The organism is Salinivibrio sp. ES.052 (genome assembly GCF_900141775.1).
Taxonomy (GTDB): domain Bacteria; phylum Pseudomonadota; class Gammaproteobacteria; order Enterobacterales; family Vibrionaceae; genus Salinivibrio.
The window spans coordinates 1,210,144-1,267,814 of record NZ_FSRI01000001.1; the positions used below are offsets into that span (position 1 = coordinate 1,210,144).

The 57,671-nt window shown below is 48.8% G+C and carries 43 protein-coding genes, 1 tRNA gene and 1 pseudogene (2 of these 45 only partly in view); 11 read left to right on the forward strand and 34 right to left on the reverse strand.

Translation table 11 applies throughout. From position 1 onward, the window contains the following. Both alsS and BUQ98_RS05585 read left to right on the forward strand, forming a co-directional pair. Nucleotides 1-1,215, forward strand: the 3' portion of a protein-coding gene (gene alsS, locus BUQ98_RS05580) for an acetolactate synthase AlsS (RefSeq protein ID WP_074212877.1). 468 nt of this gene lie to the left of the window's left edge; 1,215 of the gene's 1,683 nt are visible here — the last part of the coding sequence; the start codon falls outside the window, past its left edge; its stop codon occupies nucleotides 1,213-1,215. Between the two features lie 27 nt (nucleotides 1,216-1,242). Next, entirely contained in the window at nucleotides 1,243-2,001 is a 759-nt protein-coding gene (locus tag BUQ98_RS05585) for a meso-2,3-butanediol dehydrogenase (protein WP_074212878.1), read from the forward strand. 91 nt (nucleotides 2,002-2,092) lie between these two features. Here the strand turns inward: BUQ98_RS05585 and yqfB are convergent, their stop codons facing one another. The 8 genes from yqfB to BUQ98_RS05625 form a co-directional block, all read right to left on the reverse strand. Next, the gene (yqfB, locus tag BUQ98_RS05590) at nucleotides 2,093-2,407 is read right to left on the reverse strand and encodes a N(4)-acetylcytidine aminohydrolase (RefSeq protein WP_069590200.1); all 315 of its coding nucleotides are present in this window, start codon (nucleotides 2,405-2,407) and stop codon (nucleotides 2,093-2,095) included. Between the two features lie 93 nt (nucleotides 2,408-2,500). After that, the gene (gene dcuC / locus BUQ98_RS05595; protein WP_074212879.1) at nucleotides 2,501-3,868 is read right to left on the reverse strand and encodes an anaerobic C4-dicarboxylate transporter DcuC; all 1,368 of its coding nucleotides are present in this window, start codon (nucleotides 3,866-3,868) and stop codon (nucleotides 2,501-2,503) included. A gap of 181 nt (nucleotides 3,869-4,049) precedes the next feature. Continuing rightward, on the reverse strand, nucleotides 4,050-6,227 hold the full coding sequence (gene katG, locus BUQ98_RS05600) for a catalase/peroxidase HPI (protein WP_074212880.1): 2,178 nt from the start codon (nucleotides 6,225-6,227) through the stop codon (nucleotides 4,050-4,052). Between the two features lie 220 nt (nucleotides 6,228-6,447). Beyond that, on the reverse strand, nucleotides 6,448-6,846 hold the full coding sequence (locus BUQ98_RS05605) for a VOC family protein (protein ID WP_074212881.1): 399 nt from the start codon (nucleotides 6,844-6,846) through the stop codon (nucleotides 6,448-6,450). Further along, nucleotides 6,843-7,334 (reverse strand): GNAT family N-acetyltransferase, encoded by a 492-nt coding sequence (locus BUQ98_RS05610; protein WP_074212882.1) that lies wholly within the window; start codon nucleotides 7,332-7,334, stop codon nucleotides 6,843-6,845. The genes BUQ98_RS05605 and BUQ98_RS05610 overlap by 4 nt, the downstream gene beginning before the upstream one ends. Before the next feature lie 28 nt (nucleotides 7,335-7,362). Further along, nucleotides 7,363-8,691 carry an anaerobic C4-dicarboxylate transporter gene (locus BUQ98_RS05615; RefSeq protein WP_069362579.1) on the reverse strand — a complete coding sequence of 443 codons (1,329 nt, stop codon included), beginning with the start codon at nucleotides 8,689-8,691 and terminating at the stop codon, nucleotides 7,363-7,365. 46 nt (nucleotides 8,692-8,737) lie between these two features. Beyond that, a complete protein-coding gene (locus BUQ98_RS05620; RefSeq protein WP_074212883.1) occupies nucleotides 8,738-9,613 on the reverse strand; it encodes a U32 family peptidase in 876 nt (291 codons plus the stop codon). Between the two features lie 9 nt (nucleotides 9,614-9,622). Next, a complete protein-coding gene (locus tag BUQ98_RS05625; protein ID WP_074212884.1) occupies nucleotides 9,623-10,618 on the reverse strand; it encodes a ubiquinone anaerobic biosynthesis protein UbiU in 996 nt (331 codons plus the stop codon). Nucleotides 10,619-10,837: 219 nt separating this feature from the next. Between BUQ98_RS05625 and BUQ98_RS05630 the strand changes: the two genes are divergently transcribed. After that, the gene (locus BUQ98_RS05630; protein ID WP_175566289.1) at nucleotides 10,838-11,344 is read left to right on the forward strand and encodes a ubiquinone anaerobic biosynthesis accessory factor UbiT; all 507 of its coding nucleotides are present in this window, start codon (nucleotides 10,838-10,840) and stop codon (nucleotides 11,342-11,344) included. A gap of 65 nt (nucleotides 11,345-11,409) precedes the next feature. On the opposite strand, the gene BUQ98_RS05635 is transcribed toward BUQ98_RS05630, so the two are convergent. Next, nucleotides 11,410-12,429 carry a S66 family peptidase gene (locus tag BUQ98_RS05635; RefSeq protein WP_074212885.1) on the reverse strand — a complete coding sequence of 340 codons (1,020 nt, stop codon included), beginning with the start codon at nucleotides 12,427-12,429 and terminating at the stop codon, nucleotides 11,410-11,412. A gap of 344 nt (nucleotides 12,430-12,773) precedes the next feature. Continuing rightward, nucleotides 12,774-13,406, reverse strand: a pseudogene (locus tag BUQ98_RS05640) (cation transporter); the annotation flags it as partial. A gap of 269 nt (nucleotides 13,407-13,675) precedes the next feature. On the opposite strand from BUQ98_RS05640, the gene BUQ98_RS17025 reads away from it, so the two are divergent. Then, entirely contained in the window at nucleotides 13,676-13,822 is a 147-nt protein-coding gene (locus tag BUQ98_RS17025) for a hypothetical protein (RefSeq protein ID WP_175566290.1), read from the forward strand. 20 nt (nucleotides 13,823-13,842) lie between these two features. Here the strand turns inward: BUQ98_RS17025 and BUQ98_RS05645 are convergent, their stop codons facing one another. From BUQ98_RS05645 to BUQ98_RS05705, 12 genes are all read right to left on the reverse strand, one after another. Next, nucleotides 13,843-14,769: a YeiH family protein gene (locus BUQ98_RS05645; RefSeq protein ID WP_074212887.1), complete on the reverse strand. Its 927-nt coding sequence runs from the start codon at nucleotides 14,767-14,769 to the stop codon at nucleotides 13,843-13,845. 144 nt (nucleotides 14,770-14,913) lie between these two features. Next, a complete protein-coding gene (locus BUQ98_RS05650) occupies nucleotides 14,914-15,792 on the reverse strand; it encodes a LysR family transcriptional regulator (RefSeq protein ID WP_074212888.1) in 879 nt (292 codons plus the stop codon). Between the two features lie 86 nt (nucleotides 15,793-15,878). Continuing rightward, nucleotides 15,879-17,828 carry a methyl-accepting chemotaxis protein gene (locus BUQ98_RS05655; protein ID WP_074212889.1) on the reverse strand — a complete coding sequence of 650 codons (1,950 nt, stop codon included), beginning with the start codon at nucleotides 17,826-17,828 and terminating at the stop codon, nucleotides 15,879-15,881. Between the two features lie 302 nt (nucleotides 17,829-18,130). Further along, nucleotides 18,131-18,217, reverse strand: a tRNA-Leu gene (locus tag BUQ98_RS05665). Between the two features lie 156 nt (nucleotides 18,218-18,373). Continuing rightward, on the reverse strand, nucleotides 18,374-19,300 hold the full coding sequence (locus BUQ98_RS05670; protein ID WP_074212891.1) for a sensor domain-containing diguanylate cyclase: 927 nt from the start codon (nucleotides 19,298-19,300) through the stop codon (nucleotides 18,374-18,376). Between the two features lie 16 nt (nucleotides 19,301-19,316). Further along, complete coding sequence (locus BUQ98_RS05675) at nucleotides 19,317-24,101, reverse strand: PAS domain S-box protein (protein ID WP_074212892.1); 4,785 nt, start codon at nucleotides 24,099-24,101, stop codon at nucleotides 19,317-19,319. Continuing rightward, the gene (locus BUQ98_RS05680) at nucleotides 24,098-25,303 is read right to left on the reverse strand and encodes an EAL domain-containing response regulator (RefSeq protein ID WP_254813881.1); all 1,206 of its coding nucleotides are present in this window, start codon (nucleotides 25,301-25,303) and stop codon (nucleotides 24,098-24,100) included. Before BUQ98_RS05680 ends, BUQ98_RS05675 begins: the two co-directional genes overlap by 4 nt. A gap of 168 nt (nucleotides 25,304-25,471) precedes the next feature. Beyond that, nucleotides 25,472-25,993, reverse strand: a complete 522-nt coding sequence (locus BUQ98_RS05685) for a GrpB family protein (protein ID WP_175566291.1) — start codon at nucleotides 25,991-25,993, stop codon at nucleotides 25,472-25,474. Between the two features lie 88 nt (nucleotides 25,994-26,081). Then, nucleotides 26,082-26,426 carry a DUF805 domain-containing protein gene (locus BUQ98_RS05690; protein WP_074212894.1) on the reverse strand — a complete coding sequence of 115 codons (345 nt, stop codon included), beginning with the start codon at nucleotides 26,424-26,426 and terminating at the stop codon, nucleotides 26,082-26,084. Between the two features lie 155 nt (nucleotides 26,427-26,581). After that, complete coding sequence (locus tag BUQ98_RS05695) at nucleotides 26,582-26,716, reverse strand: DUF2474 domain-containing protein (RefSeq protein WP_074212895.1); 135 nt, start codon at nucleotides 26,714-26,716, stop codon at nucleotides 26,582-26,584. Continuing rightward, nucleotides 26,716-27,717, reverse strand: coding sequence for a cytochrome d ubiquinol oxidase subunit II (gene cydB / locus BUQ98_RS05700; RefSeq protein ID WP_074212896.1), 1,002 nt, complete (start codon nucleotides 27,715-27,717; stop codon nucleotides 26,716-26,718). The genes BUQ98_RS05695 and cydB overlap by 1 nt, the downstream gene beginning before the upstream one ends. 9 nt (nucleotides 27,718-27,726) lie before the next feature. Continuing rightward, nucleotides 27,727-29,091 (reverse strand): cytochrome ubiquinol oxidase subunit I, encoded by a 1,365-nt coding sequence (locus BUQ98_RS05705; RefSeq protein ID WP_074212897.1) that lies wholly within the window; start codon nucleotides 29,089-29,091, stop codon nucleotides 27,727-27,729. Nucleotides 29,092-29,241: 150 nt separating this feature from the next. On the opposite strand from BUQ98_RS05705, the gene BUQ98_RS05710 reads away from it, so the two are divergent. Beyond that, nucleotides 29,242-30,654: an aminotransferase-like domain-containing protein gene (locus BUQ98_RS05710; RefSeq protein ID WP_074212898.1), complete on the forward strand. Its 1,413-nt coding sequence runs from the start codon at nucleotides 29,242-29,244 to the stop codon at nucleotides 30,652-30,654. A gap of 7 nt (nucleotides 30,655-30,661) precedes the next feature. Here BUQ98_RS05710 and BUQ98_RS05715 read toward each other — a convergent pair whose 3' ends face one another. Then, nucleotides 30,662-31,480 carry a DUF2057 domain-containing protein gene (locus BUQ98_RS05715; protein ID WP_074212899.1) on the reverse strand — a complete coding sequence of 273 codons (819 nt, stop codon included), beginning with the start codon at nucleotides 31,478-31,480 and terminating at the stop codon, nucleotides 30,662-30,664. Between the two features lie 71 nt (nucleotides 31,481-31,551). Next, entirely contained in the window at nucleotides 31,552-32,565 is a 1,014-nt protein-coding gene (locus BUQ98_RS05720; RefSeq protein ID WP_074212900.1) for a porin, read from the reverse strand. An 807-nt stretch (nucleotides 32,566-33,372) separates the two neighbouring features. Here BUQ98_RS05720 and BUQ98_RS05725 point away from each other — a divergent pair. Together BUQ98_RS05725 and BUQ98_RS05730 are read left to right on the forward strand one after the other, a co-directional pair. Further along, entirely contained in the window at nucleotides 33,373-34,518 is a 1,146-nt protein-coding gene (locus tag BUQ98_RS05725) for an efflux RND transporter periplasmic adaptor subunit (RefSeq protein WP_074212901.1), read from the forward strand. Further along, nucleotides 34,511-37,639 (forward strand): efflux RND transporter permease subunit, encoded by a 3,129-nt coding sequence (locus tag BUQ98_RS05730; protein ID WP_074212902.1) that lies wholly within the window; start codon nucleotides 34,511-34,513, stop codon nucleotides 37,637-37,639. Before BUQ98_RS05725 ends, BUQ98_RS05730 begins: the two co-directional genes overlap by 8 nt. Here the strand turns inward: BUQ98_RS05730 and BUQ98_RS05735 are convergent. The 3 genes from BUQ98_RS05735 to sohB form a co-directional block, all read right to left on the reverse strand. Beyond that, the gene (locus BUQ98_RS05735) at nucleotides 37,626-38,549 is read right to left on the reverse strand and encodes a tRNA modification radical SAM protein MnmL/YtqA (protein ID WP_074212903.1); all 924 of its coding nucleotides are present in this window, start codon (nucleotides 38,547-38,549) and stop codon (nucleotides 37,626-37,628) included. The genes BUQ98_RS05730 and BUQ98_RS05735 overlap by 14 nt on opposite strands. A 142-nt stretch (nucleotides 38,550-38,691) precedes the next feature. Beyond that, nucleotides 38,692-41,322: a type I DNA topoisomerase gene (gene topA, locus BUQ98_RS05740; RefSeq protein WP_074212904.1), complete on the reverse strand. Its 2,631-nt coding sequence runs from the start codon at nucleotides 41,320-41,322 to the stop codon at nucleotides 38,692-38,694. Nucleotides 41,323-41,721: 399 nt separating this feature from the next. After that, the gene (sohB, locus tag BUQ98_RS05745; protein WP_074212905.1) at nucleotides 41,722-42,774 is read right to left on the reverse strand and encodes a protease SohB; all 1,053 of its coding nucleotides are present in this window, start codon (nucleotides 42,772-42,774) and stop codon (nucleotides 41,722-41,724) included. A gap of 125 nt (nucleotides 42,775-42,899) precedes the next feature. Here sohB and BUQ98_RS05750 point away from each other — a divergent pair, with 125 nt between their 5' ends. After that, entirely contained in the window at nucleotides 42,900-43,643 is a 744-nt protein-coding gene (locus BUQ98_RS05750; protein WP_074212906.1) for a YciK family oxidoreductase, read from the forward strand. A gap of 45 nt (nucleotides 43,644-43,688) precedes the next feature. Here the strand turns inward: BUQ98_RS05750 and BUQ98_RS05755 are convergent, their stop codons facing one another. After that, nucleotides 43,689-45,827 carry a TonB-dependent siderophore receptor gene (locus BUQ98_RS05755; RefSeq protein WP_074212907.1) on the reverse strand — a complete coding sequence of 713 codons (2,139 nt, stop codon included), beginning with the start codon at nucleotides 45,825-45,827 and terminating at the stop codon, nucleotides 43,689-43,691. Nucleotides 45,828-45,903: 76 nt separating this feature from the next. After that, complete coding sequence (locus BUQ98_RS05760) at nucleotides 45,904-46,803, reverse strand: helix-turn-helix domain-containing protein (protein ID WP_074212908.1); 900 nt, start codon at nucleotides 46,801-46,803, stop codon at nucleotides 45,904-45,906. Between the two features lie 223 nt (nucleotides 46,804-47,026). On the opposite strand from BUQ98_RS05760, the gene BUQ98_RS16775 reads away from it, so the two are divergent. Then, a protein-coding gene (locus tag BUQ98_RS16775) for an IS3 family transposase (RefSeq protein WP_139294610.1) occupies nucleotides 47,027-48,255 on the forward strand; the annotation gives its coding sequence in 2 pieces (ribosomal slippage) (nucleotides 47,027-47,378 and nucleotides 47,378-48,255; 1,230 coding nt in all). A gap of 46 nt (nucleotides 48,256-48,301) precedes the next feature. Here the strand turns inward: BUQ98_RS16775 and rluB are convergent. Then, a complete protein-coding gene (rluB, locus tag BUQ98_RS05775; RefSeq protein WP_074212909.1) occupies nucleotides 48,302-49,282 on the reverse strand; it encodes a 23S rRNA pseudouridine(2605) synthase RluB in 981 nt (326 codons plus the stop codon). Nucleotides 49,283-49,614: 332 nt separating this feature from the next. On the opposite strand from rluB, the gene dhaR reads away from it, so the two are divergent. Continuing rightward, nucleotides 49,615-51,540: a dihydroxyacetone kinase operon transcriptional regulator DhaR gene (gene dhaR, locus BUQ98_RS05780; protein ID WP_074212910.1), complete on the forward strand. Its 1,926-nt coding sequence runs from the start codon at nucleotides 49,615-49,617 to the stop codon at nucleotides 51,538-51,540. 68 nt (nucleotides 51,541-51,608) lie between these two features. Here dhaR and ptsP read toward each other — a convergent pair whose 3' ends face one another. The 3 genes from ptsP to dhaK are packed head-to-tail and all read right to left on the reverse strand — an operon-like array spanning nucleotide 51,609 to nucleotide 55,720. After that, the gene (ptsP, locus tag BUQ98_RS05785; protein ID WP_074212911.1) at nucleotides 51,609-54,011 is read right to left on the reverse strand and encodes a phosphoenolpyruvate--protein phosphotransferase; all 2,403 of its coding nucleotides are present in this window, start codon (nucleotides 54,009-54,011) and stop codon (nucleotides 51,609-51,611) included. A gap of 1 nt (nucleotide 54,012) precedes the next feature. Next, nucleotides 54,013-54,648, reverse strand: a complete 636-nt coding sequence (gene dhaL, locus BUQ98_RS05790; RefSeq protein ID WP_074212912.1) for a dihydroxyacetone kinase subunit DhaL — start codon at nucleotides 54,646-54,648, stop codon at nucleotides 54,013-54,015. Between the two features lie 13 nt (nucleotides 54,649-54,661). Beyond that, entirely contained in the window at nucleotides 54,662-55,720 is a 1,059-nt protein-coding gene (dhaK, locus tag BUQ98_RS05795) for a dihydroxyacetone kinase subunit DhaK (protein WP_074212913.1), read from the reverse strand. 346 nt (nucleotides 55,721-56,066) lie between these two features. Here dhaK and BUQ98_RS05800 point away from each other — a divergent pair, with 346 nt between their 5' ends. Then, complete coding sequence (locus tag BUQ98_RS05800) at nucleotides 56,067-57,149, forward strand: glycerol dehydrogenase (protein ID WP_074212914.1); 1,083 nt, start codon at nucleotides 56,067-56,069, stop codon at nucleotides 57,147-57,149. Between the two features lie 166 nt (nucleotides 57,150-57,315). Here the strand turns inward: BUQ98_RS05800 and BUQ98_RS05805 are convergent, their stop codons facing one another. Further along, nucleotides 57,316-57,671, reverse strand: the 3' portion of a protein-coding gene (locus tag BUQ98_RS05805) for an L-threonylcarbamoyladenylate synthase (protein ID WP_074212915.1). Its footprint extends 265 nt past the window's final position; the window shows 356 of its 621 coding nt (coding positions 266-621); its start codon lies off the right edge, out of view; it ends in the stop codon at nucleotides 57,316-57,318.

Sequence of the window (57,671 nt, forward strand, 5' to 3'; positions counted from 1 at the left end):
CCAGGCGCTGCCTTTGTCAGTCTACCCATGGACATTCTCAATCAACCCGTGGAGAGTGGCGTACTCGCCCCCTCATTCCCTGCCCCGCTAGGTGTGGCCGATACACGCTCTATCCGCGAAGCGGCAAATAAAATCAAAGCGGCGCGTAATCCAGTATTTTTACTCGGTTTGCAAGCCAGCCGCCCCGAGAATGCGGCTGCCATTCGCGCGTTGTTAAACCGTACCCAACTTCCCGTTATCGGGACATATCAAGCCGCTGGCACCGTAGACATCACCTACTATCAGCGCTTTGCGGGTCGCGTAGGTTTGTTCAACAACCAGCCCGGTGATCTCCTACTTGCGAATTCGGACTTAATTGTGACCATTGGCTTTGGGCCCATCGAATACGATCCTGAGCTTTGGAATACCCAACATACCGATATTGTTCATATTGATGTGGCACCCGCAGAAATTGAGCACTATTACCGCCCAAGTGTCGAGCTTGTTGGCCAGATTGAGCCAACCCTTAATGCGCTTACCGAGCAACTCGATCATCACTGGCTGATGCCCGCCTCGACGGTAGATCTGCTTGAAGAAGTCGCCCACCAGCGCCAAGCCATTCGTGCATACAGTCGTTCACACCAAGATTTTGCCATGCATCCACTGCATGTGATTAAGGCGATGCAGGATGTGATCACTCCAGACACCACCTTGTGCCTAGACATGGGCAGCTTCCATATCTGGATTGCCCGTTACCTCAACTGCTTCCGTTCCCGTCAATTGTTGGTTTCGAACGGGCAACAAACCATGGGCGTTGCGCTTCCTTGGGGGATTGGCGCTAGCTTGCTCAATCCCGATCGCAAAGTGGTGTCCGTTTCCGGAGACGGTGGGTTTATGCAATCGAGCATGGAGCTTGAAACCGCCGTCCGCCTCAAATGCAACTTGCTACACATCATCTGGGTGGACAACGCCTACAACATGGTAGAGATGCAAGAGGTCAAAAAATATCAGCGCTTTTCCGGTGTGAAATTCGGCCCGATTGACTTTAAAGCCTACGCCGAAGCCTTTGGCGCTAAAGGTTTTGCGGTCACTCGCCAAGAAGAGCTCGCCAGCCAATTGAAACAAGCCATGGACACCGAAGGGCCCGCCGTGATCGCGATTCCCGTTGATTACAGTGACAACTACAAGCTAATGGCCCCTCGTGAGGCCGGCAGTATGGATCCTGTCTTTGCGTAATGCAATAAACAAGAAATGGAGAAAACGATGAAAGGTATAAATCAAAAAGTGGCATTAATTACAGGTGCCGCCAACGGTATTGGCGCGGCGATTACCGACCGCTTATATCAAGAAGGTGCAAAAGTAGCGATTGCAGACTGGAACCAAGCCGCATTGAATGACACAGCAGCAAAATACGATGCTGATCGCGTTTTGAAGCTCTCCGTCGATGTGTCAGATCCAAAAGCGGTAGAAGCCATGATTCAAGAAGTGGTCTCCCACTTTGGGCAGCTAGATATGCTGATCAATAACGCAGGGGTGCATACGCCTGGTTCGGTCATTGACGGCACGCTGGCTGACTGGGAGAAAGTATCAGGAGTAGATATTGATGGTGTGGTTTTTTGTGCCAAATACGCCATGCCTGAGTTAATTAAAACCAGGGGCTCAATGGTAAACACGGCATCAGTATCAGGCCTAGGCGGTGATTGGGGCGCGGCTTTTTACTGTGCCGCCAAAGGCGCGGTTGTGAACTTGACACGCGCAATGGCACTCGATCACGGTCTTCAAGGAGTACGTATTAATGCCGTTTGCCCGAGCTTAGTCAAGACCAACATGACCAATGGTTGGCCTGAATCGGTGCGGGAAAAATTTAATGAGCGTATCGCACTTGGTCGTCCGGCAGAGCCTGAAGAAGTCGCGTCTGCGGTAGCATTTCTTGTCAGTGACGATGCGTCATTTATTTCCGGTGTTAACCTCCCCGTTGATGGCGGCGCCACCGCCTCGGATGGCCAGCCCAAAATCGTCTGATGACCCACCAAACGTTACCAAGCGTCCGTTTTACCGGGCGCTTTTTTCATGGCGCACTGTCAATCCACGCGCTGCGAAAAAGCACAGGACGTTACGCAAGGTGAAAGTCAATCACAAACAACGGGGGACGTTCTGGGTAGATTTGCAAAATCAGCGCCTTCAGCTCAGTCAGCGACATTCCTTCTTGTTCAGCATGGCGGGCATTAATGTCCTCGAAAGCAAGCGGAGCAACGCTGTCGATCACAATGTCACACACATAATCATCGGTTTCTAGCTGATGCACCGCGACGCGCGAACCAGGTTGATAGTGACTTTCGGATTCATCGCGAATGGTGATGGTTTTAACACCGGCGGCCACCATGGGCGTTAAGGTGGAGAAAAAGGTGATTTTGGTCGGGGCAGTCATGTTGTTTTCTTCCAAAACTGTGTTGGCCTATAGTGCGATACGATTAAAAAAGCCCGCGAGCACTTGCACGCGGGCTTTCCATGCCTTGTGACGTTACGCCATCATCGGCACCAATACAAGCGTGCCAAATATCACAGTAATTAACCCGCAGATAACTGGCACCGAAGTGCGTTTAACCACCTCAAACGGGCTGAGTTTTGCCATCCCAGATGTCGCTACGATCACTCCCGACACGGGCGAAACCGTGCGGCCTAAGTTAGATGCTTGCAACATGGGGATAATCAAAAAGGCCGGGTTAAGCCCCATCTTCGCAGCTAACGAGGGGGCAAGCTCGACAAACGCATAGAAAGGTGCATTGCCCGACCCGGTCGCAATCGCTGCCGCCACAGTGAGCAGGGTTAGCAACAACATCAGCGCGATACCGCCTGCGCCCGCACTTTCCGCTAGGCCCAATAAGTTGTCAATCGCACCAATCGACATCAAGCCTTGGGCAAATACGCCAGCAGCCACCAACAGCATCACGACGCCTTTAAAGGCGTCTGCCATGCCTTCATAGCAAGCATCGAGGTCTTCTAGCGTTCTTCTGCCATCAAATTTCTTGGTCGCAAAGTCTACCAATGCCCCCAAAAAGATCGACAAGACCACGATGGTATAAATATCAAGATACAGCCCCTCGATGGTTTTCCCATTGAATAGGAACACCCCGATAATGGGTAAAAACGGCAACACTGCGTAATAAGCAGGCGCGTGGGTTTCTATCTCAGAGACATCCACACGCTCCATCGGCGTGTTTTCTTTGTTATCCAGATATTTATTCCAAAAGTAAGCCGCGGCGGCCATCACGACAATCGCACAAATAGAGACCGGCAATACGGTTTCAACCGCGAACACATGGAGAGGCAACCCGGATTTTTCCGCCGCAATCACCACATCCCCCGACGTGGGTGACAAGATAATAGCAGCAGGTGACGCACACACTGCGGTGGCAGCAGGACGAGAAATGCCCATCGCGGTCATCATAGGGAACAAGGTCGCCATCAGAAGGACACCTAACCCAGTTGCAGAGCTGACAGCCAGCGACATCAAACACGCCACGATGTAAGCCGCTACGAGCAGCACATAAGGTGACTTAATCACCGAGAGTGGCTTAGAGAACTGTTTCACCACGACGTTGTTGGCACCAATGTGCGACATATAGGCCGCAAAGCCACACAACAACATAATTTGCATCCCAAGGCCGCCACCCCGGTATTGCAGCATGTATTTCACGTATTCAAGCGAGTCGGTAAACAGGTTGCCCGTCGACGTTAATTTAGCCGGCAGCACACTGTGTCCGATTAACCCAGTGATAATCAGTAATAAAATCCCTGCGGTTAGCAAGGTACTTGCAGCACGATAGCCTTTGACAATGAAGTAGCCCACAGCCACTGTTACAACGAGCCCAATGAGCAGTTCTAGCATAATTCACTCCGCCAGATAATAAAGATAAAAGAATGGGATGGAATTTACTCAGCTCACTGTACTAAACCCCTGCCTGTAGCACGACAACAACCAAACCCGAGCTTGATTTAAGACAAATAAAAAGCCGCCTCTCAATAAAAGGCGGCTTGGCGATCACAGTTTGTCTTGGTTAAGTCATCGGCTAGTGTTGAAGATCAAAGCGGTCAGCGTTCATCACTTTCACCCACGCCGCCACGAAATCGTGCACAAACTTGGCTTGGTTGTCATCTTGCGCGTAAAACTCAGCGTAAGCACGCAAAATAGAGTTTGAACCGAACACTAAATCAACGCGACTTGCCGTCCACTTCACCGCACCAGAGTCGCGTGCAATGATTTCGTAACGGTTGCGGCCGATGGGTTTCCATTGATACGCCATGTCTGTCAGGTTGACAAAAAAGTCATGACTTAGCTGCCCCACTCGGTCAGTCAGCACACCTTCCGACGCACCGCCATAATTGGTCCCCAGTACGCGCATTCCGCCCAGCAATACTGTCATTTCAGGGGCCGTGAGTCCCATCAATTGGGCACGGTCGAGCAGTAACTCTTCAGGCTGAACGGTGTAGTCTTTTTTCAGCCAGTTGCGGAACCCATCTGCAACCGGTTCTAGCACCTCAAACGAAGCCACATCAGTCTGCTCAATCGTGGCATCACCACGACCGGGCGCAAAAGGGACGTCGACGGGGACGCCAGCCGATTTTGCGGCTTCTTCGATCCCTTGGTTGCCTGCCAGCACGATGGTATCGGCCAAACTAATCTGATGCTTCTGGGCGATATTGCTCAGCACGTTGACTACCTTCGCCAAACGCTCCGGCTCGTTCCCTTGCCAATCTTTTTGTGGCGCTAGGCGGATCCGCGCGCCGTTCGCCCCACCCCGTTTATCGGATTGCCGATAAGTTCGCGCACTATCCCATGCGGTCGTCACTTTCTCTGCCAGTGTCAGGTCACTGTTGGCAATATCCGCTTTTACCGCCGCGACGTCATAATCAGTGCGTCCTGCCGGTACAGGGTCTTGCCAAATCAAGTCTTCACTTGGCACATCTGGGCCGATATAGCGCGATTTAGGCCCCATGTCGCGGTGCGTGAGTTTATACCAGGCTTTAGCAAAGGCATCCGCTAACTGCTCGGGATGTTGATAAAAACGCTCCGCAATGTTGCGATAGGTTGGGTCCATTTTGAGTGCCATGTCGGCATCCGTCATGATGGGATTACGACGAATAGAGGGGTCTTCCACATCGACAGGTTTATCTTCTTCTTTGATGTCGATGGGCTCCCACTGCCACGCGCCTGCTGGGCTTTTCTTCAATTCCCACTCGTAGTTAAACAACAGATAAAAGTAGCCGTTATCCCATTGCGTGGGATGGGTGGTCCACGCCCCTTCAATGCCACTGGTGACCGTATCGCGACCAATGCCACGCGCTTGGTGGTTGTTCCACCCTAAGCCTTGCTCTTCAATCGCTGCCCCTTCCGGCTCGGGGCCGAGATGTTCCGCATCGCCATTGCCGTGACACTTACCAACAGTATGGCCACCTGCGGTGAGTGCAACCGTTTCTTCATCGTTCATCGCCATACGCTCGAAGGTGACACGCATGTCTTGCGCGGTTTTAAGCGGATCCGGATGGCCATCCACCCCTTCTGGGTTGACATAAATCAGCCCCATCATCACCGCCGCCAATGGATTTTCCAGATCGCGTTCACCAGAGTAGCGGCTGTTTTCAGCATCACTTGGCGCCAGCCATTCTTTCTCTGCGCCCCAATAGGTATCTTTCTCAGGGTGCCAAATATCCTCGCGGCCAAATGCAAACCCATAGGGTTTTAAGCCCATCGATTCATACGCCATCGTCCCCGCCAGCAAGATCAAATCTGCCCAGCTAATTTTATTGCCATATTTTTTCTTAATCGGCCACAACAGGCGGCGGGCTTTATCGAGATTGGCGTTATCCGGCCATGAGTTTAAAGGCGCAAAACGCTGATTACCGGTGGCACCGCCACCGCGACCGTCGGCAATGCGATAGCTCCCCGCGGAGTGCCATGCCATGCGGATCATCAAGCCACCATAATGTCCCCAATCGGCGGGCCACCATGACTGACTCTCGGTCAGTAACGCTTTCACGTCCTTTTTTAATGCATTGATATCGAGGGTTTTAAGCGCGGCGTGATAATCGAAATCATCATCAAAGGGGGAGGTTTTACTGTCATGTTGATGAAGAATGTCGAGGTTTAGCGCGTTTGGCCACCAAGTTTTGTGTGCCATCGCTTCCGAGGTTTTGCTGCCGTGCATGACAGGGCACTGGCCACCTGACGTTGAGCGTTGTTGAGACATTGCTTTCTCCTTGCTCTTATTGTTCGACAAGCTTTCTTCACAGCGAATCAGCTTGCGCATTGCGTTAATAGGCAATCAGGCGAAGTGCATGATTGTCCCGACTAATACAACGTTAATAGGCATGAGACATCCGCGCTAATCTGTTTTGCCAATTACTGTGATTGCTGACACTCACCTTCACGCCTGAGTCAATTCGTCGCTTTGCTCTAACATTCCTGCTCTACCATGCCCACTCACGGTTTTGTAGTACCACCCGATAACCGTCCAGATCTTCAAAAGTACGCCCGTCTTTATCCCAGTAGCTATTGTAGCTCGGCACAGGTTTAAACCCAGCGGCTTCAATTTGTTGACACGCAGTCTGCCATGCAGCGTGATCCGGCAAGTAAAAGACCAACAGGTTTTCCTGTGACGGTGCTGGACCGACATGGGTGCCGCGATGATGGGTAAATTCAAGGTGATAGTTATGATGTGGATGACCAATAATGGCGCCATCAAAATCATTATGGCCAGAAAACGTCGCCAATAGCTCAAACCCCAGCCCATCGCAATACATGTTGGTAATGTCGGCCAAATTGTCGGTGGGTCGTGCCACCCGCATCACGGTGTCTTTATCAATCATTGTGCTGGCGCCTCCGGCTCGCAATTCAATGTTTGCATCATGGTGATAGAGTCTGGGGTAAACCCCAGCGCATGGTAAAACGCCTGCGCATCCTGATTAAACGTCATCACTTCTAGTTTAATCACAGTGGCATGATTGTCTTTCGCCCATTGGGTACAGGCCGCCATTAACGCTTTACCTGCACCGGTTCCTCGCGCATCACGGTCAACCACAATGGTATTCACATGACACATGGGATCGTCAACCAGATGAGGGATGTGTTCAAACGACTCCAGCCTTGCCGACAAAAAGCCAATCACTTTGTTTTGATGCTCTGCCACCCAAAAGTACTTATCCGCTTCTTGCAGCGCTTGCTGCAAAAACGCCCGACCGCTTGGGCCAGGCGTTGCAAACAGATGCGGCGCATGTTGATGGTGCATGTCACCAATTTGTACATTCAGGGCGAAGATGGCATCCAAGTCCTCAACCGAGGCACGTCTCACTTGCATCCTTGTGTCCTTTAAATCCTTTTGTGTATTAGGCGATAAAAATCTGCCCTAATACATAACCGAGCGCACAAGCGCTCACCACGCCAATTAAGCCAACCGCCATAAATGAATGGTTGAAATACCATTTACCAATTTTGGTGGTGCCGGATGCATCGAAGTTCACGGTCGCAATATCAGAAGGATAGTTGGGAATAAAGAAGTACCCATACACGGCCGGCATAATACCGATAAGCAGCGCAGGATCGAGCCCTAACCCAAGACCCACCGGCAACATCATCCGTGCGGTCGCGGCTTGCGAATTAACAACCACTGACACGATAAACAAGGCAAGTGCAAAAGACCACGGATATTGAGTGACCATCTCCACAATTCCCGACTTAAATTGCGGCATCGCGTATTGGAAGTAAGTGTCTGACATCCAAGCAATCCCAAAGATAGCAATGGCCGCCACCATCCCAGATTTAAACACCACGCCATTCGGCACATTACGCGGATCCGTTTTGGTCGCCAGTAGTATGATCCCGCCAAAGCAGAGCATCATCATTTGAATGACCACCGACATGCTGATGGCCTTACTCGCCCCTGCCACTGTGCGGATCTCTGGCCACATCGCGATAATCACAATGGTAACGATGGCACTGATGAACAATAACACCGCATTGCGCGCGGAACGGGGTAATACCTCATCTAACGAGGTCGCTGTAGTATTTTCGATACGCTCACGCCATTCGGGGTCTTGTAAGCGCGCTTGGTAATCCGGATCGTCATCCAGCTCTTTGCCGCGGCGCAAGCTGTACAGAGACATTAGCAAGGTACCAAACAAGGTGGCGGGGACAGTCACCAACAAAATCGAGACTAACGTAATGTCATGTTGAATATCAGCAAGCTGTGCAAGGTAATACACCACCGCAGCAGAAATCGGCGAGGCTGTAATCGCGATTTGAGAGGCAACCGACGCCGCGGCCATTGGGCGCTCTGGACGAATGCCATTTTTCAGCGCGACATCACCGATAATCGGCATAATGGAATACACCGCGTGACCGGTACCAAGCATAAAGGTCATGGCATAGGTGACAAACGGCGCAATCAAGGTGACGCGTTTTGGATTTTTACGCAATAATCGCTCGGCCACTTGCAGCATATACTTAAGGCCACCTGCCGCTTCCAAAATAGAGGCACAGGTGACGACCGCAAGAATAATCAGCATCACGGTCACAGGCGGTGACGTTGGCGGCATCTGGAAGATAAACACTTCAATGACCAAGCCAATCCCTGAGACCACGCCCAGCCCAATGCCCCCGTATCGGGAGCCGATATACAGCATTAGCAGTAAGAACAAGAACTCTAAATACAACATACCCTCACCTCTCTACCCGACTACGCAGGCTGTTTTTGTTATGTGTTCAGCCTAGAACTTGTGTCATGCCTGCCAAGTGGTGCCAATAGCCGTTGCAATCGTGGTTGAGCGGTTGCGGGTTATTGCCTGCTTGGTTAGCACGGAATTTGTCTACCCAGTGCAAGGTGTCAAGCGACAGTGGACTTAACCGCACCACGTCCACCAGCCCTTGCATCGACGGTAAATCGTTAATGAGATTGGTGCACTGCCCGGACTGGGTTTGAATGCCGTTTAGCACAAATACGGCCTGGCCCTCTTGGGATTCCGTTAACCGCCCATTGGGGTAGTTGAGGCAGCACAGCTCGCAGTCATCTTTGGCGCGGTTTTCTGAGCGCGCAGTAAAACAGCGTGCCGAGTAAGCCAACGGTAAGTAGCCATAACCAGTGACCTCGACCTCAAACCGGTCGCGAATACTCAGTTCATCGCAGCCGTTTAACATATTCACCAGCCAGTCGCGCGAAAGTTCCACCGGCATCACCCAGCGCGTCATGCCAAGGTCAACAAATTGCTTCAGTGTTTGTGGGTTATAGCAATTGATGGCGGCCCCCACCACAAAGGGCTGCCGACGCTCACTTAAAAACTGCACCGCGCTCACGTCATTCGCTTCAATGCGAATATCATCATTGTCACAGTAGCGTTTCAGCATGGTCAGCTCTGAGGGCGCTTCAATCAGCGCCATGGTCGAGAGCACCACTTGTTTGCCAGACTGGACCAGCTCACGTGCAAGCCCGATCCAGTCTTTGGTTTTCAGCTCTCGCCGCTTGGCACAGACAGTTTCACCGAGATAAATCACATCGGCTTGGCTGTCTGCTGCCGCTTGATAAAAGGCTTCAACCTCAGCCTTAGGCCAGTAATATAGGATTGGCCCGAGAGAAAATTGCATCATAATTCCTTATTGCCACTTGCGATGGTAAGCACCCAAACTGGTTTGCACCCCTTCAGAAAGACTATCGAGCGAGTGCGCCCAATCCGGTGCAATGTCAAATGCCTCGGGGTTGGCAACACAGCGATCAATCGCTTGACGCCATACCCGTGCAACTTGCTCCACATACGCAGGGCTGCGCTGACGACCTTCGATTTTGACCGATTTGATCCCGGCGCGATAAAGCTCAGGCAGGACACTTAAGGTGTTCAAACTGGTGGGTTCTTCCAGTGCGTGATAGCGGTTACCGTCGACACAAAAACGACCTTTGCAAAGGGTGGGATACCCCGCTTTCTCATCGGCTTGGTACCGATCAATCAAGACCCCGTTTAAGCGCGACTCCAGCCCTTGCTCAGTATCTTGCCAACGCACGAATGCCGCCGGTGAGCAAGCGCCCACGGTATTGGGCGATTGGCCGGTAAGATAAGACGATAAATAGCAGCGCCCTTCGGCCATAATGCACAAGCTGCCAAAGGCAAATACCTCTAAGTCGACATCGGTATCGCGTGCTAGTTGTTTAACCTGATGAATAGACAGCACCCGCGGCAATACCACTCGCTTAACGCCATATTGCTGCTGATAAAAGCGGATCGCCCCAGCGTTAGTGGCGGATGCTTGAACAGAAAGGTGTATATCCAAATCGGGATAGGTGTTGGCGGCATACTCCAAGCAGGCCATATCGGCAAGGATCAGCGCATCGGCACCATTACCAGCGGCGCTATCAATCGCATATTGCCAGCGGCGCCAACCATCAGGATGAGCAAAGGTATTAATGGCAACGTGCAAGTCTTTGCCGTGGTCATGTACATACTGACTGGCACGCTGCAATTTGCTGTCGGTAAAGTTCAGCCCCGCAAAATGGCGCGCATTGGTGTCATCTTTTAAGCCGACATACACCGCATCGGCGCCATGTTCGATCGCTTTTTTAACCGCCGGAATATTGCCCGCCGGACAAAGGAGCTCCATAACATTGCATTCCATTTTATGATTGTCCGGCTAAGATAGAGGCGTTGCTAATGTGGGGGGTTGATATGTATCAAGCTCACTTCTCCATGATGACAAAAATCGCGATAAATGACGCTGTTGGCACAAAAAATCCTCTCATTTTTGACTCGGATCCAATGGCGTAGCATTCAACCTCGCTACTCTAGTGGCATTCAACCATTGGCACCAAAGGAAAGCCAAATGCTCGTTAACCCAATCACCCAACAACCCCTTAGTCTTCCAATGCCCCAACCAAACCTGATTACACCGGGACTAAAAGCGATCACTCAATTACCACAAGGACTGCAAGCTCAGGTGCTAACGAAGGTCATGAATACCGCTTTTGCGGTGCCGCTGGCAGAGGACGAGTTCGATTTTCTTGCTGGCCGCACCATTCGCATTGGTTTGCGCGATCTCAACGCCAATTGGTTCGTATCACTGAACGAAGACAACCAATTATTGGTACGTTTATCGGGGGAAGAAGACGCCAGTATCGAGGGAAATTGGTTAGCGTTTTTGAAAATGGCGACTCACTATTGCGATCCGGATACGCTGTTTTTCCAGCGCCAACTCAGTATCAGTGGTGATACCGAACTCGGACTGCATGTGAAAAACTTACTTGATAGCCTCGAAATCGACACCCTACCCAAACCACTGGCACGCTCACTGACGTTAAGCCATCACTACCTCACTAAACTCGCGTTGTAGAGGCTTGGCTATTCGATAAGGCGCCCACCATCGCTAACGTATCGGTGTGGCTTACTAATACAGGCTCATTGCCCAGCGTGCTCACCCACCAGCCAAGGTTGCGTGAGTGAGACCGTCTGGGCTTCAAAATCAATACAGGCTTGGACACCTAAAGGCGTGGTTAACATCGGATGCGTATGGCAACTGTCAAAACCATCAACCACAGCGAGCGGCTGCCCATCGAGTATTTCTTCAAGAACATCATAGGTTGAACGTCCCGCTCCTTTGTCATCAAACAGCTCGTGTTTACCAAGTAACACCGCGCCTACCGTATCAAACACCCCGGCCAGTTTTAGGTGTGCGAGTGAGCGCTCAACCGTGGCAATATCCAACAAAGAGTCCTCAATCAGCAAAATATCGCCTGTTTCAATCGCTGGCATATAAGGCGTTCCCCAGATCCCATTCAGCGTATTGAGATTGCCTCCAATAATACGGCCATTTACCTGACCCTTACCCATAAATTGCCATGCATTCTCATAGGTCGGTTTTGCCTCTGTCTGTTCGCCCCAATCGATCATGACATCCGTCCATTGGGCAGGCCTCTTATAGGTCATGGGCAGCGTTACATTCTCAGCTGTTACTGCTCGAAACGCGTCAAAGGTTTCATCGACCAGTGGCGGGAACTCCCCTAAAGACGCCACTAAGGCAGGTCCATAAAACGTGATTAATCCCGTTTTGGCATAGATACCGAGTAGTAAGGCAGTGAGGTCCGAATAACCCACAATGATCTTAGGATCATCAGCCAAGGCGGCGTAATCGATGTAGGGAAGTAAAGCATTGCTGTTCATTCCGCCAATCGTCGACATGATGCAGCGCACACTCGGATCACGGATGAGCTGGTTGAGCTCTTCGGCACGCGCCTTGATCGAGCCTGAGCGATAGTGATCCGATTGCCCTGTCAATGTCCCCGCCTTCAGATCAAAGCCTTGTGCTTTGACATAGTCCACCGCGCGTTCAAACCGTTGGGGCGCAAGTACAGTGGCAGGTGATGATGGCGAGAAAAAGCCAATTGTCTCGCCTTTTTTAAGAGGTGGTGGCAGTAACATATTGTCATCCTTGATATTTAATCTCCCTACGATTAAATCAGACAGGCGAGACAATCACAATGAACTCATTGAGCAAACAACGATGATACAAATCATACATACTCGCCAGTTCAGCCTCTGTGGTAGCGGCAATTAACTTGCCATACTGTTTATGTTGATATGAATTCCAACATAAAAAGTTAAAGTTATAGTGCATAAAATAGAGTAAAAAAGGCGGCTAAGCGCCACCATCGGTATTTGTCTAACCCTTGCATCTATATTGGGTACCTTTGCTAGGGATTAGTTGCGACGTATTCCTGTTACGCCACCGATCGGGCGCGATACCACTTCACCGTGACAGGCGCGAGCTCTTTTAACGCGTTGCGCACCATGATGAAGGGCACCTTTATAAAGTAGAACGACATCAATACCATCATCATAGGATCCGCATAAACCGCATAATCCGACCAAGGGGAATAGGCCACTAACCAAGCGCCTAAAAAGCCCAATGTGACCGCAAGACTTAGTAAGGTATCCATTTGCCACTGGCGCGATTCCGCCTCAACCAACTGGCTTTGCCCTACTTGGTTTTTGCGCGCAATCATCCACCATCCATAGCCGCAGCCAACTACGTTGATGATACCAAACAGCACCGCTAACGACGGATTAACCGCTCGGCCACCCGCCACTAAGGATGACACCGCTTCGTAAAGGGAATAACTCACCAACAGCATAATTACCGCCCCTTTAATGGCGACGACAAGCGGTGTGAGCAGCGCGCGCGTAATCGGCCGAGCATAGCGCGAGTGGATATACCATGACGCACCCAGTGACAACAAAGTTAACACTAAGCTTATCAACGAGTAGATACCGTCGAACATAATCACTAAAGAGCCAGCAAACCATCCTACGGCCAGACCGGCGATGGCAAACCCTAATGCTAAAAGGGCTGAAAACACTAAGACTGACTTTTCATTGATCACGTTTTGAGGAGACATAAAACACCAAAAGAAGAAAACACGCACATATTCTTGGTGCTACTGCGCCACTTTACAAACGTGAACTTGCTGATGTTTTCACCAATCCATTCATTTGGCATATAATATGTTATAAATCAAATGTTTATATTAAATCCCTGCTGTCAGCTTTTCTGACAGTGAGTGTCCTAGACAAGTTTTAGTTATGAGATAGCGCAAAATCGCATTTTGCTTGCATATAACTTTTGCGCATACTAATACTACATTTATATTCTTTATGGACTAAGAAAATGAAAAAAGGTGTGTTGCTCGCAGCGATTACTTTGCAGCTCTTCCTCGCAATCACCAGCACGGGATGGTGGCAGTTTGGTGCGGCACTCAGTGCTTTTCTGTTGGTCGCAGTATTACGCTTGCCTCAGGACACGCCGCAAGAGTGAGCCTGAGGCAACGACAAAGACTAAGCGGCTAAGAGCAGCCAAGCAAGCGACGTACAGGAGATAATCATCCACAGCGCGATGCCAAAAATCAGGGGTTTAGGGCCTGCCGCGCGTAGCTGGACGACAGAAATACTGCAGCCTATCAAGAACAAACACACCACTAATACCTGCTTCGCGACGGCGAAAATCACCTCATAGATCGGTTGCGCTTGGACAAAGGCATCGCTGATACCAATCGCCACACAATAAAAAACGATAAAGTAAGGAATCGTGATTTTTTTAGCGTGGCTGCGAAACATGAGTGCGCTGACAAACGCCACAGGCACAATCCATAATGCGCGCGCAAGTTTAAGGGTGGTGGCGGTCGTTAGTGCTTGCTCACCATAAGCGGACGCCGCGCCCACCACTGATGATGTATCATGAATCGCGATCGCCGCCCAGGTTCCAAACGTGTGCTGATCTAACCCCAGCGCATGTCCTACCATAGGAAACACAAACAGCGCCAATGAATTCAATACAAACACCGTGCCTAGCGCGAGACCAATCTGTTTGTCATCGGCATTGATGGCAGGCGAGACGGCCGCGATTGCACTGCCGCCACAAATGGCAGTGCCTGAGGCAATCAGGTGACCGGTCTTTTTATCCAGTCCCATGAGTTTGGCCAATAGTGTGCCAAACACCAGCGTGCCCGCAATGGTGGCAATGATCAGCCCTATCCCGTCGCCCGTTACGGCTAGCGCCTCTTGCAGCGGGATACCAAACCCCAAACCGACAATGGAATAGGCCAGTAACTTTTTGGTGATTTTCGTGAGCGGTATTGCGCTTGGCACCCAGCCCAAGGATGTAAGCAAAAAGCCCAACACCAGTGCAATCGGCGAGCTTACCCAAGGGGTTAAACAAACTAAAACAGCCAATGAAAAAGGGAGATAACGCGTGTATGCGGTCATAACGATACTCGGTGAAATTCAGTGACGGCATTGTAGCGCTCGATTATCGTTCAGAAAATCTTAAACTTTTTAACCTAGGTTAAGTATTACTTAACAAGGAGCGCAACGTATTGATAAAAAAGAATCACTGATCGAGGTGCGCATTTAGAAATCGAATAAGTAGTTGGTGATGCTGTCACTCAGCCATTGGATACCCGGGTGCTCCGCCATTCCTGAGGCGGTGAATAAGCAGTAATCTTCTTGAGTTAAACCATAAGTGTGCTTAATCACGGCTAAACGTTGCTCGCGAAGGTAGTGGCGGATCAGTGGTTCAGGCAGCACGCCCCACGCCTCTTCTTGCAAGATGGTATTGAGCATGTATTCAAAGCTAGAAAAGCCGATATAGCGACGTGAAAAGGGTTGCAGCTCTGGGTTATCTTTTTCATTGAGATAGACCATCACCGCTTGCATGGCGTTACGCAGTTGATCATCACTGACCCGGCGCAGTCGGCTCAACGGATGATCGCTATTGCACACCGACATCATGCGAATTTTACCCAGTGGCTGATAATTGATACGCGGATCGTCAATACGCTCGTAATCAACCCCAAACGCAAAATCGACTTGTTGGGTTTCAACCAAGTTGGCTAAATCGCCGCTCGACGCCAACACAAGGTTAAAGGAAGTGGCTGTATAGCGCTTGTTAAGCTGATGGGCCCAATCCTGCCAGAGCTGGTCAGGAATGGCATCATCTCGCGCGAGCCAGACCTCCGCGTTGAAGCCCGCATTAGCTTGCTCGCATGTGCGACGAATACGTGCCGCGGTGACCGATATGCTCTCGAAGTCTTTGTACACTGCTTTGCCAATTTCCGACAGTGTCAGGCGGTTACCAGTGCGGTAAAACAATTCCGCGTTAAGTGACTGTTCTAACGCTTTTATCGCCATACTCAACCGTGAGCGATTCACATCCAGTTGACGTGCAGCTTCAGACACTGAGCCGGTCTCTGCGACTGCACAAAACGCATCGATTTGGGTTAGATTCATGCCGCCCTCCTCGCGCTATCCTACCGGAGCGCGGCAAAGACACAAAGCGTTATTGCATCGCGTCAGTATCCTTAAGCTATCGACGATTATGTATTCAACCCTTTAAACGCGCTGACTTTTTTGGTGAGCTCTTTCATCCGTAAATCAAAGCCACTCACCGCCTGCTCACTTTGCTCAAACACGTCTTGGGTGCGCGTGCCCTGTTGAGCGAGCTCCTCAATGCTCTGGTTGATTTCATTCACCGCGCCACTTTGCGTATTGGCCCCCTCGGCAATCCGCCCATTATGTTCAAACAATTGCTGCAAATGACTATCCAAGGTGCGCATATTATCCACCGCTTGTTGGTGGGTCTCGAGACTATGCTGGCTATCTTGGCTAACTTGGTTAATTTGCCCCGTCACATTGTCCGACGCCGACCGCAGTTGATTAATAATTTCTTGAATTTCACTGGTTGAATCACCGGTACGCTGAGATAACGAGCGCACTTCATCGGCCACCACCGCAAACCCACGGCCATGCTCCCCTGCCCGCGCGGCCTCAATCGCCGCATTCAGTGCCAGTAAATTGGTTTGCTCAGAGATTGCACTGATTACCTCAAGCACGCGGAGGATATTCTCAATATGATGATTGAGTTCATCCAAGCTGCTCTGGCTCGAGGTCATATTTTCTCCCAGCTGTTCGATGTGCCGCAAGCTGGTGTGCATACCACTTAACGCGTCTTGGAGCGCCGCATTACCGGCCTGAGAGAGCTCGCCGGCGTGATTGGCCGAATCCGTCACCTCAGTGGTGATTTCGGTGATATCTTGGCTAGCGGCAGAGATCGTTTGTAGTGATTGCTGCTGCACCATCCCCGCTTGATTCACTTCGTGGGCTTGTTGCTTGAGTACACCAAAAGCAGACTGTGACTCATCGACGGTATGGTTCACCGATTGCAATGCATCGCGAATGCTGGCTAGCAAGCCATTAATTTTATGAGCCAGTCGTCCGACTTCTGCTTGATCATTCACGGCAATTTGATGCCCAAGATCTAACTGGTTCGCAATCATGTCCACTTCTTCGCTCAGCTGTTTGATCGGTTGGGTTAAGTTGCTGATCACCCAATGGGTAATGGCAAGCGCAACCGCAATGAAAACGAAAGTGACTAAAAGAGACTGAATAAATTGCGACAAAATCGGATCGGTAATTTGTGCTTTAGGAATTTCAACCACCACAAAACGGTCAAGATCAGCCAACCAGTACGATCCTAGAAAAAAGGGTTCACCATCAATGTTAATTTCACTGATCACCGGCTTATCGCGACCTAGAGTGATAGCCTCACGGAACTTATTGGCATTATCGGCATTGATCGCGGAATCAGTCGATGCGACCTGCACACTCCCATCATGTGTTGCTAACATTGCACGGCCTTGTTCGCCAATACGAAACCCCTGTACCAGATTCACCAAGCTACTGACATTAAACCCTACACCCGCTACAACGTAAGGCTGACCCGTTGCAGGATTTTCTGGCACACTTCGATAGTTAATGAAAATCACATACTGATTGCCATTCGGATCTTTGTTCATGTTCAGCTCATAGGGCTGATTCTTGCCAAGGAAATTCGGGTAAAAATCTTTAAACGGATAGGTTCTCATCGAGGCACTGCGATGCTCACCATCATAGGTGAAAATATACTTCCCCTGCGCAGTATCGAGCGTGGCAAATGCGTTATCGGCCCCCAACCGCGTCTTAGCATTAGACAGGGCCTGATGAATTGGTGCGAGATTGGTTAAGTCACCGCCGTTATCCACCCAATTAATTAACCCAGAATGGTGCGCGAGAAAGTTGGAGCCAGTGATCGCAGGTTGCAATTCATTACTGATCTCAAAAGCCAATCCTCTAAGCTGGCTAGGCAAAATAATATTCTTTAAGTCATCAAGCTGCTTGTTCGCCGATAACATGGCTTGCTGTGCCATCGCTATCAAGGTACTCAGTACCAAAATTGTCGATAACACGATATAAATACGCTTCCTGATCGAAAGAGTTTGCCAACGCATATGCTGTCCTTTTTATTATCATTACTAACCAACATATCAATATTAGTCAGCAAACTAGGCAAACATGGCGAGTTAATCGCAAACGGCACAATATATTTTATTTTCGCGAAATCAGGGAGGAAAAGGGAAATAGTCGACGAAAGGTCAGTGCATTTATGCTTTATTCTGCTGTGGATACATCATTATTCAACCCTGTTCATCACAAGGGAATATCAGTCATTTGTTGCAAAATATGACAGCGGGCGCTCAGGAAGTACGAGTATTTACTTGGGAGAAAAATGGATAGGATGAAGAGAGTGCTATGGTGCCCCGGGCCGGACTTGAACCGGCACAGCGCGAACGCCGAGGGATTTTAAATCCCTTGTGTCTACCAATTCCACCACCAGGGCAACGCAGTTATGCGTGGTAGCACCATAGTCCGCAGATTGCGCTGCGAACGAGGGTGTACTTTAATGAAATTTAAAGAGAGGTCAATAACCTTTTATTCTTTTTGATTCAAATGGTTGAAAAGCGAGCAGGGATACTGAATAGTATATAGCTTTCGCCTATACGGATTGTCGGACACTTTTGATGGCAGTAATTACGGTCGAATCCAGACTGTCACCATATCGATGCTTTTTAAAGCCAACCAAGACGGGAATACTCGCCTCGCTCAACTCATGCGCAATACGTTCAACCATGGCTGCAATTTGCTCTTCGGTTCTGTTTGCACAGAGCATGGTATAGATGTCTTCCCCTAAACGGGAGATATAACCATTGTCGTGTAAAATGCCGTTGAGAATGGACACAAACAGTGCGGTGATTGCCGTATCCTTTGAATGGGTCGACTTGTCGGGTTGAGAGATATCCAGCGCGATAACATGCACAGGCGTACCCACCGAGCGAATATTGCTCTCTTCCTTTTCTAAATAAAGTGACCAACCTAATCGATTGAGAAACCCGGTTTCGTTGTCTTTTAATTGTGAGGGTAAGAAGCTGATTTGCTTTCGTGACAAGGCAATGTTTTGTAGCTCAAGTTGCAAAAGCGTGGAAAGTAGCTTGGAGACGAGCTCGATGGTTTCTAAGCCATCGGAAGGAATGCGGTCGACCGGTTCCGTGTCTATCGCACATAAGGTGCCAAACAAATTACCATTCGAATAACACACGGGAATGCCAATGTACGATTTAATATTCTCAGCTCGGTAAATAGGCGCGTTCACATATGCAGGGACATTATCAACATCCGGAGCCCACCTCGGCCCTTCTCCCTTCACCATACGACTGCACATTGAATCGCTCCACGTCAGTGTGGTCAATTCATCAATACCGTATTTGTTCCCTTCTACTTGTAAGATAACCCACTGATCTTCATGCTTACGAGTCATCATCCACGTGCCGTAACCAAACTTTTTGTTCAAGTACTTGAGTGTATCGCGACTTGCTTTTTCAAAGTGCTCAAAAGGGATTTGGTCTTGCGTGTTGATATGTATCACATCGCGCCTCTTACATTCATTGAATGATTTGTTCTTCCCGCAGATCGGTTTCAATTGCCGTCATCATTGCACTTATTTCAGTAAATACCGCTTTTACTTGTTCAGTATCATGACTGTTTTTTTCTATTACTCGGAATAACTCACTCAAACGGATAGCCCCACTTGAAGCAGATGCGCCTTTCGCCCCATGCGCGATCGCTCTCATCTTGTCATAGTTAGCACTGACGATGGCCTGCTCAAGCGCACTGACATCCGCCGACACACTATCCCAAAACATCGACAGTATCGCACGCTTCATGTCTTGGTCTGAACTGCCAATAACTTTCTCGAGCTGACTCTCATCAATCAATGACTCTCTGCAGGCGTTGTCATCGCTACTCTCAGTCAGCACCGACTCGCCTTGACGCAACGCACGCCCTCTCAGCCGCAATGCTAATACCCGCTTAAGCGTCTCTAGTTCAACAGGCTTAGAGATGTAATCATCCATGCCAGATTGCAGACAGTGATCCGCTTCTCCGACAAGTGCATTCGCAGTAATGGCAATGATCAGCGTACGTGGCCGCTTCTCTTCTGTTTCTTTACGACGTATTTCTGCGGTCAGCTCGAAACCATCCATTTCTGGCATATGGCAATCGGTGAGTAACATCGCAAAGTCGCCTTGTTGCCACTTCTCAAACGCCTCCTTGCCATCAGATGCCATCTCAAATTGATAGCCGATCTGACTAAGCTGCTTTGCTAGCACAAGCTGGTTAGTCGGTTGGTCTTCCGCACAGAGAATAGTGCCACAGGCTTTTGCATCTAACTGACTGCCATAGATAAATGCTTCGCTACTGATTGCTTCGCTCCAGTCAACATCAGGACTTTCCAGCCCACACATCACCGCGGCACCAAGTATAAACTCACTGGGCTTAAGAGGATGATGGCTGAGCCGATACGGCCCTGGGTGCTTATAAGCATCACTTGCACCAAACCCGTCTCCCAGTAACAAGCAGCGCATATTTGGATGTCTATTCATACTGCTTTTATCAGTCGAGACTGCAATCATGCTATCCGGCTGCCAGTTAGTCAGCTCCGCCGCTGATGCATCGATGATCGCTCCTGGATGTAAGCTCTCAAGCAATGCTAAACAAGTCGTTTTCAGTGGCTCATCGTTAATGAACAAAACAAACGTGTATGCCGAAAACTGATAACGCCGGTTGATCTCATGTGTCTTATTGCTGCTTGGCGCCGGAATCCGAATGGTAAACGTACTGCCTTGACCGAACGCGCTCTCGACTTCAATTTTACCGCCCATCATATCGATAAATGATTTTGAGATGCTCAGCCCTAGCCCAGTGCCGCCATACCGGCGCGTTGTCGAACTGTCCGCCTGTGTGAAAGGTTTAAACAGTTTATCCATTTGTTCGTCAGTCATCCCAACGCCGGTATCTTGGATACTGAGTGAGAGCATCTGAGTATCATGGCAATACGCTGTGGTCACAAAAACATGCCCTCCTTCTTTCTCTTTGCTGGTGAACTTAATCGCGTTTCCCAGTAAGTTAAGAAGGATTTGGCGCACTCGTACCGGGTCTATCAAGATAAAATCAGGGATGCCGTAGTCATGTGCAAAAAGCAGTTTGACGCCTTTTTGGTGGGCATTGACCCATAATGCTTCTAAAGTCTTCTCTATTAAATCGAGTAGGTTCACATCAGTCGGATCCAGCTCCATCTGTCCCGATTCGATTTTGGAGAAATCAAGAATATCGTTGATAATTTCAAGTAACGAGAAAGAAGAGTCCCGAATTGTCGAAACCATTTTCGACTGTTCTGGCTCTAGCGGGGTTTCTTTTAATAAGTCCACCATACCAATCACACCATTCATTGGTGTGCGGATCTCATGACTCATGGTAGCTAAGAAGCGAGATTTGGCATCATTGGCTTTTCTCGCTATCACAGATTCTTTTTCTAGCTTGGCTTGCGTCTGTCGATCATGTGTGATGTCTAGATTGATCCCAAATAACACTTCTCGTCCCGACTGTTCATCTTTCACCACATTCCCCGCAGCTTTGATCCAACTGACTCTTTGAGTATCGGGATGGATCACGCGAAACTCGGCATTAAAGACATTACTATCGTTGAGTGCCATTTCTACTTCTTTGTTCGCACTTTGGCGATCGTCGGGATGCAGGCACGCCTGCCAAACCTCAAAGTTCACCGTGGACCCAGGCTCAATCCCATACAGACGATACATATTATCGTCCCACTTAAGCTCACCTGTTTTCACATCCATTGACCAATTGCAAATACCCCCCGCATCCGATGCGAGTTGCATCCCTCGAAGCAGCTCATCTCGTGCCCTTTTCGCTGAGAGTAGTTCGCTCTCAATTGCCTTGCGCTGACTAATGTCTTCCAGGGCAGCAATGAAATACTTGGTTGCGCCGCCTTCATCAAGTACGGTCGCAACCGACACCGTTGCCCACAAAGACTCTCCACCTTGCTTGATGTATTGTTTATCCATCGAAAACGAACGACTCTCGCCTAAGGCGAGTTGAGCAACGTGTTCACGACTGACTGACAGGTAGTCTGGATGGGTGATGTCTTGGTAACTGAGCTGCAACAACGCTTCTTGGCTATACCCCAATATCTCGCTCATTCTGTCGTTGACCTCAATAAAGTTCCCATCCAGGTCAACACGACATATACCTACTGCTGCCTGATCAAAAGCAGTTCTATAAATCACTTCTCTTTCTTTCAACGCATCTTGTAGACGTTTTTCTCGCTGCTTAACGTCCTCCTCGACGGTGATATCTTTGATGACACCCACAAAACCTTGTGTGTCACCAAACCAGGTTTCTCCGACGGACACCTCGATGGGGAATATACGCCCAGATTTATGTAACCCCTGCAGTTTTCTTGGTGTGCCAATCAGCTTTTTACTTCCAGTTAATTGGTACTGGTTTACAAAACCATCATGGTCCTTTTTATACCTATCAGGCATTAATACAGAGACATTTTCTCCGACTAATTCTTCACGAATTCGACCAAAGATAAGCTCTAGAGAACGGTTTACTTCCAGAATATGGCCTTGTGAATCGATCACCACCATGCCATCCAGCGCGGTATCGAACACGGTTCTCAACCGTCCCTCAGACTCTTGCAGATCTTGGGTTCGCCGCTGTATTTCCTGTTCTAGCTTTAGTTTCGCTTCGTCGTCGGCTTGCTTTAACTCAGTAATATCAGACTGCATCCCAATATAATGCGTCAACGCCCCATCCTCGTCGAAAATGGGGTCAAGGCGTAAATTGTTATAAAAAAGGGTGCCATCCTTTTTGTAATTACGTAGCACGACAGAACAAGATAGCGCGTTTTTAAGGGCATAGCGGAGGCGATCGATTTCAGGTTGATCGCGATCATCGACCTGCAAAAAGCGACAGTTTTTACCCACCACTTCTTTCGAGCTGTACCCCGTTAATGATTCAAACGCTTTATTGGCATAAATGATCGGGTAATCGGCAAGCCTGACATCAGTAACAATAATCCCCGTTGCCGTTGCTTCAATTGCGCGACTTTGAATATCAAGCTGAAAACGTTGCTCTTCGGTTTCTTTAATTAAGCTTTCTCGCTCACTGACAATATCGCGCAATGTAAGCAGCTCGTGAGCCATCACACCCACTTCATCACGTCGGTCTCTTTCCGGCAGCGAAAAATTATGCTCGCCCCGCGCCAATTTTCGCACCGCGGTACTTAGCTGACCTAAAGGCTTGAAAACTTGCCGTGATACATAAAATGCAAGCAGTACAACCAAAGACAGTAAGGTGGCAGTCATGATAAAAGAGTTTTTATACAGCGTATTGGGCGCAAGCAACGCCTCTCCAACTTCGACGCGAATCATCGCTGACCAACCCAAGCCAGGGTAATCGTATGCCCCTTCGGTATGGGCAAACCCTGTGACTTGATCCACTTGTTTTCTATAGTGCGTCGAGATGTTGGATCCCGTTAATCCAGCAACCGCTAATCTCGCCCCCTCAACACCGTTAGTCGCCAGATTTAATTTACCCAGAACTTGAAAGTCTCTTTGATAATTCGCTTCATTCTGTCCCACGGGATCATAGTCAACGATAATACGCCCCTGACTATCTAATAGGGTTAATTCCGCACTGACTAGCCCGCGCTTAGCGAGTAATTCGTAGCTTTCGGCCACAATCGACTCAACCGTGGAAAAATCGACCACATTCACCCATATACCGACAGGTTGATTATCGGTATTCCGGATAACGGAAGCGAAAATCATGTCGTAAGAGAAAGAATTGGAACCGAAAATAAAACGCTCTGGTCCGGTTACATACGTACTGTTCGGCTGTTCAGGGGCGAGAGTTTGGCCGTTAAGGATCTCATTGAACCAAACACTGTTCATAATTTGTGCTTTGGAAAGTTCAAGAGGCGCAAGCGATTTACCATGTTTATTTTGATTATTTATCGCAAGTAATTCGCCATCCATACTCACAATCGCAATGCGACGGTAGACTTTATAATTAGCGATTAACTCGTTAAGGTTTCTTACTGTATTGTCATTTACTTGGCGGCTACTCAGGCTATCTGATTCCACTTTCCCCAGAGACAAAGGAAACGCGCGTGCATCGTGATACCTTTCAAATAGATTTCTCTCTATCAATCGGATTAAGAGTGCTGCTTCTCGCTCTATGTTGGTTAATGTGCTTTCCTGAAGCAGATCTCGACCTTTCCAAGAGACCACAGTAACGGATGTGAGCATTAATCCGCCCAGCATCAACAAAATAATGGGTAACTTAACAGAGAATTTCATTCGCGCGTCCGAATTTTAATATCGGCTGAATTCCAATCGAAAACAGCCAGTGGCTCTGGCTTGGCGTACATATAGCCCTGCCCTATGTCACACCCCAGTGACTTCACAAAGTCACCAATATCTTTGTTTTCTATCCCCTCAGCCACCACATCTACTCCGATTGCTTTTGCGAGTTGGATACTTTGCTCAACCACAGCCGCAGATTTGGTATTGGATAAACAATCGAGCACAAAGCGCTTGTCCACTTTAAGCTCATCAAAAGGAATCGCATGCAGTTGGGCAATGGACGAGTAGCCGGTGCCAAAGTCATCGATAGATAGCTTAAATTTCATCATTTTTAAGCGCAGCATTTGGGTATCGATGGTCGCTTGATCGGTGGTAAATGCCGTCTCTGTTAGCTCACAAATAACCTGTTCAGGACGCAATTGATACTTGGCAGTTGTTGCTTGTAACCACTGAGGAAAATTCGCCGCTTCCAACACTTTGGCGGAGATATTAAAGGCAAAGGATAAATTGGCGATATCTTGCCCATGTTGGTTGATATCTTGGTACGCACACTCAATAACACGCTTGGTCAGCTCGGTTATACTCTCGAAATGCTTTTCTGCAGTGGGGATAAACTGATCGGGGAATACCATGCTTCCGTCAGGCTTGAACAACCGCGCCAACACCTCAAACCCTTTGAGGCGACCCGAGGACAAGGAAATTTGCGGCTGGAAAAACGCGTTTAGCCCTCCTTTATCTATGTATCCTTTTAGTAACTTGGCGGTGAGCGGCGGCGGTGAATGCGGTGCGTGGTTCCCCTCTATGTCTAGTACACGCTCACTGGCGGTCAGCAATTGTTTCACTGTTGCAAATGAAAGCGGTTTGGCCACACATTCGATGATATTCAGTTGATAAAGACGCGCCAAATTGGCGGTTGAGGCCAGCACTTCCTCCTCCTCGCCACTCATTAATACAATGGCGCCTGGATAAGCTTGCGCTTCCAAAAACTTGAGTACCTCAAACCCATCTTCGACCGGCATATTGAGATCGCAAAATACGCATTTAATCGAGTGAGCGTTTAGGACTTTTCTCGCTTCGCGTCCGTTCTCAGCCTGATAAATATTTTTAAAACCAAGGTTTTGAAGACATAAAAATAGGGTGTGCCGAACCACTTGCTGATCATCAACAACTAATATTCCCTGTTGGAAGTCACTCACGGCCCCTCTTCGCCCTTTAGAAAAGCAAACGCCTCAAGGTTCACCACCTCGTGCTAACTTTAGTACTATAGACCAACCATAGCGTATGCACTTGAGTGACAATCCACCTATACGACTAAAGTCTAGTGACGTGTGGAAAAGAGTAAGAGAGGGACGTTGAGCGTATATTCAATCACTGATGTCGTTGAGAACCGCTTTCACAAACGGCGCTTTATGTTTTACATAGCTGTCTTGTTCGCTAACGCCTGCTTTTAAAATGGCGCGTTTTTTTTCCTCGTACTCAGCCCGTACACCTGGGTTATCAAGCAAATACTGCTTGTACGCCATTTGACGGTGATGTTCGTCGCTGTCTTTTTCAATCACGTGGGCATGGATCAGAAACCGTTCACCTTGATAGGTTACAGAGGCGTCTTTACGAGGTCGGTGTTCGGGAAAAGGCTGCTTACTGTGCTGATCTTGAAAACCGAGCGCGTAAAGATGAGCAACAGCGTTTTCACGCTCTCCTGGGAAATAAAGAATAGATAAATCAATGATTCCTTTACCACCGACGTTGGCTGATGTTGAACCAAAATGCAGCACGTCAATACGCGATGTGGCGATATACTGAGCCAATGCCGCAGCCACTTCAAGATAGATTGATCGCCATGGTGAAAAGCTGGCCGGGACGATCTGATAGGTATCGATTTTCATTATCGGAAGGCACTTATATTAATAAATAAAAAGCCGATGATATCACCGACTTTGAAAATCGAAATAAAAAGATAATACAGTAAATGCCTTACGCACTCTGGGGGCTAGGCCCATACTGATTGTTGTTGTACTCTCCTTCTAACGCGCAGAGTACTAACAAGACGATCACACCTAATATAGGGATAAGAGCAACTAGCATCCACCAAGCGGATCGACCCGTATCGTGTAAACGTCTTGAGGTCACCGCCAAGGTTGGTAACAAAACAGCCAGTGAATAGATAAAGCTCAGTATGACCAACCCTGTTAGCTCACCAACGATACTCAGTGCTATCGAGATACAAAAGTTGATGAGCACGAACATCCAATACTCACGACGATGAGCTCGGCCAGAAAATGTTACATAGTTCCGTAGGACGTGAAGATACCATTCCATGTGTTTACCTAGTTTCGTTCATGGGAAAATGTCAGGACATATCATAGAACGAGCAAACAGTCAGATACTATGTCAAGTTGAAGACATTAAACTGCTTTGTCTTCACCTTGAGAGCCTCATCACTTCTTGCGCCCAAGTTTCATCCCTCGTGCAAGTTAACTTTGGAACCCAGCCCCTTGCATTAAAACCCTAAACAACCAAGAGATCATTCCCAGCGCTGCCACACTGGCTATCCATATTCCTATTAACCAAAGCCAGCGCTGCCAAGTGGGTTTTATGGTTTCAGCCATTAGTGATAAGCCTCATCAGGATTGACTTTGCCGCTAAATACACGGTAACTCCAGTAGGTGTACATCAAAATAATAGGAATAATAAACACCGCGCCGACTAACATAAACTGCAAGCTTTGTGGCGGTGACGCTGCTTGCCAAATCGTGATACTGGGCGGGATAATATGTGGCCAAATGCTAATTCCCAGGCCAATAAATCCGAGTAAAGTAATACACAGCGCCATTAAAAAAGGACGGTGATGGGCATGCTCAGGACCGGCACGCCATAACCGCAACAAACATAAAGCGGTAAAAAGAGGAACCTGTGAGAGCGCAAGAAGATTCGGCATACTAAACCAACGGTCTGCAATCCCTGGATACGCCAACGGTGTCCAAACACTCACTATCGCGATGCATAATGCCATCAGCGCCACTAATCGACGGCTCAGATGATACATACGCAGTTGTAGTTGGTGCTCAGTTTTCATGATGAGCCAGGTGGCACCCAACAGACCATAAGCAATGACTAACCCAACACCACAGAAAATCGGGAACGGAGCTAGCCAATCGAGCCCGCCACCGGCAAAGGCGCGTCCCTCTACAGGGAAGCCTTCAATCACCGCACCCACGGTGACCCCTTGAAAGAAAGTGGCAAAAATAGATCCCGCCATAAAAGCGGTATCCCAAAAGCCATGGTGCCCGGGTAGTGCCTTGAACCGGAATTCAAACGCCACACCGCGAAAAATGAGCGCGACCAACATCAAGGTGAGAGGGATCGTCAACGCATCGACAATCACGGCATACGCCAAGGGGAAAGCACCAAATAATGCCGCCCCACCAAGGACCAGCCAGGTTTCATTGCCATCCCACACCGGCGCGACACTGTTGACCATTAAGTCGCGTTCTTCTCGTTCAGTGATAAACGGCATTAGAATCCCGATCCCCAAGTCAAAGCCGTCCATCACGATATACATCAAGGTGGCAAACACGATGATGCCAAACCAAATCATTGCTAAATCCATATTTCCCCCTTACACACGACCAGAGACAGTTAACGGTTCATGCGGCGTGTCATCGTGCTGATCTGGCCCTAATTTAATTTGATGGATCATATAGATATACCCCAACCCAAAAACCAAACCGTACACAACAAAGAAGCTGATCAAGCTAATGCTCATGTGCAAATCACCGTGCGCGGACACCGCATCTTGGGTGCGTAAAAGGCCATGCACCACCCAAGGTTGACGCCCTACTTCGGTGGTCACCCAGCCGGCAAGGATGGCGATTAGGCCAGCGGGCCCCATGTAAAAGGCAAAACGGATCAAGCCCTGATGTTCGTAAAGTCGCCCTTTATAGCGCTGCCACGCGCCCATGATGCCAAGCGTTATCATCAACAGCCCTAAGCCCACCATCAGACGAAACGCCCAGAAAACTACCGGTGAATTGGGCCGATCTTCAGCAGGAAATTCGTTTAGGGCAGGAATTTGCTTGGTCAAACTATGCCGTAAGATCAGGCTGCCCAAATATGGGATCTCTAGTTTATAGCGAGTGGTCTCAGCCTCCATATCTGGCAAACCAAACAAAATGAGCGGCGTGGGCTCACCATGGCTGTTGTCCCAATGCCCTTCCATCGCTGCAATTTTAGCGGGTTGATATTCCAAGGTGTTCAGGCCATGCAAATCGCCAATAAACGCTTGAATAGGCGCGGTGAATAACAGCATCCACATCGACATCGAAAACATCCGCTTCACTGCTGGGCTGCACTGCCCTTTCAGCAGGTGCCATGCCGCCGATGCGCCAACAAATAACGCACTGGATAAAAACGCCGCCACCACCATGTGCGCCAAGCGATACGGAAAAGAAGGATTAAAGACCACCGCAAACCAATCAACCGGGATGACCTGACCATTGACCACTTCATGCCCTTGTGGGGTGTGCATCCAACTGTTAGAGGCCAAAATCCAAAAGGCAGAGATCACGGTGCCTAGCGCCACCATGGAAGTGGCGAAAAAGTGCAAACGATCACCGACACGCTGCCAACCAAATAGCATGACGCCGAGAAAGCCGGCTTCCAAAAAGAAAGCGGTGAGTACCTCATAAGTCAGCAGCGGGCCGGTAATACTACCCGCAAACTCGGAAAAACCACTCCAGTTGGTCCCAAATTGGTATGCCATCACCAACCCAGACACCACGCCCATCCCGAAGTTGACCGCAAAAATTTTCGACCAGAAAAGATAGAGGGTTTTGTATTCCTGTTCACGGGTTTTAAGCCATAGCCCCTCAAGCACAGCCAGGTAGCAGGCAAGGCCGATCGTAATCGCAGGAAAGATAATGTGAAAAGAAACCGTAAACGCGAATTGAATACGGGCCAACATAAAGGCATCAAGACCAAACATATGTGAAGTCCACTTTAGTAATTAGACCAACGCGCATGGTAGAAGCCCACTATCAATGTGCCCATATACAGACGAGCGAGATTAATCTATAACAGTTGTACAATGACAGTGTTATAGTTTGAGCAAGCTAGCAACCATTATGGTGAAAAGGTGTCTAAGTATCAGCGACTTAGTGAGCAGATCAAACAACAAATCCAGACTGGCATTTGGCATGTTGGTGAAAAATTGCCATCACTGAGAAAACAGGCTGCCTATTCAGGTCTGAGCATGATGACCGTGCTCCAAGCCTACCAGCTACTAGAAAGCCAAGGGTGGATTGTTTCTCAGCCACGTTCAGGCTACCGAGTCGCCCCTCATGCAGCGCTTACCCAGAATGGGTCAGACAGTGCCATCCATCCGGCTGAGTCGGTAGATATCAATGACTACATTTTTGATGTCTTGCAAGCCAGCCGCTCCCCCGGTATGGCAAGCTATGGCCATGCGTATGTGGACCCCCTACTCTCTCCTCGTCACCAAGTGAACCGTTCCCTCACCACCGCGGTCCGCTTTATGTCGATTCATAGCGTTGTCGACAATCTTCCACCTGGCAACGCTCAACTGCGCCACCTCATTGCCCAACGCTATGCGGCGCAGGGTATGCACGTTTCTCCCGATGAAATCGTGATCACCGCTGGCGGATTGGATGCACTTAACCTGAGCTTGCGCGCAGTCACTCAGCCTGGGGATTGGGTCGCAGTAGAAAGCCCCGCGTTTTACGGCGCGCTACAAGCACTTGAAAATCGCGGACTCAAAGCGATGGCAATCAGAACACACCCTACGGAGGGTATTGACTTGGATGCGCTAGAACGCGCCTTGCAAACCCACCCAATTCGCGCATGCTGGTTGATGAGCAATCATCAAAATCCGTTGGGATATTCGCTGTCAGACGAGAAAAAGGCACGTCTTGCCGAACTCGTCAATCGCTATCAAGTGTACTTAATCGAGGACGATGTCTACGGCGAGCTCTATGATGGCGAGCACAAACCGCAGCCCATTAAAGCGTTCGATCACAGCGGCCATGTCCTGCACTGCTCATCCTTTTCAAAAACCTTGGTCGATGCCTTTCGCCTCGGTTGGGTAGCGGCCGGCGATCAAGCCCAGAAACTACAAAAGCTGCAGCTGATGAGCACAGTGACGACCAGCGTCCCCATTCAACTTGCCGTCGCACATTACCTACATAACCGAAACTATGAGCACCATCTAAAGCAGCTGCGTCGCACACTCGCAGAACGAAAACAGGCGACATATCAGTTTCTGGTGGCACATTTGCCTCGAGGCGTTGATGTGGTCAATAGCCAAGGTGGATACTTTTTATGGATAGCCTTGCCCAAAGGCAGTAATACCACTGCGTTGTACCACCTTGCACTCAGACATCATATCAGTATCGCGCCAGGCAATATGTTTGCTACACACGCACAGTTTGCGCATTGTTTTCGGTTGAATGCCTCTTACCCGCTCGATCGTGCACATCAAAATGCGCTGGCCACCTTGTGTAATTTGATTGCGCAGCACATTCAAGGCTGATGAAACGCTAAGACTGATTAAGTAACCAAGTAAGGATTGCTTTCCGCGAGGTAGGGGTCGCCTGCTGATACCAATATCCCATCATCTGCAAAGGCTGACTTTGGGTGGTTGGCAGTGCGCCACTGCCATCACGATTGGCAAACGCCCAATCGGCAAATACGTTACGGTCATTTTCATTGGCTTTTTGATACCAATAATCAATCATCGCTTCGGGATGCTGTGCCACTTTTTCGCTTGTTTCAGGACCTCTAGCAACCACGGACGGATTAATTCTTTGTCCTACTACCCGAGCAGCTTCTTCATTGGCAGCGGTAAAATAGGCTTTAGGGATCGAAAACTGCACACGGTTACTGCCTCCGGTGTTACTGAAGACAAACCGGACTTGTGGTTCAGACCAATTAGCCACGGTTTCAGGAGAAAACGGGAACGCGACATATTGCGTGGTTACACAGTGTTCGGTACACGTCTCTGATGTTACACGCATATTTTCCAGTTCAATCGTTTCCCCGTTGATTGCGACCGAATTAAACTCTTGATAATTTTTGAAAAAAGACACTTCTGTGATGAGTTTTGAAGGCGCTTGGCCCGCCTTACCCGCATCGCTGGTAGAATAATGACCCACATAGTGAGAAGCCGCTTTAACAATATCAGCGCCTACCAAGGCTTGCGTCTCTGGTGTGATCGATTTCGTTGTGATTTGTACATAGTTATGTCGCTCTGTGATTGATTTCACCACATCATCAAACTGACTAGACGAATCGTAGCTTGTACAACCAACCATGAGTAAACCACTAGAGAGCATTATCAGGCGTAAATAAGTGTTCATAAACCACCCTTATTGGAAGCAAAAAAGCCGGCCTTCCTGGCCGGCGAAAAATAGAAAGGCAAAGCTGCAGACTAAAAGTTGTATTCAATCCCCACACGGGCAAAGGCACTTTTCTCGTCGGCGTTATAGGCATCATGTTGACCAACGCGTAAATACGGTAAGAAACCATTGTGAGAATACATTAATTGACCCGCAATCACTGATTCGCTGTCATCAACATTCGCATTATTATCAAGATCGGAGTCACCATTCGCTGCATAGCCAAGACGATAACCCCATGGGCCACTCCAGTATTCACCAACTACTGACACTTGTTCTTGCTCTGCCTCAGTATCTTTGTTGGCGCCATCTGTTTTGTAGACACCATCATTGTATTTATAGGCGGCAGACACCTTAAATCCACCTGGTAGTGGAATTTCAACCCCAGCTAAATAAGCTTGAGTATCAATATCAGCAGAGTAGTTCGAGTTGTATTCGTAACCGCCGTGCAACGTAAAGGCTTCTGCCACAGTATAGTGTGCCGCAGCGCCAAAATGGTTTGAGCCGTTGACATCTTTATCGCCACGCCCAACAGACACATCAAAACTAAAACCATCGAAGTCTGGTGAGTCATAACGCGCGATATCGCCTTTGCGATCATAATGCGACTTAGTGTCCGCACCCCAGTCGAAGACACGGCCTAACCCTGGGTTTGAATAGGGCCAATCCACCACTTCATACAACGGCGTGAGCATACGACCAAAACGTACCTGGCCCCAATCGCCTTTCATACCTATAAAGGTATCTCGCTCGCCAAGTGCGGAGCCATCACCATCTTCGCCAACGTAACCTGACTCAATTTGCATAAAGATATAAACATCTTCATTAAAGTCTTTTCCCGCCCGGAACCCAATTCGTGACTCATTTTCGTAATCGTAACCGTTGTTATCCTCTTGATAAAAAGCGGATATTGCCGCAACACCATAAAGGTCAACATTGTAATCGCTCAATACGCCAACCACATTCTCATGATCAGCAGCCATTGCGCCTGTTGAGCCAATAGCAACCAGTGTGCCTAAAAGTGTACGTTTAAAAAACTTATTCATGAAATACTCCTGCTGCTTGCAAGATGTTGGCTTTGACTCGTTGGGTTATTAAATTTTATCGAGAACAAAACCGATTCGAAAACTGAAGGCTTTTATCTTCATGTTTTCACCCCCGCTGCTTACACATTTCGTGTAACCACGCCTCCAGACTAATTGCGCGATAAAAAATATCAATAGAGACTTAATTTTTATTGCGAATAATATGAACTAGAGCATGTTTTTGACCGTTTTATGACATAGATCTTATCCACCAAAAAACAAAATCCCTTAAAAACAACACCTTAAATAAAAACCCAAAAGTCACAGTACCCGCAGGCAAGTACTTTCATACAAATAATATGAAATAAACATCATAAAACATGGATAGAAAATCACGTCAAAAACGGCAAAAGCCGCCAATCTTATTTTTCTTACAAAATTAACGAGAAAAAAATGGATAGAGGAGGGTATTTTTTTACGTAAAATAAATTTTATTATCGTCAAAAACGGCAAAAAAATGCATGGAATTTAGGAGTTATGTAATTTTATTATGAAAAATAACCACGACTACAACTGTGTTTACGTCATCGGTATTCCCCCGCGACAAAGCCTTGTCTCGCGATTGAGGGCTTTTTGCATCACCGCACAACGATCGCTGTTGCATATTGAGCCGTACTCGCCGTTATAGAAAAACTGATACTCATCAAAAGTTAGGCGAGCCTGTCATCAAATCAGTATCTTTGCGTGATAGATTAGTCAATGAAACGTTAAGCACATCACTACAGAGCAACACATCACAGTAAAATGACGAAAAGGATCCCGTCATCAATGAAAGGACTACGTTGGTTTTTACCCCTCATTATTCTTGGTCTTGGCTACCTAGGTTATACCGCTATCGCGACGACACCGCCCGCTCCCCAAGAGAACGACGCGACCCCACCCCCTCCTATTGTTGAAACGAAAGTGGTTAAACCCATACAACACCAGGTGATCATGCGAGGTCACGGTGAAGTCATCCCTGTAGAGGCCACACAGCTTTCTGCCCAAGTGTCCGGTGAAGTGGTCGCATGGCATCCAAATTTCGTTGCTGGCGGCATTGTTAAACGTGGTGATGTGCTGTTTTCAATCGAGCCTGATAACTATCAAGCCGCGGTACTGAGTGCCGAAGCCGACCTTGCCAGTGCAAAAGCGTCCTTGATAGAAGAACAAGCCCAGGCGGCAGTGGCACAACGTCAGGCCAAAAGCCTTCCATCCTCACAAGTCACCGATCTCTACTTACGCAAGCCACAAGTACTCAGTGCAAAAGCCCGCGTAAAATCGGCACAAGCGGCGTTAAAGCGCGCACAACGCGACTTAGAAAACTGCCAAGTGACCGCCCCTTACGATGCGCTCGTCGTGTCGCGAGACGTCGGGGTTGGGCAGTACATCAACGCAGGAAGCCCGGTGGGTGTACTCAATAGCATCGAAGCGGCGGAAGTGCATTTGCCGATTGCTGGCTTCGACACGCTCTTTCTCCCCAAGCCACTGACAGGCATCGAGGTTCAGCTTGTTCGTAACGGCAGCGAGCCAATTCAGCGCCAAGCGACCCTAGTGCGCGACTTAGGCATTGTGGAGCAAAGCACCCGCATGATGCGGGTGGTAGTGCACCTTGATGACCCTTATGGTATCCAGTCAGCTAAACCTGCCCTTCCCTTTGGCAGTTATATCGAGGCGACTTTCAAAGGGTCGACGTTGGAGAATGTCTTCAAGCTTCCGCAATCCTTGATGAACAACCGCCAGGTTTGGGTGGTCGATCACACAGGCAAGCTCACCCCGCGTACGCTGCGCGTAGTAAGAACGGAAGGCCAATATATTTACACTGATCAAGGCTTAAACGCCAATGATCAAGTGGTGACTACCCCGCCTGAATTCCCTGAGCCTGGGATGACAGTGCGCGTCGCATCACAGGTATCGCCGGAGGGTGAAAATGAATAATGCTGACGCACCATCGCGTGGACTCATTGCCTATTTTGCCCACAATCCGGTCGCTGCAAACCTAATAATGGTATTTGTTCTGGTCATGGGGGTCGCCAGTTATTTTTTCATTCAGCGACAGATGTTCCCTAACATCGAGATTAACTACATCCATATTACCGCTGACTATCCTGGCGCTTCCCCCCAAGAAGTGGAAGAGAGCATCTTGGTAAAAGTAGAAGAGGCTATTAAAGATGTCACCGGGATCGAATCAGTGGTTTCAACGGCCCGTCGCGGCTTTGGGCGCGTTGAAATAGAAGTGGATGTTGGAGAAGACCTCAACCTTGTGCTTGACCGCGTCAAACAGGAGGTCGACGCTCTTTCAAACCTCCCCGCCTCGATGGAGCCGCTTAACGTCGCACAAGTGGAATTTCGCCAATCCGTCATTCAAATGGCAGTAGTAGGCAATAAGCCACTGACTGAGCTCAAACGCGCCGCGCAGGATATTGAAGACGAACTCCTCCAGCTCAAGGATGTCACCTTGGTGGAGCTCAGTGCGCCCACCTACGAAATTGCCATCGAGGTGGCGCCCCGTATTCTGCGTAAGTATAACCTCACACTCAATCAAGTGAGTGACGCCATTGCCCGCTATTCCGCCAACTTCTCAGCCGGTGAAGTACGCACCGATAGCGGTATGATTGCAATTCGCGTAGAAAATCAGCGCTATCGTGGTAACGAGTTTCGCCAAATCCCAATAAAAATAGGCCCCAACGGCAGCCGGTTGTTGTTGCAGGATATCGCCACCATTAAAGATGGCTTTACGGAGGGCGAACGCTATTTTAAATACTCAGGGCAAAACGCGATTTTTCTCTCTGTTAACGCCACTGCCAGCGAAAACATGGTCACGGTGGCCGACGCTGTCAAAGGTTATATCAATGAAAAGAACGCAGCGTTACCCTCAGGGCTGGCACTCAAATCGGTAGTAGACATGACACACTACCTCAATGCCCGCCTTGATATGATGCTAAAGAACTTATTACAAGGGGCGGTACTGGTTGCGTTACTGCTGACATTGTTTTTGCGCTTTAAACTTGCTCTCTGGGTGCTTATCGGTTTGCCCGTGTGTTTTCTTGGCGCCGTCATGCTAATGCCGGTGATTGGGGTCAGCATCAACATCGTCTCACTGTTTGCGTTTATTATGGTACTGGGTATCGTCGTCGATGACGCCATCGTGATCGGCGAAAGTGTCTATACCGAAGTCGAGCACAAAGGCGGTGGCATTCATAATGTTATCGTAGGCGCGCAGCGTGTTGCCACCCCTGCCACTTTTGGCGTACTCACCACCATTGCCGTCTTTGCACCTTTTATTATGTCGAGCGGCCCTGAGCGTGCCTTCTTCTTTGGTATCGCGTCAATCGTGATTTTGTGCCTTATTTTTAGCTTGATAGAATCCAAACTAATTTTGCCCGCTCACTTGGCACATACCCACTTTTCTACTCCTAAACCAAACAGCTTCCGCCAACGCTTTAATCGGCAATTCCATCGCTTTGTGAATGGACCATACCGCCGCGCCGTCACCTTCGCGGTACATTGGCGTTGGTCGGCTTTCGCATTGTTTGTTGCCTTATTAGCTATCAGTATTTCATTGGTGGTTGCCAGCCACGTGCGTATGGTACCGACGCCCAAAGTCCCACATGATTTTCCCAATATTCGCCTTGAGATGAACAATAACGCCTCGAGTGAGCAAACCATTGCCGCACTCAAAGCCATTGAAGGCATGGTCTACCGGGTCGATAACGCCACAGAAGCCGAGACGGGCCAGGCCATGGTTCAAGACACCCTCGTATTTAATGAAGGGCGAACCTCGGGACAACTGGTGATCCCCTTAGTGGATGATACATTGCGCCCCTTTACCACCTTCGAATTATCACGGCGCTGGCGTGAGGCGATGCCAGAGATCCCAGGCGTTAAAAAACTCACTATTCAAGATGATGTGAATGGTGGAGGGCAAGGTGATGAGTTTGGCTTTCTCCTCTTTGGGCCCAATATCGATACACTCAATGCGGCCGGACGTGCTTTAATGTCGCGCCTTAACCAGCAAGCGGGCCTTTTCGATATATCCTCTTCCATCGATTCTGGCAGTCAGGAAGTGCTCATTTCCCTCACGCCTGTGGCTCATGATCTTGGACTCGATCTCACCACTATTGCACAACAAGTGGGAGGGAGCTTCTATGGCGGGGAAGCCCAGCGCCTAATCCGTGACGGTGAAGAGATAAAAGTCATGGTGCGCTACCCCAAATTAACGCGAGAGGCATTTTCATCACTGCGTTATGCGGTGATCACCACCCCAACCGGTCAACAAGTCATGTTGGGCGATGTGGTCAAACTGGAGCAACAACCCGGTGTGAGTAGCCTACGCCGTGAGGCTGGATTTAGAACCGTTTATGTTTATGGCGCGATTGATGAAGAGTTAGTGGAACCCAATGAAGTGGTGGAGACCATTCAACAATCCGTCATACCTGAGGTATTGGCCGATTATCCAGATATCACCAGTGAACTCAGTGGTTCGATTGAAGAACAACAGGCACAGCAAGATGAACAAAAGCTTTTCTTTGTTGCCGGGATGATTGTGGTCTATGCGTTGTTAGCCGTGCCCTTAAAAAGCTATACGCAACCACTGATTATCATGTCGGTGATCCCTTTTAGCTTGACGGGTGCTATTTGGGGACATTATTGGTTTGATATTGATTTAAGTATGATGTCGACCTTTGGTTTGATTGCCGCTGCGGGCGTGGTGGTCAACGATGCGCTGGTGATGACTGACTATATTAATCGAGCGCGTAACGCGGGGGTTGCGATCAAAAAAGCAGTGATCGACGCAGGCTGTGCCCGTTTTCGGGCAATCACACTGACGTCTATCACCACCTTTGCGGGCGTGTTGCCCATCATGTTTGAAACCAGCCTGCAAGCAAGGTTTGTGATCCCAATGGCCGTCGCGCTTGGCTTTGCGGTGATATTTGCCACCTTGCTAACGCTGTTTCTGGTGCCGTGTTTGTATCTGATGCTGCAAGATATTGGACAGCTGCTGCGCCGGCTCACTCCCGGCGTTTCCTCATCACAGTCAGAGCCTAACGCGCGATAAAAGAGGTGCCGAGCGCAGCGCCTTGTGCGCCGTGCTTGTCCAGCTGGTTAGCAATGGCAGTCATCGCTAACCAGCGGTTCTCGCACCATGAAGGCGCCAGTAACGTCGGTGGACGTGCACTCGCAGACACGCGATGATACACCACCTCAGGAGGCGTTCGCTGGATCATCATGCTGGCGCTGTCGACGTAGTCTTCTAACGTAATCGCGTCTTGACGCCCTGCACGCCACGCTTTCGCCATGGTACTACCCTCGACAATATGTAGCGGGTGCAGTTTAATCCCATCGGTACCTGTGCTCACGACCCGGTCAATCGTTGTTTGATGATCGGTGATGCCTTCTCCGGGCAAACCAACAATCAAATGCGTGCATACTTTAATGCCCAGTGCACGCGCATGTTGGGTAACACGTTCGTACACCGCCACATCATGACCGCGATTAATGCGTTTCAACGTCTTGTCATGACCCGTTTGTAAACCAAGTTCTAACCACACTTCAAAACCTTGCTGGTAATAGTCAGCGAGGAGCTCGAGGACGGCAGGCGGCACACAATCTGGCCGCGTGCCAACACACAATCCCACCATGTGTTCACGCGCCAGTGCTTGCTCATACAAAGCTTTTAAACGAGTAACCTCGTCGTAGGTACTGGTATAAGCCTGAAAATACGCAAGATAGCGTCGTGCACGATCCACTTCTTTGGCACGTTGCTGTAATTGCTGCTCTACCGAGCCATACTGCGCCTGTTCATCGGCAAACGAAGCCACATTACAAAACGTGCAACCGCCTCGACCGAGTGTGCCATCACGATTAGGGCAACTAAAACCGCCATGTAAAGTGAGCTTATGGACACGTTCTCCATAACGGTGTTTTAGGTCTTGGCCAAGTGTATTGACCAGTTGATGCAGCTCCATAAGGCCTCTGAGATGAAAACAAAGGCGGGATCTTAACAATTGGTGTCGAAGAGACATTGGTGCGGATCAAGCAAGAGTCAGCTTGTTCTAAAACAACAAACCCGCCGTCATGGCGGGTTTGTGTAGCAGAAGCTTGAGCCAATTAGGCCTTGGCTTTCTTCTTACGCTTGTCAGTGGCTTCCCACCGACCGTCAACAAAGAATGCTGACCAGCCGGAGGGCTTTCCGTCTTCTTCGCTACGCACGTAGTTTTCTTTGGTTTTACGCGCAAAACGAACCACAGTAGGACGCCCATCGGGATCTTCCTGCGGCGCATCGGCGAGATAATGGAACTTCTCGGAGATACGATCTTTAAAGCGATGTAACTCTTCCACTAGCGGTGCACGTGTTTCACGAGATTTCGGAAAATTACTCGCGGCCATAAACAGACCTGAGGCACCATCACGTAACACGAAATAGGCATCCGAGTTTTCACATGGCAGCTCGGGGAAATGCACCGGATCCTCCTTCGGTGGCGCGATATCACCATTTTTCAGGATCTTACGCGTGTTCTTACATTCCTCGTTGGTGCAACCCATGTATTTACCGAAACGGCCATTTTTCAGCACCATGTCGCTACCACATTTGTCGCACTCTACCACAGGCCCATCGTAGCCTTTGGGTTTGAACTCCCCTTTTTCAACCACATAGCCTTCGCAGCTCGGGTTATTACCACACACGTGTAACTTGCGATGCTGATCAATGAGGTAAGAGTCCATTGCCGTTTCACAAATCGGACAACGCTTCATCGCCCGAAGATCAGCGGTTTCAACGTCCTCTTCGAGCACATTGACAATACCATCTTCGTCCATCAAGTTGATGGTGGTTTTACACCGCTCTTTCGGAGGTAATGCGTAGCCCGAACAACCGAGGAACACGCCAGTCGATGCGGTACGAATCCCCATTTTACGCCCACAGGTTGGACAGTCGATATCTGTCATCACCATGTTGTTGGGCTTCATTCCACCTTCGTCTTCATCCTGCTCAGCTTGGCCTAACTCAGCGGTGAAATCCGCAAAGAAATCATCAAGCACCGCTTTCCAATCGGCTTGGCCTTCTGCAATTTTATCCAGAGAGGCTTCCATGCGGGCGGTGAAGTCGTAATCCATCAAGTCTGCAAAGCTTTGAGTCAGGCGATCACTGACGATCTCGCCCATTTTCTCTGCGTAAAAACGACGGTTTTCAACCCGTACATAGCCACGGTCTTGAATGGTGGAAATGATCGACGCATAGGTTGAAGGGCGACCAATACCCGCTTTTTCCAACTCTTTGACCAAAGCAGCTTCGGTGTAACGCGCCGGTGGCTTAGTAAAGTGTTGTTTAGGATCGAGTTTGTCCAATGTCAGTGACTGACCCACCTCAACGGCAGGGAGGATTTGATCCTCATTTTTACCTGATGGACGCTGTACACGAGTCCAACCGTCAAAACGTAAGATACGCCCTTTGGCTTTTAAGGTAAATTCACCCGCCCCTACTGTCAGCGTGGTGGAATCATATTTCGCGGGGACCATTTGGCAGGCCACAAATTGGCGCCAAATCAAGTCGTACAGCCGGTGGGCATCTGGATCCATGCCTTGCAGGTCGTTGGCACTCACACCCACATCAGAAGGACGGATCGCTTCGTGCGCCTCTTGTGCATTGGCTTTGGCGCCATACACGTTCGCCGACTCAGGTAAGTACTTCTCACCGTATTCGCTGGCAATGTGGCCACGAGCCGCTTCGACCGCCTCTTTACTAAGGTTAGTCGAGTCGGTACGCATATAGGTGATATAACCCGCCTCATAAAGACGCTGAGCCAACATCATGGTTTTCTTCACCCCAAAGCCGAGACGTGTACTCGCAGCCTGTTGAAGCGTTGATGTGATGTATGGCGCTGACGGTTTACTGCTTGATGGGCGATCTTCACGATCACGCACCACATAGCTCGCGTTTTCTAACGCTGAGACCGCAGCCATAGCCTCATCATTGTGCTTCGGCTTAAAGGGCTTGCCATTTTGTTGCGCCACCAGCAAACGCAGTGCTTGTTCTTTCGGCGTCAGCGTATCGGCATGCACGTCCCAAAACTCTTCGGGTATAAATGCTTTGATCTGATGCTCACGCTCGACCAGCAGCTTAACCGCAACAGACTGAACACGACCGGCCGATAAGCCACGTGCGACTTTTTTCCAAAGCAATGGCGAGACCATAAAACCGACCACACGGTCGAGAAAACGCCTTGCTTGCTGTGCGTTAACACCATCGATATTAACGTCACCTGGCGCCTCAAACGCCTGGGTGATGGCATTTTTTGTGATTTCGTTAAATACCACACGTTTGAAACGATCGTGCTCACCACCGATCAGTTCTCGCAGGTGCCAGGCGATGGCTTCCCCTTCACGGTCCAAATCCGTTGCGAGGTAGACGTTGTCAGCTTGTTCGGCCAATGATTTTAATTCAGCAACGACTTTTTCCTTACCGGGCAGGACTTGGTACTTTGCCTGCCAACCATTGTAAGGGTCAACGCCCATCTTATTGATGAGTGCCTTCTTTTCTTTTTCTTTCTTAATTCGCGCTTTTTCTTCGGCGCTGAGCCCTTTCGTGGACACAGGTGCGGCTTTTTTACCGCCTTGCGTCGCTCCAGTTGGCAAGTCACGAACATGCCCGACACTCGACTTCACAATGAAGTCTTTGCCGAGGTATTTGTTAATCGTTTTCGCCTTTGCTGGGGACTCCACGATGACGAGAGATTTGCCCATAATGACCTAATTGACGCCCTTTGCGCTAAAACTGTCGAAAATTCGTTGCGTTACACTCCTACACATTGGAATGCCGCTATCTGCTTTACAATATTGAGCGAGTCTAGCCGAATATCAACTAAATTCGCAGTAAAACACGCTGATTGCTCGTACCTTCCACAATTGTTAATCAGTTGTGATGGTAGTGTATCTGTTGTTCGCTATGCCACTTTTCGGCAAAAAGCGCGCTAATCATTACCATTGCCACCTGTAAAATGGCTATGTGGATACGGTAATTTTTGGCTTGGCTCACACTATTCTTCGTATTTATCGAATCATGGGGCGATTTTGCCAAGCCAAACGTCTACCAGCGAAAAGCGCGGCGATACATTATTTCACGTGCAAAGCATGCATCGTTGCTTAAACCAGCGGACGCTGGCCACGGCTAATCCACTTAAGCAGCACACGATCGGCGACCTCGGCTGAGGCCCCCGCTAACTTTTCAGCGATATTCTTTCGCTGCTGATAGCTGACGGATAGCACTTTACGGTCGTTATTGGCCGCTTCAAAAAGATACTCATCACTGGTACAAACTTCATCAATTAGACCGAGTCCAAGCGCTTGATTTCCGAACCAGTGTTCACCAGTCGCCACTTCGTCAACATTCAATGATGGCCGATGCTCAGTAATAAATCCTTTAAATAAACCATGCGTTTCTTCCAGCTCGGTTTTGAATTTTTCACGCGCTTTGTCGGTATTCTCACCAAACATGGTTAGAGTACGTTTGAACTCCCCTGCCGTCAGCTGCTCAAACTCGATATCGTTTTTCTTGAGTAACTTATTAAAATTAGGGAGCTGGGCAATCACACCAATCGAGCCAATGATCGCGAAAGGCGCTGCAATCAGTTTGTCAGCCACACACGCCATCATATAGCCACCACTCGCCGCCACCTTGTCAACGGCGACAGTTAGCGGTACACCGGCTTTGCGAACGCGTGCCAGTTGAGAGGCAGCCAACCCATAGCCATGCACCATGCCGCCGCCACTTTCCAGTTTGACTAACACCTCATCCTGATCGGTCGCTACCGATAAAATGGCAGTCACTTCCTCACGTAACGCCTCGACTTCTCGTGCATCAATACTGCCCTTGAACGTCAGAACAAAAAGCTGCGGATCGCGCTGAGTCGGTGCCTCGGTTTGTTTTTTCGCTGCAGCCTTTTGCGCCTTTTCTTCTTTCTTTTTCGCCTTTTTTTCTTCTTTATCGCGCACTTTTAACGATGACTCGTTGTAAAGGTGATGTTCCAGCGACTGACGGTAGGTTTTAAAACTATCAGTTAGGTCAGTGAGTTTAAGGCTCCCTTTTTGCCCACCTTTGTCATTAGCGGCGCGTACAAGCGCCACTAACACGACCGCCGCCATTAAAAAGGTGACGACTTTTGCCAAAAAAAGCCCATAATCCGCGATGAATTCCAATGTTGTATCCTCTTTTTATCTCTGAGTTTGCAATGCCTCAGCCCAGTGCATCACGCACTTGGTTGTCACACATTACCCGCAACCTTACAATAATCTACGTTTAACAATAAATAAGGATTTGTACTGTGGACTATCAAGTAACCTCCGACGCGCTTCAAGGGCGCGTAATTTTGGTCACTGGCGCGGGCGCTGGTATTGGTCGTCAAGCCGCACTGAGCTATGCCGAAAAAGGCGCGACAGTAATTTTGCTCGGTCGCACCGTGAAAAAGCTTGAAGCTGTGTACGATGAAATATCGTCCATGGGCGCACCACAGCCTGCCATTATTCCATTAGACATGCTGGGGGCGACACGCCAGCACTATCTCGATATGGCAGATACCATCGAGCAGCAGTTTGGCCGCTTAGACGGTGTGCTGCATAATGCCGGCCTATTGGGTGTGCTCAGCCCCTTCGATCAAATCGATGAAAAATCTCATGACGATGTGATGCAAGTGAATGTCAAAGCCACCATGCTGATGACACAAGCCTTGCTGCCACTGCTGAAAAAGTCTGATGATGCGCGCGTAGTGTTTACCACGTCCACCGTGGGTCATCAGGGCCGCGCTTACTGGGGCAGCTATGCGATTTCTAAATTCGCTACCGAGGGGATGATGCAGGTGTTGGCCGATGAAATGTCCGATACCAAGGTACGCGTCAATGCCATCAATCCAGGCGGCACCCGCACCAGCATGCGTGCCAGCGCCTTCCCTGGCGAGGATCCAGATACATTGAAAACCCCACTCGATATTATTCCACTCTATATTTACCTGATGGCACCGGAAGGCGTTGAAGTGCATGGCCAATGCATTGATGCGCAGCCAAAACGGTAAATAAAAACGCCCCCATGATGGGGGCGTTGTTTTTCGCGAAGGGGGTTAGAAATCAAAAGCAATTTTGGCTTTAATATTCCGCTCATCACCGTACCAACAATTTAGTTCATCGTAACAACTGTACGTGGTTTTATCGAACAAGTTTGTTGCAGATAGTGACAGTTTCGCCCCTGATAGTGACGTATCCACCTGAGATAAGTCATAGTTCAGTGCCGTGTCAAACACGGTGTAATCAGGCACCGTAAAGGTATTATTTGCGTTACCCTGTGACTCACCCACATAGCGAGCCCCCACACTCACGTCTAACCCAGCCATTAACTGGTGGTGAACCCAAGCACTGGCGGTTTGCTCCGGGACCCAAACAGGCGTTTTCCCTGCTAAGTTAGGATCATCGGTAATTTCCATGTCGATATAACCATAGGTTAAGGCCACATCGGTATCTCGGCTGAGCGCATGATTGAGTTCAACTTCTACGCCTCGCGAACGGATTTCACCCGTTTGAATTTTGGCATATGAATCATTGGGATCGTTGACCAAGGCATCCTGTTTAGTCAATTCAAATAACGCGAGATTCAGTCCTGTCGTCCCCGCCAATGATAAATACTTCAGCCCGGCTTCCCACTGCTCCCCTTGAGAGGGCTTAAACACGTTGCCGCGATTATCCATATCAGTGGGCTCAAAGCTTTCTGAATAGCTGATATAGGGAGAAATGCCGTTATCAAACTGATACATCGCACCGGCACGGAATGCCAAGTTGTAGTGACGAATATTTTTCTCTGAGGTGCTCGGTGATCCAGCATACAACGTCTGCTGATCGTCTTTTAGCTCATATTCATCGTAACGAGCCCCTGCCAATAAAACCCATTGGTTCCAAAGGATCTGGTCTTGAGCGTAGACCCCGGTCTGCGTGACTTCAATGTCATGGCGATCTTGATAAATAAAGTTAAGTGCGTGCGGGTCAACCTGGTTATTATTGGGATTAAAAATATCAATATCCGGTACTGAACCGGCAGCGAGGGTGTCATCGTAACCCACGTCCGAGGACATAGTCTGATAATCGACCCCTAGCAAAGTGTAATGATCTGCCGCCCCCCAGCTCAAGTCACCTGAGAGCTGAGTATCAACCACCCAGGATTCTATCGTTTCATCCGTCAGGTACGCGTTACGCGGGTAGTGTCTGCCATCACTGCTTTTTGTGTGGTACATATTCTTTTGCAGCAAATCGGCATCGGTATAGCGCGCAGTGTGTAATAACGACCAGTTGGATGATAGCTGATGCTGAACTTTATACCCGAGCATCAAAAACTCACGGTCGTAGGTATTCCAGTTGTTATCACCGGAGAAACTGTCACTCGAAAGACGGCCTTGGTCACTGTGCAATACCGAGCCTTTTGCGGGCAATGAAGTGTAGATTCCCGCAGCCGGATCGGCTTGATAATAAAGATTAAAGTTCACCAATGTATCTTGCGAGATACGCCAATCTAGCGACGGAGCCACGACATAACGTTCTTCTTCTGAATCCCCCGCTTGCCCGTCTTTTTGCCGAGCCAGCGCGACCATGCGGTATGCCAGCGGCGTCTCTGAAATCGCTCCAGTACTATCAACAGACACCTCTCGCAGTGCATCCGTATCCGTACTCACGGTGACACGGTGCGCCTTGTCACGCTGGGGAGACTTCGCAATCATGTTGACCATGCCACCCGGTGGAATATTTCCGTACAACACGGATGTTGGCCCTTTAAAAACCTCGACTTGCTCAATCGCGATAGGATCAATCTGTGGCTGTAAATTCCAGGTGTTGTAAGGGACCGCTAATCCGTCGTAAAAATTTTGATAGTTGATAAAACCACGAATATTGAAAAGGTCGAGACGGGTCACTGCCCCACCACGAAGTTCGGTATTTACGCCCGGCGTATAGCGCACCGCTTCGCTTAGTGAACTTGCTTGGCGCTGCTCCAAGGTTTCGCGGTTAATCACTGTGACCGCTTGTGGTGTCTCTTCAGGTGCCAATACCGTTTTTGTCGCGGTATTTCGGTAGGTATCCCCTAGAATGTGCAGTGTTTCAATTTGATCATTTTCTGTTTCTGCATTCGCCAAAGGAGTGACCAAACTACCGATCACAGCCAAAGCCAGTGGTGAAAGGCGCCAGTTCATCATTTCTGTGTGCGCAAAATGTGTGTACATCCTGATATCCTTCTAACGACCCAAAAGTGTAAAACGGAATCATTCGCATTTTATGGATATACACGGAGAATACTGTTCATTTTGGTGCATGATGATCATGGTCAAGCGGTATCCAGTACGCCATTTCGGCAGTCTCTGAGTACGGTTGGTAACCGGGGGGATACACTTCAAGCTCAACCCCATCCATACATTTATACCCAGAGGCCGGTAGCCAATGATGAATAAATGCGTGTAGTGTCTTAGGAAGCTCACTCACTGGGCCAGTATGGGAAATGACCGCGTAGGTTGTCTCAGGGATCGTCCACGTCGTAGCGGCTGATACGTAAGAAGTTGGCTGCTGTTGACCAGCAAGGTATGGCAGAGGCGCGTGCAATGTGTCGGCACTGGCGACATCAATCGCACCGATACTGGGCTGATGCGGATCAATCACGCCACGAGCATGGGCTTGTTGCCACAGTGCGGGGACAACATCATGAAAATTGGGCTCTGGCGCAAATAATCCTAAAATAGGCGCCACATATCCCATTAGCATAACGGCAGGGCGTGTTTGAATATGAACGGACAACCACGACGGTTGCGGTGTGGCGAGAGTCGTAATCTGTAAAGGAGTGCGAATGCCATCCATCACACCACGCCGACGATAATCTCGAGGACTAACACCATATTGCTGCCGAAAGGCGCGTGAAAAATTGGCCTCAGATGCAAAGCCATACGACAGAGCGATATCAATAATGCGGCTTTTGTCCGTTAATAGCTGTTTCGCGGCACAACTCAATTTAAGCTCACGCACGTAATGCGCAACACTGACGCCTGTTTGCTCGGAAAACACACGCTGCAACTGCCAGCGTGACCAGCAACTTTGCGCTGCTAACGCATTGACAGACAAGGGTTGGTCTAAGTGCGTATGGATGTAGCCTAACACACGTTCAATCCGATTAAAGCGAGTGGTTTGATAAGGCTCAGGGGCGGTTTTCATTACGTCCGTATATCGATAATTTTATAAACAACCAAGACGTTAACACAAATCATAATTGTTATCATCTGAGATGAGGAGTCATTAAAGACATTCAGAGCGTACCTGACACTAGATGACCTCAACGCACAACCCACTCTCCAAATAAAAAGCCCAGCGACAAGGCCGGGCTTAATAAACTCATCTGTCCCGTCCTGAAATACGTTGACATAAAGAGGACTTCTTTATGACAACATCAAGTAATTCAAGCCGTAAGCGCACGCAACGTGATTACACCTTAGCCTTTAAATTAGGCGTTGTAGAGCGTGTTGAAAAAGGCGAAATGACGTACAAACAAGCTCAAGCCCGTTTTGGCATTCAGGGCCGCTCAACGGTACTCGTCTGGCTCAGAAAACATGGTAGACTCGATTGGTCGAAGCCATTTCAGCATCCCCTTATGCCACATTCAAAAGAAACCCCATCCGAAACTATCAAGCGCCTTGAGCGTGAGTTAGCCGAAGAGAAACTGCGTAACCAAATCCTCAATGGTATGGTCGATATCATGGACAATGAGTACGGAGCCGGCCTCAGAAAAAAGTACTTATCCGGTACATCTGGCAAGCCAAAGCCAAAAGTAAAATAAAGTTAGCGGCGGCATGTCGTGCCACAGGCATTTCTCGGCAAGGTGTCTATCAAGCCGTTGCTCGAATGGAAAGCCGAAGAGCTGAACTATCAATCATCAGAGACTGGGTCCAATACTGGCGTAAGTATATGCCGAGGTTAGGGGCGCGTAAGCTCTACGCGTTGGTAAAGCCCAAGCTAGTTGAACACGAAATTAAGCTAGGGCGAGACGGGTTTTTTAGCTATCTGAGAAGCGAAGGCTTACTGGTTAAACCCAAGAAAAGCTACACAAAAACTACGTGTAGTAAGCACTGGATGAAGAAGCATCCTAACCTGCTAAAAGAAGACGGACTGCATGATGCTGCGCATGTACTGGTCAGCGACATCACTTATGTTGAATCAGACCAAGGTGTGCACTATCTGTCACTGGTGACCGATGCCAACTCACGCAAGATAGTGGGTCATCACGTTAGCGAAGATATGAAAGTCGACAATGTAGTGAAAGCGCTGAAAATGGCCGTCAAAGATAAGCGCTATATCGGCAATGCGGTACATCACTCAGACCGAGGTTCGCAATACTGCTCAGCCGTTTATCAGAGTGCGCTACAGGAGAGTCAAATCCAGCCGTCGATGACGGATGGTTATGATTGCTACCAAAACGCGTTAGCGGAAAGAGTCAATGGCATACTGAAGCATGAGTTTTTACTGTACCGGTGTAAGACACTGACAGAGCTTAAAATACTGGTAAAAGAATCGATAGCGATATACAACGAAATGAGACCGCACCTAAGTTTAAGTATGGCAACCCCCAATCAGGTGCATAATAAAAAAGGCCAGCTACTGGAGCTGGCCTAAAAACTGTCAACCTATATTAGGACGGGACAATCACCGAAAAGGAGCTTTATTTACGCGTACGCGGTTTTCCTTTGCCACGTGGGGCAACAGGGCGCTGATTACCTTTTTTCGGGCCACTACCTTTCGGACCTGCCGCTGGCGCATTGCCACGACGCGCTTGACGGGCTTTCTTCGGCTTGTCTTTGGTATCATCGATACGCTCTTCATAACGACGTACCGCTCGACGAATTTTCTGACGTGACTTCTTACGCTTCTGATCTTCAGGCGTGATCACCGTCTGCGACTCTGGTTTCATTTCCACCATTTCGCGCAAATAATTCACCTCTTTCAGCTCCATTTCACGCCAGCCACCGCGCGGGAGATCTTTTTCAAGGTAGATATCGCCATAGCGAACACGCTTCAAGCGACTCACCGTCACACCTTGGGTTTCCCATAAACGACGAACCTCACGGTTACGCCCTTCAGTGATCACAACATAGAAGGTGTGATTCATCCCCTCGCCACCCGCGTAGACCACATCCTCAAAACGGGCGACGCCGTCTTCAAGCTCTACACCGGCAACCAGCTTGCGCACCATGTCTTCATTAACTTCACCAAAAACACGAACCATATATTCACGCTGCACTTGGCGACTCGGGTGCATCAAGCGATTGGCTAGCTCACCGTCGGTTGTAAACAGCATGAGGCCGGACGTATTCGCATCTAAGCGACCGACCGCCACCCAACGGGCATCTTTAAGTTTAGGTAACCGATCAAAGACAGTACGACGACCTTCTGGGTCGCTACGGGTACACAATTCACCTTCTGGCTTGTTATAGGCCAGTACGCGACACACCGAATCAGAAGATGCACTGAGCGGCACCGTGTGGCCATCGACACGCACCAGCGCGCTCGGATCGTCAAGACGGTCGCCTAATTTTGCCACCACCCCATTGACACTCACTCGGCCGGATTGGATATACCCTTCCATCTCGCGACGAGAACCCATACCAGCACGCGCTAGCACCTTCTGTAATTTTTCGCTCATGTTTGTCTCTTACCTTACTGTCGCCTTCACAGGCGTCAAAAACGGGATAACTCTACGTTATGGCTGGTTATTATATGCCTCTGACAACGACCTATTGAACGTATCCAAACAAGATCGTGCGCGGCACAATAATCGGTGCCAATGATACACGACAGCGTCACGCACGCATAGAGAAATACGCCTTTGCCTCTGGGTGAAGCGGTCAGTTTTTATACGTCTTTTATCTCGCTCATTATCGCTTCTCTGTGCTGGACGTGAAAGTTCTCACAGCTGCTGGGCTAAAGTACCTGTAACATCTCGTCAGTCTATAACTTGTGCTAGAGCGGTATAGCATGCTTTCGATCGAAGACAACAAAACCAAATGGGACTTTTTCCAGAAACACCACTGGGTATCTCATGAATTCTCACGTACCCCCGTACTTAAATCGTGGGAGCGCTGTATAAAGCAATGCAATCCTTACACTTGGTCAAAACCACACATTGCGTCTGGTTTTACCTTGTCGTCTTTGATGAAACGCAACGAACATCTGATCGAATGTGCCACGACCGTCCTTGAAGATACTTACGATATGTTAGGGGAAGAGAATTTGCTATTGGTTGTGACGGACAACAATGGCTGCATTCTTTCTCTCGTCGGGCATGACACAATAAAGCAGCAGATGAACGAGCTTGGTATCAAACAAGGTTGCTTTCTTTCTGAAGGAAAGATTGGCACCAATGCAGTCAATCTCTGCATCAACACCCATATGCCTTGTGAAGTCTTTGCCGCTGAACATTTTAACCGTCACCTACATCCTTATGCCTCCGTCGCAGCGCCTGTTTTCGATCAATTTGGCAAGTTACGAGGGACAACGTGTTTGATCAAAAACGCAGAACGCTACCAGAAAGAGAGCCTCGTCATCATCGCGTCAAGTGCGAGAGAGATCAGTTTGCAGATACATATTCATTCTGAACAAGAGAATATTAACCGTCTGTCCTGCGCACACAACGCCACACTAGAGTGCATGGATGATGGCCTCCTGGCATGGGATGAAGACAACCACATCACAATGGTCAACCATCAATCTGAGCAGTTACTGAATATTGAGGCAAGCGATGTCTTAGAGAAAGATGTGTTCTGTGTTTTTCGTTTCCCTCCTAATGTACTCAACAGTATTGAGTCTGGCACAACGATTAAGCGTAAACTGACCACAATAGAAGTCAGGGGTGAGTTCGTCGAAGCCATTATCACGCTGCGTGCGCTCAATGACGGCACCCACTTACTGTTCTTACACCCCATCGATAAAATTCGCGAGCTAGCTCAACAGCAAATCGGAGGCAGTGCACGATATACATTCAATACGTTGCCTGTTATTTCACGCAAGATGAAACACGTGATTACCATGGCTAAACGGGCGATAAAATCGAATTCACCGATTTTCATTACTGGCGAGGAAGGTGTAGGAAAGGCGACGTTAGCCATGGCGATTCATAACGAAAGTAGCTACAAAGATGGGCCATTCATTACGCTCAACTGCCGCTCGATCAATACGGAGCAACTGGTGAAAGAGACCCTGGGCTATGATGAAGGACAGGGCATGCCTTCTAAGTTTGAGTTAGCTCACGGCGGAACTCTATTTTTAGAAAAAGTCGAATACCTATCGCCAGATCTACAAGCCGTCTTGCTAAAGCTATTAAAGACAGGCTTGGTAAGCCGTAGCGATAGCTTGCGATTGATCCCAGTAGACTTTCAACTCATTACCAGCACGACCGCGGAAATCAGCGAATACGTTACACAGCGCTCATTTGGTCGCCAACTTTACTATGAGTTATCCTCAAACGAACTTCCTATTTCGCCACTAAGAAAACGCAGAGAAGATATCGAACATCTTGTCCAACAACTGATTAATCATTATGAGCGTCGCCACAATGTAACCCTCTCTATAGAACAAGTGGCATTGGAAGCGTTAATGAATTTTCGTTGGCCAGGAAATAACTCCGAGTTAAGAAACCGAATTGAGCGCATCTTGCTTAATCGAGGTTCAAACTTAATAAAACTGAGTGATATTCCTGAGGACATAAAATTGAACGCCCACCATCGTACAGATAATACACCGATCGTAACCCTAGAAGAAGCCGAGAAAAGAGCCATTGTTCAGGCCTGGAATCAATATAATGGGAAAATGAACGAGATGGCCAAAGCACTACAAATTGGGCGCACGACACTGTGGCGAAAAATCAAAAAATTTGGGTTACATGAACAAATGGAGTGGTACTAGCAAGCCATAATAAAACAAGTCATATTGAAAAAACCGGCGTTGAACGCCGGTTTATACGTAGAGGAACGCTATTCCTGCAAAGACAGTTGGCGAATCTGTGCTTTGAGTCCTGGCAACAGGCTAGCGCTCGCACTGAATTTACGAAGACCAATACCAAGTAACGTTTGTGTTGCGTTCGGATCACCCGCCATCTCGCCACACATGCTAACAGGAATACCAGCACGCTCACCGGCAGCACACGTCAGCTCAATGGCTTTTAATACCGACGGTTCAAAATAATTAACAAGCTCTGCGACTGCCGTATTGCCGCGATCTGCCGCCATAACATATTGCGTCAGATCGTTGGTGCCAATAGAAAAAAAGTCGACTTCTTGCGCCAACGCATCCGCATTCAGGACAGCAGCGGGTACTTCTATCATAATACCGACAGGAAGCTTACTGGCATCCACCCCTAATTGCTGTGCTTGATGCGCCAACAACGCTTTCACTTTTTTTACTTCTTCAACTTGAGCGACCATAGGTATCATCAGTTGAATATTAGGCTGTACCTGAAACGCCTTTAAAATCGCGCGCAGTTGCGTGTTAAATAAGGCTTCATGCTTAAGGCACAAACGTACCCCTCTCAAACCTAAAAAGGGATTCTCTTCCGCAGGCATCGGATATGCCGCTAGAGGTTTATCCCCCCCCACATCGAGACTACGAATGGTGAGTGGTTTATCGCCGAGCGCAACGGCAATATCTCGATAAACTTGGTATTGTTCATCTTCAGTCGGTAAGGCTTCACTGTCTTGGAATAAAAACTCGGTACGAAATAGACCAACACCTTCTGCCCCCGATGTTAACGCATTGTCCAAATCATTCGGCCCACCAATATTCGCTAACACGGGAATAGCGAGACCATCGCGAGTCATCGCCACTTGCTGTGCGCTCGCTAGCGCACTTTTCCGCGCGTGTTGCCATTCAATTTGCTGCGCGTCTAGCGCCTGCTGTATCTCATCTGACGGTGCAAACCATAAGTGCCCTTTGAAGCCATCCAGCGTCACCATTTGACCGGACCGGACGGTGTCGAGACATCCTTGCGCTTTTACCATCGCGGGGATCCCCATCGCCCGAGCAAGTATCGCACTATGGGACGTTTTACCGCCTTCACTTAAACAGATACCGAGCACTTTTGATTTATCGAATCCAGCCACATCCGAGGGCATAAGGTCATGGGCCAATAAAATACTTGGCTCATTAATCTCAACGGCATGAGGTTTGGCACCTGTCATTTCAACCATCACTTGGCGGGCAATATCATATACATCGGCTTCACGTTCGCGCATGTATAACGTCTCAGCGTGACGGTATTCTTCGGCCAGCGCGTGAAGGGTTTCTAACCACGCTTGCTCGGCAATCATGCCTGATTGAATATGCGATTCGACCGATTGCCATAATTCAGGATCAGTTAACATCATACTATGCGCCGAAAATATATCTCCTTTCGCTTGCTTGGCTTGGCGTTGTAAACGCTGAACAACGCACTCTATGGCGTGCTTAACATGCGCCATTTCATCGATTTTATGACCAAAGGGGCGATCGGGTACGGGTGGCATGTGACTGGTAAAAAGAACAACGGGCGCCGTTACAATACCTTCATTCACGCTAATCCCCGTGATCGCGCCTTCAATGGTTTGCGGACTCACCTCATGCTGTAATGTATCGACTTCATCGCTTTGATGTTCGAGAACGCCATCATCAACGGCTTGTTTTTCGCCAAAGTGATCATGTGCCAGTGCTTTAAATGCTGCTATTGCCTCCACGGCTTGGGATCCAAGGGCATGTATAGTTATGGTGTCATTGCAACGGACACCAAGCTTCGCAATGCTATTGAGGCTTTTTGCATTGACCTGTCGATCGCCCTTTTGTAGCCAGAGTTGACAGTCAAAACGCGCCAGTGTGCCAACAATGGCGGCGGCTGGCCGAGCATGTAATCCATGCGGATTTTGCACGATCCAGTCATATGTCAGCGTTTCTTTATCCTGCTTCGCCGTTTGCGCGGGTTCCGCGTCTGTTGAAGGCTGATCACCCAGATGCGCTTGTTTTACACTCAAGGCATTTTGCGCTTCCTCTACCACGGTTGCCAAAGGTAACCCTGCCGCTGCTGCCACCGAGGCCGCCATCGTCCCTTCGACGATGGGTGCTGACATTAACGTAACATTCTTCTTTATTTGATCATCAAGGAGATCTATCGCCATTTCTGCACTCAATAATGCGCTACCAAGATCCATCAAGACAATAACGCCTTTCTCATCATGTACCCGCTCTATCGCTTCCATGACAGCAATGGTATCGGTGCCTATCGGATTGTCAGGATCATCAACACCTGCAGCAATGGCGATATTCGCTTTGCCTTGGGTCATTTGGGTCGCTAATTCAGCGACCCCCTCAGCAAGGCGACGACTATGAGAGACAACAACAATTCCCACCATCTTAATTACCTGCTATTGCTTGCTTTAGTGCTTTAATCATTAATAGAGAGGACGTTGCACCGGGATCTTGATGGCCGATACTGCGCTCGCCTAAATAGCTCGCTCGCCCTTTTTTCGCTTGCATTTCAATCGTGGCTAATACACTCGCTTCTGCGAGCTCAACCATCTCATTATGTAAGTGATCAGCACTCGTGCCCTTATCTAACGATGCCTTTATATTCGTCAAAACTGGTAGCCAAACATCGCACATCGTTTTGTCGCCCAATTCAGCTTTACCACGAGAGACCACACCATCGACACCACTTTTTAGCACGTCGATCAGCTCTTCAAAGGTTAATTGTTCTCGGGTCCCGACAGCCGCCGCCGTGCGAATAAATAACGTGCCATACAACGGGCCGCTTGCACCTCCGACACTAGACAACAATGTCATTCCCGTATTTTTTAGAATGCTACCCATGTTTTGCTCGACGATTTGCGGCAGTTTCTCCGCGACTTTCTTAAAGCCACGATTCATGTTGAGGCCATGGTCTGCATCACCGATATCACGATCAAGATCCGTGAGAAAATCTTGATTTTCTTGATAGGTTGTCGCGCATAACTCTAACCAGTGGATGATATGTTTTTTTTCAATTTGCATGTTATTTCCCCTGTTACCAGTTGATTGCGGCTGTGTCGACGGGCGCATCAAAAAGTTCTAACATCTCGTTATCGGCTTTGAGTAAGGTGATTGACACCCCTTCCATATCAAGCGACGTACAGAAGTTACCTACCCTATTCCGTACGATGCGGAATCCCGCTTGCTCGCAGTTATGCGCTAGACGGCGATACACGCCGTAAAGCTCAGATATTGGCGTGCCTCCCATACCATTGACCATCACGATGTAGTCATGATCGGCAGAAAAAGGCTCAATACTAGACACGACCTCATCCCATTCGCCTTCTTCACGATTCCAAATCCGTAATGTGCGCTGATAAGGTGCGTTCTCAGTGATTTCAGCAAACATCTCATCTACCAAAGTATCGACGTCTGTGTATCGCATGCGTTTAATACCAGGCTCACCATGGATACCGACACCAAACTCTACTTCATTATCTTCTAAGATAAACGACGGCTTACCTGCGGCTGGCACGACACACGCATTGAGCGCGACACCAAAGGATCGGCACTGGTTATTGACGCGTTGAGCAAGCGCTTCACACTGTGGCAACGTATAACCTTTACTTGCTGCAGCGCCGACTAATTTTTCCACTAACACAGTGCCTGCCACGCCACGGCGACCAGCGGTATAAAGGCTATCTTTCACGGCCACATCATCATCCACCAAGACTGACCCAACGCGGATACCATCGGTATGAAGTAGCTCCACGGCCGTTTCAAAATTCAACACATCGCCCGTGTAGTTTTTTATAATAAAAAGCACGCCTTCGCCGGTATTCACTTGATTCCCACACTCATACATTTGATCCGGTGTGGGCGAGGTAAAGACTTCTCCTGGGCACGCGCCAGTCAACATGCCTTTACCAATAAAGCCCGCATGCAAGGGTTCATGACCACAACCGCCACCAGACACTAACGCGACTTGCCCTGGTGTTTCCTCATGCCACATATAACGAGGTTCATAGTTGGCTTTTAGCTCAGGACGGGACAACGCGAGGCCTTCCATTTGTTGCAAGACAACATCATCAACTTGGTTAATTAGTTTTTTCATCGTTCTATCTCATTCCATTTATTTTTACGTAGGGTATGAAGTCATCTTAAGCAGAGAAAACCGGGGCTCAACAAAAATAATTTCGTTCCATAATGGAACAATCTATCTTTTTATTTCGTTTCATTTTGGAACGTTATCAACGGAAGTTGCCTGAATAGTGATCGATGCCAAAAAGCATGTTTTTTTGTTTTTTCTCGCGCGACTTATTTGACACTGCGGTCATAAAAGCACACTTCAAATCCGCGATATCCTTTCTCGTTTGGGATGTCAGTCCTAATATAGCGCCTCTCCTACAATGGTTTTTCATTGCAGAAAACACACATAACAAAGAATAAAGGTCTGAATTATGGACAAAATAATTATTAGCCCCAGTAAATACGTCCAAGGTGAGCAAGTACTGAGCTCGATTGCACACTACGTAAAGAGCCTTGGTGAGAAACCATTAGCCATCGCCGATGAATTCGTCACCCACTTGGTCGGTGATACGGTAAAGCAGAGTTTTGCTGATGAAGACGTTTCGCTAACAACCAATATTTTTAATGGCGAATGTTCACGTGTTGAGATCGAGCGCATCACCGATATTTGTGCGACACAGCAACATGATGTCATCGTCGGTATTGGCGGTGGGAAAACATTAGATACGGCAAAATCCGTTGCCTTCTATACCAACATTCCCGTTGTTGTTGTGCCGACTATCGCGTCTACAGATGCGCCAACGTCGGCTCTCGCCGTTATCTATACCCCAGAAGGTGAATTTTCTGAATACTTGATGATCCCTAAAAACCCGGACATGGTGATCATGGATACATCTATCATCGCTAAAGCACCGGTTCGCTTGCTAGTGTCCGGGATGGGTGATGCGCTATCAACTTACTTTGAAGCTCGTGCAAATATGACGTCAGGAAAGGCAACCATGGCCGGCGGGCTCGCGACACGGTCTGCACAAGCGCTCGCGAAACTGTGTTATGAAACATTACTTGAAGATGGCTTAAAAGCGAAAATCGCAGTGGAAAATGGAGTGAGTACCAAGGCGGTAGAAAACATTATTGAAGCCAACACCTACTTAAGCGGTATCGGCTTTGAGAGCAGCGGGCTAGCTGGCGCACATGCGATCCATAACGGCCTCACCAAGCTTGAGGAATGCCATCACCTTTACCATGGTGAAAAAGTAGCATTTGGTACACTTGTTCAACTCGTGCTCGAAAACGCGGCAATGGAGGAGATAAATACGGTCCTCGCTTTCTGCCGCTCCGTTGGCCTACCGACCAACCTTTTTGATATGGGCGTAAAAACGCTAAATCATGCGACGTTGCGTGCGGTGGCAGAAGCATCAACGGCTGAGGGAGAGACTATCCACAACATGCCATTTCCTGTCACCGCAGATAACGTTTATGCCGCCATGTTGACGGCGCATCAACTGGGTCAATAGTGCGTCGCCTACCGCGTAGATTGAGGCATATCGGATCATAAAAAACGCCCAGCAAGATGGCTGGGCGGGAATGGAAGGTCAACCACTGGTTGACGCACATCAGAACAAGAACATTGCATCCGTGATTACGCGGTGCAATGTTCTTTGGTTCATCGGTGATAAGAGATTAATCAAACGGAGTGGGATCGCCACTGCCATGACGTCGAACTTCAGGGCTATCATTACTAAAGTCGATTACCGTGGTCGGATCCTCACCCAATACCCCACCGTGCATAATTAAATCCACACTGTGCTCTAAATGATCGCGGATCGCTTCGGGATCGGATTCGGTAAAGTCGTTACCCGGTAAAATCAGTGAGGTCGACATTAGCGGCTCACCCAGCGCCTCGAGCAAATCCAGGGCAATTTGGTTATCTGGAACACGAATGCCAATGGTTTTCCGTTTTGGATTCATCAAACGTTTTGGCACTTCTTTGGTCGCTTTCAGAATAAAGGTGTAGGCACCTGGCGTATTGTTGCGGA

Excerpts from the sequence above, each read along its gene's own strand:
- dhaR (WP_074212910.1), top strand. The coding sequence starts at position 49,615 with ATGCTTTCGATCGAAGACAACAAAACCAAATGGGACTTTTTCCAGAAA.
- BUQ98_RS05615 (WP_069362579.1), bottom strand. The coding sequence starts at position 8,691 with ATGTTGTATTTAGAGTTCTTGTTCTTACTGCTAATGCTGTATATCGGC.
- BUQ98_RS05800 (WP_074212914.1), top strand. The coding sequence starts at position 56,067 with ATGGACAAAATAATTATTAGCCCCAGTAAATACGTCCAAGGTGAGCAA.
- BUQ98_RS05645 (WP_074212887.1), bottom strand. The coding sequence starts at position 14,769 with ATGACCGCATACACGCGTTATCTCCCTTTTTCATTGGCTGTTTTAGTT.
- BUQ98_RS05675 (WP_074212892.1), bottom strand. The coding sequence starts at position 24,101 with ATGAAATTCTCTGTTAAGTTACCCATTATTTTGTTGATGCTGGGCGGA.
- topA (WP_074212904.1), bottom strand. The coding sequence starts at position 41,322 with ATGGGCAAATCTCTCGTCATCGTGGAGTCCCCAGCAAAGGCGAAAACG.
- dhaL (WP_074212912.1), bottom strand. The coding sequence starts at position 54,648 with ATGCAAATTGAAAAAAAACATATCATCCACTGGTTAGAGTTATGCGCG.
- BUQ98_RS17025 (WP_175566290.1), top strand. The coding sequence starts at position 13,676 with ATGAAAAAAGGTGTGTTGCTCGCAGCGATTACTTTGCAGCTCTTCCTC.
- BUQ98_RS05620 (WP_074212883.1), bottom strand. The coding sequence starts at position 9,613 with ATGCAATTTTCTCTCGGGCCAATCCTATATTACTGGCCTAAGGCTGAG.
- BUQ98_RS05755 (WP_074212907.1), bottom strand. The coding sequence starts at position 45,827 with ATGTACACACATTTTGCGCACACAGAAATGATGAACTGGCGCCTTTCA.
- cydB (WP_074212896.1), bottom strand. The coding sequence starts at position 27,717 with ATGGATTTAGCAATGATTTGGTTTGGCATCATCGTGTTTGCCACCTTG.
- dhaK (WP_074212913.1), bottom strand. The coding sequence starts at position 55,720 with ATGAAAAAACTAATTAACCAAGTTGATGATGTTGTCTTGCAACAAATG.
- BUQ98_RS05655 (WP_074212889.1), bottom strand. The coding sequence starts at position 17,828 with ATGCGTTGGCAAACTCTTTCGATCAGGAAGCGTATTTATATCGTGTTA.
- BUQ98_RS05605 (WP_074212881.1), bottom strand. The coding sequence starts at position 6,846 with ATGATTGATAAAGACACCGTGATGCGGGTGGCACGACCCACCGACAAT.
- BUQ98_RS05650 (WP_074212888.1), bottom strand. The coding sequence starts at position 15,792 with ATGAATCTAACCCAAATCGATGCGTTTTGTGCAGTCGCAGAGACCGGC.
- BUQ98_RS05625 (WP_074212884.1), bottom strand. The coding sequence starts at position 10,618 with ATGGAGCTCCTTTGTCCGGCGGGCAATATTCCGGCGGTTAAAAAAGCG.
- BUQ98_RS05725 (WP_074212901.1), top strand. The coding sequence starts at position 33,373 with ATGAAAGGACTACGTTGGTTTTTACCCCTCATTATTCTTGGTCTTGGC.
- BUQ98_RS05760 (WP_074212908.1), bottom strand. The coding sequence starts at position 46,803 with ATGAAAACCGCCCCTGAGCCTTATCAAACCACTCGCTTTAATCGGATT.
- katG (WP_074212880.1), bottom strand. The coding sequence starts at position 6,227 with ATGTCTCAACAACGCTCAACGTCAGGTGGCCAGTGCCCTGTCATGCAC.
- ptsP (WP_074212911.1), bottom strand. The coding sequence starts at position 54,011 with ATGGTGGGAATTGTTGTTGTCTCTCATAGTCGTCGCCTTGCTGAGGGG.
- BUQ98_RS05630 (WP_175566289.1), top strand. The coding sequence starts at position 10,838 with ATGCTCGTTAACCCAATCACCCAACAACCCCTTAGTCTTCCAATGCCC.
- BUQ98_RS05585 (WP_074212878.1), top strand. The coding sequence starts at position 1,243 with ATGAAAGGTATAAATCAAAAAGTGGCATTAATTACAGGTGCCGCCAAC.
- BUQ98_RS05690 (WP_074212894.1), bottom strand. The coding sequence starts at position 26,426 with ATGGAATGGTATCTTCACGTCCTACGGAACTATGTAACATTTTCTGGC.
- BUQ98_RS05705 (WP_074212897.1), bottom strand. The coding sequence starts at position 29,091 with ATGTTTGGTCTTGATGCCTTTATGTTGGCCCGTATTCAATTCGCGTTT.
- BUQ98_RS05685 (WP_175566291.1), bottom strand. The coding sequence starts at position 25,993 with ATGAAAATCGATACCTATCAGATCGTCCCGGCCAGCTTTTCACCATGG.
- BUQ98_RS05720 (WP_074212900.1), bottom strand. The coding sequence starts at position 32,565 with ATGAATAAGTTTTTTAAACGTACACTTTTAGGCACACTGGTTGCTATT.
- BUQ98_RS05610 (WP_074212882.1), bottom strand. The coding sequence starts at position 7,334 with ATGCAAGTGAGACGTGCCTCGGTTGAGGACTTGGATGCCATCTTCGCC.
- rluB (WP_074212909.1), bottom strand. The coding sequence starts at position 49,282 with ATGAGCGAAAAATTACAGAAGGTGCTAGCGCGTGCTGGTATGGGTTCT.
- BUQ98_RS05715 (WP_074212899.1), bottom strand. The coding sequence starts at position 31,480 with ATGAACACTTATTTACGCCTGATAATGCTCTCTAGTGGTTTACTCATG.
- BUQ98_RS05695 (WP_074212895.1), bottom strand. The coding sequence starts at position 26,716 with ATGGCTGAAACCATAAAACCCACTTGGCAGCGCTGGCTTTGGTTAATA.
- BUQ98_RS05735 (WP_074212903.1), bottom strand. The coding sequence starts at position 38,549 with ATGGAGCTGCATCAACTGGTCAATACACTTGGCCAAGACCTAAAACAC.
- dcuC (WP_074212879.1), bottom strand. The coding sequence starts at position 3,868 with ATGCTAGAACTGCTCATTGGGCTCGTTGTAACAGTGGCTGTGGGCTAC.
- BUQ98_RS05730 (WP_074212902.1), top strand. The coding sequence starts at position 34,511 with ATGAATAATGCTGACGCACCATCGCGTGGACTCATTGCCTATTTTGCC.
- yqfB (WP_069590200.1), bottom strand. The coding sequence starts at position 2,407 with ATGACTGCCCCGACCAAAATCACCTTTTTCTCCACCTTAACGCCCATG.
- BUQ98_RS05635 (WP_074212885.1), bottom strand. The coding sequence starts at position 12,429 with ATGTTACTGCCACCACCTCTTAAAAAAGGCGAGACAATTGGCTTTTTC.